50 protein-coding genes and 1 pseudogene (1 of these 51 only partly in view) are annotated in these 51004 nt (G+C 63.1%); 16 read left to right on the top strand and 35 right to left on the bottom strand.

Translation table 11 applies throughout. The features are described from left to right. Positions 1–102 carry the start of a 3'-5' exonuclease gene (locus Tal182_RS28780; RefSeq protein WP_085861709.1) on the bottom strand. Its footprint begins 879 nt before the window's first position, so 102 of the gene's 981 nt are visible here — the first part of the coding sequence; its start codon is at positions 100–102; its stop codon lies off the left edge, out of view. A gap of 118 nt (positions 103–220) precedes the next feature. Here Tal182_RS28780 and Tal182_RS28785 point away from each other — a divergent pair, with 118 nt between their 5' ends. Both Tal182_RS28785 and Tal182_RS28790 read left to right on the top strand, forming a co-directional pair. Further along, positions 221–1489, top strand: coding sequence for an NAD(P)/FAD-dependent oxidoreductase (locus Tal182_RS28785; protein WP_085861710.1), 1269 nt, complete (start codon positions 221–223; stop codon positions 1487–1489). A 224-nt stretch (positions 1490–1713) separates the two neighbouring features. Beyond that, positions 1714–2745, top strand: a complete 1032-nt coding sequence (locus Tal182_RS28790) for an aldo/keto reductase (RefSeq protein ID WP_085861711.1) — start codon at positions 1714–1716, stop codon at positions 2743–2745. A gap of 260 nt (positions 2746–3005) precedes the next feature. Here the strand turns inward: Tal182_RS28790 and minE are convergent, their stop codons facing one another. The 10 genes from minE to Tal182_RS28840 form a co-directional block, all read right to left on the bottom strand. Beyond that, positions 3006–3266 (bottom strand): cell division topological specificity factor MinE, encoded by a 261-nt coding sequence (gene minE, locus Tal182_RS28795; protein WP_064808730.1) that lies wholly within the window; start codon positions 3264–3266, stop codon positions 3006–3008. After that, a complete protein-coding gene (minD, locus tag Tal182_RS28800; protein WP_064808731.1) occupies positions 3263–4078 on the bottom strand; it encodes a septum site-determining protein MinD in 816 nt (271 codons plus the stop codon). Before minD ends, minE begins: the two co-directional genes overlap by 4 nt. Before the next feature lie 79 nt (positions 4079–4157). Beyond that, positions 4158–4880, bottom strand: a complete 723-nt coding sequence (minC, locus tag Tal182_RS28805; protein WP_064808871.1) for a septum site-determining protein MinC — start codon at positions 4878–4880, stop codon at positions 4158–4160. Between the two features lie 255 nt (positions 4881–5135). Continuing rightward, a complete protein-coding gene (purU, locus tag Tal182_RS28810) occupies positions 5136–6020 on the bottom strand; it encodes a formyltetrahydrofolate deformylase (protein WP_085861712.1) in 885 nt (294 codons plus the stop codon). Positions 6021–6120: 100 nt separating this feature from the next. Continuing rightward, entirely contained in the window at positions 6121–7428 is a 1308-nt protein-coding gene (gene glnT / locus Tal182_RS28815; RefSeq protein WP_085861713.1) for a type III glutamate--ammonia ligase, read from the bottom strand. A gap of 79 nt (positions 7429–7507) precedes the next feature. Beyond that, positions 7508–8836: an FMN-binding glutamate synthase family protein gene (locus Tal182_RS28820; protein ID WP_085861714.1), complete on the bottom strand. Its 1329-nt coding sequence runs from the start codon at positions 8834–8836 to the stop codon at positions 7508–7510. Between the two features lie 14 nt (positions 8837–8850). Continuing rightward, entirely contained in the window at positions 8851–9537 is a 687-nt protein-coding gene (locus Tal182_RS28825) for a GXGXG domain-containing protein (protein WP_064823651.1), read from the bottom strand. A 58-nt stretch (positions 9538–9595) separates the two neighbouring features. Continuing rightward, entirely contained in the window at positions 9596–10501 is a 906-nt protein-coding gene (locus Tal182_RS28830) for a glutamine amidotransferase family protein (RefSeq protein WP_085861715.1), read from the bottom strand. A gap of 89 nt (positions 10502–10590) precedes the next feature. Continuing rightward, complete coding sequence (locus Tal182_RS28835; RefSeq protein ID WP_085861716.1) at positions 10591–11274, bottom strand: helix-turn-helix domain-containing protein; 684 nt, start codon at positions 11272–11274, stop codon at positions 10591–10593. A 77-nt stretch (positions 11275–11351) separates the two neighbouring features. Further along, positions 11352–12311, bottom strand: coding sequence for a GlxA family transcriptional regulator (locus tag Tal182_RS28840; protein ID WP_064826269.1), 960 nt, complete (start codon positions 12309–12311; stop codon positions 11352–11354). Between the two features lie 87 nt (positions 12312–12398). Between Tal182_RS28840 and Tal182_RS28845 the strand changes: the two genes are divergently transcribed. From Tal182_RS28845 to Tal182_RS28860, 4 genes are read left to right on the top strand one after another with little or no spacing between them, the layout of a single operon-like run. Beyond that, positions 12399–13649, top strand: a complete 1251-nt coding sequence (locus Tal182_RS28845; protein ID WP_085861717.1) for a sarcosine oxidase subunit beta family protein — start codon at positions 12399–12401, stop codon at positions 13647–13649. Positions 13650–13661: 12 nt separating this feature from the next. Then, positions 13662–13943 carry a sarcosine oxidase subunit delta gene (locus Tal182_RS28850; protein WP_064812282.1) on the top strand — a complete coding sequence of 94 codons (282 nt, stop codon included), beginning with the start codon at positions 13662–13664 and terminating at the stop codon, positions 13941–13943. Beyond that, positions 13940–16891 carry a sarcosine oxidase subunit alpha family protein gene (locus Tal182_RS28855; RefSeq protein ID WP_085861718.1) on the top strand — a complete coding sequence of 984 codons (2952 nt, stop codon included), beginning with the start codon at positions 13940–13942 and terminating at the stop codon, positions 16889–16891. The genes Tal182_RS28850 and Tal182_RS28855 overlap by 4 nt, the downstream gene beginning before the upstream one ends. Beyond that, on the top strand, positions 16884–17417 hold the full coding sequence (locus Tal182_RS28860; protein WP_085861719.1) for a sarcosine oxidase subunit gamma family protein: 534 nt from the start codon (positions 16884–16886) through the stop codon (positions 17415–17417). The genes Tal182_RS28855 and Tal182_RS28860 overlap by 8 nt, the downstream gene beginning before the upstream one ends. A gap of 259 nt (positions 17418–17676) precedes the next feature. On the opposite strand, the gene Tal182_RS28870 is transcribed toward Tal182_RS28860, so the two are convergent. Further along, a complete protein-coding gene (locus tag Tal182_RS28870; RefSeq protein ID WP_085861720.1) occupies positions 17677–18540 on the bottom strand; it encodes a class I SAM-dependent methyltransferase in 864 nt (287 codons plus the stop codon). A 28-nt stretch (positions 18541–18568) separates the two neighbouring features. After that, positions 18569–19225 carry a TetR/AcrR family transcriptional regulator gene (locus Tal182_RS28875; RefSeq protein ID WP_085861764.1) on the bottom strand — a complete coding sequence of 219 codons (657 nt, stop codon included), beginning with the start codon at positions 19223–19225 and terminating at the stop codon, positions 18569–18571. A 202-nt stretch (positions 19226–19427) separates the two neighbouring features. Here Tal182_RS28875 and Tal182_RS28880 point away from each other — a divergent pair, with 202 nt between their 5' ends. Beyond that, complete coding sequence (locus Tal182_RS28880; RefSeq protein WP_085861721.1) at positions 19428–20321, top strand: NAD(P)/FAD-dependent oxidoreductase; 894 nt, start codon at positions 19428–19430, stop codon at positions 20319–20321. Positions 20322–20377: 56 nt separating this feature from the next. Here Tal182_RS28880 and Tal182_RS28885 read toward each other — a convergent pair whose 3' ends face one another. After that, complete coding sequence (locus Tal182_RS28885) at positions 20378–21655, bottom strand: L-fuconate dehydratase (protein ID WP_085861722.1); 1278 nt, start codon at positions 21653–21655, stop codon at positions 20378–20380. A gap of 78 nt (positions 21656–21733) precedes the next feature. Then, a complete protein-coding gene (locus tag Tal182_RS28890; RefSeq protein WP_085861723.1) occupies positions 21734–22468 on the bottom strand; it encodes an SDR family oxidoreductase in 735 nt (244 codons plus the stop codon). A 295-nt stretch (positions 22469–22763) separates the two neighbouring features. Here Tal182_RS28890 and Tal182_RS28895 point away from each other — a divergent pair, with 295 nt between their 5' ends. The 3 genes from Tal182_RS28895 (at position 22764) to Tal182_RS28905 (ending at position 25150) form a co-directional block, all read left to right on the top strand. Beyond that, the gene (locus Tal182_RS28895) at positions 22764–23549 is read left to right on the top strand and encodes an IclR family transcriptional regulator (RefSeq protein WP_085861724.1); all 786 of its coding nucleotides are present in this window, start codon (positions 22764–22766) and stop codon (positions 23547–23549) included. A gap of 90 nt (positions 23550–23639) precedes the next feature. Then, a complete protein-coding gene (locus Tal182_RS28900; protein ID WP_085861765.1) occupies positions 23640–24476 on the top strand; it encodes an amidohydrolase in 837 nt (278 codons plus the stop codon). 269 nt (positions 24477–24745) lie between these two features. Then, the gene (locus tag Tal182_RS28905; RefSeq protein WP_064808765.1) at positions 24746–25150 is read left to right on the top strand and encodes a helix-turn-helix transcriptional regulator; all 405 of its coding nucleotides are present in this window, start codon (positions 24746–24748) and stop codon (positions 25148–25150) included. Positions 25151–25191: 41 nt separating this feature from the next. Here Tal182_RS28905 and Tal182_RS28910 read toward each other — a convergent pair whose 3' ends face one another. The 13 genes and pseudogenes from Tal182_RS28910 to Tal182_RS28965 form a co-directional block, all read right to left on the bottom strand. Next, a complete protein-coding gene (locus Tal182_RS28910; protein WP_004668299.1) occupies positions 25192–25458 on the bottom strand; it encodes a hypothetical protein in 267 nt (88 codons plus the stop codon). A gap of 65 nt (positions 25459–25523) precedes the next feature. Next, positions 25524–26267 (bottom strand): TfuA-like protein, encoded by a 744-nt coding sequence (locus tag Tal182_RS28915; RefSeq protein WP_085861725.1) that lies wholly within the window; start codon positions 26265–26267, stop codon positions 25524–25526. Then, positions 26264–27526, bottom strand: coding sequence for a YcaO-like family protein (locus Tal182_RS28920; RefSeq protein WP_085861726.1), 1263 nt, complete (start codon positions 27524–27526; stop codon positions 26264–26266). The genes Tal182_RS28915 and Tal182_RS28920 overlap by 4 nt, the downstream gene beginning before the upstream one ends. Before the next feature lie 15 nt (positions 27527–27541). Then, entirely contained in the window at positions 27542–27685 is a 144-nt protein-coding gene (locus tag Tal182_RS32480; protein WP_164517828.1) for a hypothetical protein, read from the bottom strand. A 106-nt stretch (positions 27686–27791) separates the two neighbouring features. Then, positions 27792–29749, bottom strand: a pseudogene (locus tag Tal182_RS28925) (BTAD domain-containing putative transcriptional regulator). 272 nt (positions 29750–30021) lie between these two features. Further along, entirely contained in the window at positions 30022–30912 is an 891-nt protein-coding gene (nadC, locus tag Tal182_RS28930; protein ID WP_170965831.1) for a carboxylating nicotinate-nucleotide diphosphorylase, read from the bottom strand. Next, complete coding sequence (locus Tal182_RS28935; RefSeq protein ID WP_085861728.1) at positions 30890–32431, bottom strand: L-aspartate oxidase; 1542 nt, start codon at positions 32429–32431, stop codon at positions 30890–30892. Before Tal182_RS28935 ends, nadC begins: the two co-directional genes overlap by 23 nt. Next, a complete protein-coding gene (gene nadA / locus Tal182_RS28940) occupies positions 32428–33399 on the bottom strand; it encodes a quinolinate synthase NadA (RefSeq protein ID WP_085861729.1) in 972 nt (323 codons plus the stop codon). Before nadA ends, Tal182_RS28935 begins: the two co-directional genes overlap by 4 nt. A 69-nt stretch (positions 33400–33468) precedes the next feature. Further along, on the bottom strand, positions 33469–34365 hold the full coding sequence (locus Tal182_RS28945) for a hypothetical protein (RefSeq protein WP_064812339.1): 897 nt from the start codon (positions 34363–34365) through the stop codon (positions 33469–33471). Positions 34366–34486: 121 nt separating this feature from the next. Further along, positions 34487–35302, bottom strand: coding sequence for a 3-methyl-2-oxobutanoate hydroxymethyltransferase (locus tag Tal182_RS28950; protein WP_170965827.1), 816 nt, complete (start codon positions 35300–35302; stop codon positions 34487–34489). A 25-nt stretch (positions 35303–35327) separates the two neighbouring features. Continuing rightward, entirely contained in the window at positions 35328–36554 is a 1227-nt protein-coding gene (locus Tal182_RS28955; protein ID WP_085861731.1) for an FAD-dependent oxidoreductase, read from the bottom strand. Positions 36555–36564: 10 nt separating this feature from the next. Continuing rightward, a complete protein-coding gene (locus Tal182_RS28960) occupies positions 36565–36879 on the bottom strand; it encodes a MocE family 2Fe-2S type ferredoxin (RefSeq protein WP_011428298.1) in 315 nt (104 codons plus the stop codon). A gap of 22 nt (positions 36880–36901) precedes the next feature. Continuing rightward, the gene (locus Tal182_RS28965; RefSeq protein WP_037144855.1) at positions 36902–37990 is read right to left on the bottom strand and encodes a fatty acid desaturase family protein; all 1089 of its coding nucleotides are present in this window, start codon (positions 37988–37990) and stop codon (positions 36902–36904) included. A 131-nt stretch (positions 37991–38121) separates the two neighbouring features. Here Tal182_RS28965 and Tal182_RS28970 point away from each other — a divergent pair, with 131 nt between their 5' ends. Together Tal182_RS28970 and Tal182_RS28975 are read left to right on the top strand one after the other, a co-directional pair. Next, positions 38122–39150: a LacI family DNA-binding transcriptional regulator gene (locus Tal182_RS28970; RefSeq protein ID WP_010007774.1), complete on the top strand. Its 1029-nt coding sequence runs from the start codon at positions 38122–38124 to the stop codon at positions 39148–39150. A gap of 164 nt (positions 39151–39314) precedes the next feature. Continuing rightward, positions 39315–40127, top strand: coding sequence for a TIM barrel protein (locus tag Tal182_RS28975; RefSeq protein ID WP_085861732.1), 813 nt, complete (start codon positions 39315–39317; stop codon positions 40125–40127). A gap of 56 nt (positions 40128–40183) precedes the next feature. Here Tal182_RS28975 and cobM read toward each other — a convergent pair whose 3' ends face one another. Further along, the gene (gene cobM, locus Tal182_RS28980; protein WP_010012911.1) at positions 40184–40942 is read right to left on the bottom strand and encodes a precorrin-4 C(11)-methyltransferase; all 759 of its coding nucleotides are present in this window, start codon (positions 40940–40942) and stop codon (positions 40184–40186) included. A 4-nt stretch (positions 40943–40946) separates the two neighbouring features. Further along, positions 40947–42179, bottom strand: a complete 1233-nt coding sequence (gene cbiE / locus Tal182_RS28985) for a precorrin-6y C5,15-methyltransferase (decarboxylating) subunit CbiE (RefSeq protein ID WP_085861733.1) — start codon at positions 42177–42179, stop codon at positions 40947–40949. Here cbiE and Tal182_RS28990 point away from each other — a divergent pair. Further along, complete coding sequence (locus tag Tal182_RS28990) at positions 42178–42948, top strand: cobalt-precorrin-6A reductase (protein ID WP_085861734.1); 771 nt, start codon at positions 42178–42180, stop codon at positions 42946–42948. The genes cbiE and Tal182_RS28990 overlap by 2 nt on opposite strands. On the opposite strand, the gene Tal182_RS28995 is transcribed toward Tal182_RS28990, so the two are convergent. The 5 genes from Tal182_RS28995 to cobF form a co-directional block, all read right to left on the bottom strand. Next, positions 42912–43676, bottom strand: coding sequence for a precorrin-3B C(17)-methyltransferase (locus Tal182_RS28995; RefSeq protein WP_064812302.1), 765 nt, complete (start codon positions 43674–43676; stop codon positions 42912–42914). The two genes, Tal182_RS28990 and Tal182_RS28995, sit on opposite strands and share 37 nt — an antisense overlap. Next, entirely contained in the window at positions 43673–44404 is a 732-nt protein-coding gene (locus Tal182_RS29000) for a precorrin-2 C(20)-methyltransferase (RefSeq protein ID WP_064808795.1), read from the bottom strand. Before Tal182_RS29000 ends, Tal182_RS28995 begins: the two co-directional genes overlap by 4 nt. Beyond that, complete coding sequence (locus Tal182_RS29005) at positions 44401–45033, bottom strand: precorrin-8X methylmutase (RefSeq protein WP_064808796.1); 633 nt, start codon at positions 45031–45033, stop codon at positions 44401–44403. Before Tal182_RS29005 ends, Tal182_RS29000 begins: the two co-directional genes overlap by 4 nt. Before the next feature lie 2 nt (positions 45034–45035). Continuing rightward, on the bottom strand, positions 45036–46415 hold the full coding sequence (gene cobG / locus Tal182_RS29010) for a precorrin-3B synthase (RefSeq protein WP_085861735.1): 1380 nt from the start codon (positions 46413–46415) through the stop codon (positions 45036–45038). Positions 46416–46478: 63 nt separating this feature from the next. Then, complete coding sequence (cobF, locus tag Tal182_RS29015; protein WP_085861736.1) at positions 46479–47243, bottom strand: precorrin-6A synthase (deacetylating); 765 nt, start codon at positions 47241–47243, stop codon at positions 46479–46481. Between the two features lie 203 nt (positions 47244–47446). Here cobF and repA point away from each other — a divergent pair, with 203 nt between their 5' ends. The 3 genes from repA (at position 47447) to repC (ending at position 51004) form a co-directional block, all read left to right on the top strand. After that, positions 47447–48643, top strand: coding sequence for a plasmid partitioning protein RepA (repA, locus tag Tal182_RS29020; protein ID WP_064808802.1), 1197 nt, complete (start codon positions 47447–47449; stop codon positions 48641–48643). Beyond that, a complete protein-coding gene (repB, locus tag Tal182_RS29025) occupies positions 48640–49635 on the top strand; it encodes a plasmid partitioning protein RepB (protein WP_085861737.1) in 996 nt (331 codons plus the stop codon). Before repA ends, repB begins: the two co-directional genes overlap by 4 nt. Before the next feature lie 154 nt (positions 49636–49789). Then, positions 49790–51004, top strand: coding sequence for a plasmid replication protein RepC (gene repC, locus Tal182_RS29030; RefSeq protein WP_085861738.1), 1215 nt, complete (start codon positions 49790–49792; stop codon positions 51002–51004).

The following is a 51004-nucleotide window of genomic DNA, read 5'->3' on the forward strand; positions in this document are numbered from 1 at the left end:
CGCCGGCGGTGACGGCCGCCGGCGCGATGGGCCGCGTGCTTCGGCCATTGCGGGCGACGCCTTGGCAAACATGTCGAGTTGCGAATCTCTGTGCACGCTCATCGAGTTTGTATGTCACGGAGGCGCGGGCGAATCCATCGCCCGCGGCGCGCTATGCCCAGCCCCTTGCCTTTCATGGACAGGAAAGTTTAGCTGAGTGTCAGCGGCGGAAGGAGAAACCATGCCTCGTGACGACATCAAGGACGCCGACGAAGACGTCGTCATCATCGGCGCCGGCGCTGCCGGTATTGCCGCAGCCCGCCGCCTGCTGGCAATCCGTCCCGGCCTTTCCGTCCTCCTGCTCGAAGCCGGCGACCGTCTCGGTGGGAGGGCCTGGACGGTCGGGCTGCCTGGAGCCGGCGATCTCGGTTTCGATCTCGGTTGCGGCTGGCTGCACGGGGCGCGGACCAATGCCTGGACGGCGATTGCCGGTGAGGTCGGACTGACGGTCGACCGCTCGCCGGCGCCCTGGAACGGCGGCCGGCGGCTTCAGCGGGATGATGCGGAGATCCAGGCCGCGCAGCAGGCGATCGGCGCTTATTTCGAACGCCTCGAAAGCCATGAAGGCAACGATAGCGACCTGGCAGCCAAGCTCCAGCCCGGCGGTCGCTGGAACGGCCAGATCCGGGCGATCGGCACTTACATCACCGGCGCCGAACTGGAGCGCTCGTCGATCGTCGACTACAACAGATATGATCCCGGCGCCGGTCCCGACTGGCGTGTCCGGCAGGGCTACGGAACATTGATCGCGCTCTATGGCGCGCCGGTTCGGTCAAGGCTCGGCGTCGAAGCAAAGCGCGTCGATCACCGCCATGCCGGCCGTATCAGCATCGAGACGAACCAGGGAACGATTACCGCCCACACTGTGCTCGTCACCGTGTCGACAAATATGCTTGCGGCCGGCAGGATCGCCTTCGATCCTCCCCTACCCGACAAGATCGAAGCCGCAGCTCGTTTGCCCCTTGGGCTCGCCGATAAGCTCTTCCTCAGTGTCGCCGATCCGGAGGCGCTGCCGGCCGATACGCATATGCTCGGCTCGACCAGTCGCGGCGCGACCGGCACCTATCAGCTGCGGCCGTTCGGCGCTCCCGTTGTCGAGGCCTATTTCGCCGGCGATCTCGCGCATGATCTGGAGCGAATGGGAGCAGAGGCTGCCTTTTCTTTCGCCGCGGATGAGCTGGCGGCACAATTCGGCACCGACATCCGCAAGCACTTATCGGTGGCGGCAATCTCGACCTGGGCCGCGATGCCTCATATCGGCGGCTCCTATTCCTACGCGCAAGCCGGCGCCTCCGATCTGCGCACCGTCCTCGCCGAACCGCATGACGCGCGGATCTTCTTTGCCGGCGAAGCCTGTTCGCGCTCGCGTTATTCGACGGCGCATGGCGCCTACGAGACCGGTGTCGCCGCAGCCGACCGGATTGCCGGCGCGTCGTCGAGAAATCCATAACGGCTGCCGGCCGCGACGGCAGGCGGAAATATTTTTTCCCACTTGTCGCACGGACGGGATTGGTTATTCTGCCCTCGCCCCCGCGCTACCTAGCCTGGGGCGCTGTACCTCATCCAGCGGCAGAGGCCGCTTCAAGCACGATATTGTCATTGATTGCAGGAGCCCCGGCTTCTACCCCGACGACTTTCCGCGTCGACCGCGGGTATCCGCATGAGGAGGAAGACATGGATTATCGCAAGCTCGGTCCGAGCGGGACCGTCGTCACCGCCTATTGCCTCGGCACCATGACCTTTGGCGCGGAAGCCGACGAAGCGGCCTCGCACAAGCTGCTCGACGATTATTTCGCATGGGGCGGCAATTTCATCGACACCGCCGACGTCTACAGCGCCGGCAAGTCGGAAGAGATCATCGGACGCTGGTTGAAGGCGCGACCGACCGAGGCCCGCCAGGCGATCGTCGCCACCAAAGGGCGTTTTCCGATGGGCAACGGCCCCAACGAGATCGGCCTGTCGCGCCGGCATCTCGGCCAGGCGCTCGACGATTCGCTGCGCCGCCTCGGCCTCGAACAGATCGATCTCTACCAGATGCACGCCTGGGACGCGCTGACCCCGATCGAAGAGACGCTGCGCTTCCTCGACGATGCGATTTCCTCGGGCAAGATCGGCTATTACGGCTTCTCCAACTATGTCGGCTGGCACATCGCCAAGGCTTCGGAGATTGCCAAGGCGCGCGGCTATACGCGTCCGGTGACGCTGCAGCCGCAATACAGCCTTCTGGCGCGCGATATCGAGCTCGAAATCGTCGCGGCCTGCCAGGACGCCGGCATGGGCCTCTTACCCTGGTCGCCGCTCGGCGGCGGCTGGCTGACCGGCAAATACAAGCGCGATGAGATGCCGACCGGCGCCACCCGTCTCGGCGAGAACCCCAATCGCGGCAGCGAATCCTATGCGCCGCGCAACGCCCAGGAACGCACCTGGGCGATCATCGCGGCCGTCGAGGATATCGCCAAGGTCCGCGGCGTCAGCATGGCGCAGGTGGCGCTTGCCTGGACTGCGGCACAGCCGGCCGTGACCTCGGTCATTCTCGGCGCCCGCACGCCCGAACAGCTCGCCGACAATCTGGGTGCGTTGAAGGTCGCGCTCTCCAGCGAGGAGATGGCCAAGCTCAATGAGGTCAGCGCGCCGCAGCCGCTCGATTATCCCTATGGCAAAGGCGGGATTGCGCAGCGCCACCGCAAGATCGAGGGCGGCCGCTGAGCCTTCCGGCCGGGCAGGCCGACGCAAGAAGCCGCCATGGTTTCCATGGCGGCTCAGACTGCTGACAAGGTCGGCAGACCCTTCATTTCGTCATGCTCGGGCTTGTCCCGAGCATCTGCCCCCGGTCGATAGGGCAGCAGATCCTCGGCACAAGGCCGAGGATGACGTCGGGGAGAGCAAGGTTGCCATCAAACTGAGCTGCCATGTTCCGTGGCGGCTTTCGCATTTTCAAAGGCAACGAGAGAAGCGTGTCGTTACCCTCAGGCCGCCTGCACGGCAGCGTTCAGCGGGATTTCGACGTCGATCTCCAGGGTCGAGACAAACTCGTTGCGATCAATCGTCACCTGCACCTTGTCGTGGTCGAGCTCGACGTGTTTGGCGATGACCGCAAGGATTTCTTCGCGCAGCAGAGAGACAAGGTCCGATCCTGCCGAGGAGCGCTCGTGGGCGAGGAGCACCTGTAGGCGTTCGCGGGCGGCCGGCGCTGTGCGCTGCCTGTTGAAGAGACGGAAAATGCTCATGCCGCTCTCCTTCCGAAGATCTTGCCGAAGATATTCCGCTTTTCCTCGGGGATCGCGATCGGCAGGGTTTCGCCGGCGAGCCGGCGGGCGGCATCGAAATAGGCCATGGCGGCCGGGCTGCGGCTTTCGGCCAGCGTGACCGGCGCGCCGACGTTGGAGGCGCGCAGCACATCCATGCTTTCCGGTACGATGCCGAGAAGCGGGATGGAGAGGATTTCCAGCACATCGTCGACCTTGAGCATGTCGCCGCGCTCGGCGCGGTTGGCGTCGTAGCGGGTGAGCAACAGGTGCTTTTCCATCCGCTCGCCGCGTTCGGCCTTGGCGGTCTTGGCATCGAGCAGGCCGATGATGCGATCGGAATCGCGCACAGATGAAACTTCCGGATTGGTGACGACGACGGCGACGTCGGCATGGCGCATGGCAAGCGTTGCGCCGCGTTCGATGCCGGCGGGGCTGTCGCAGATGATCCAGTCGAAATAGCGCTTCAGGTCGGTGATGACGCGCTCGACGCCCTCGGCCGTCAGATTGTCCTTGTCGCGCGTCTGCGACGCCGGCAGCAGGAACAGCGTTTCCAGCCGCTTGTCGCGGATCAGCGCCTGGGTCAGCTTGGCGTCGCCCTGAATGACGTTGATCAGGTCGTAGACGACCCGGCGCTCGGCGCCCATCACGAGGTCGAGATTGCGCAGGCCGACGTCGAAATCGACGACGACGACTTTTTCATTGCGTTGCGCCAGCGCCGCTCCCAATGCGGCGGTCGAGGTCGTCTTTCCGACCCCGCCCTTGCCTGACGTGACGACGATCACTTTCCCCATTTCTCTCTCCTTTGCCGTGCCGCAGTAATTCAAAGTGCTAAGCGTCCTTCACGCGTCTCTTAAAGACGCTGCGCTGTCGTCAGATCAGTTTTTCCGCCATGATCGCATCCTCTTCGAGCCAGAGCTGAACAGCCTGTCCGCGAAGATTGGGGGCCATGTCTTCCGCCATTTTGTAGATGCCGTCGATTGCCACCAGCTCGGCTTCGAGCTTGCGGCAGAAGATGCGCGCCGATGCGTTTCCGATGGATCCGGCCATGGCGCGGCCGCGCAACGCGCCGTAGATGTGGACCGACCCACCGGCGATGACTTCGGCGCCCGAAGCGACCGAGCCGATGATTGTGACGTCGCCTTCCGGAAAGATCACCGATTGCCCCGAGCGAACTGGCTCCCGGATGACGATGGATTGTGTCGTTGCCGGGCGGGGCTCGGCCACTGCCGGTTTGCCGGCTGGTCCGGCAGGCTCATTCGGCTGAACCTCGATATCGGAAGCGGAGCGGCCGCCCTTGAGGGCCGGAGGCATGCCCGCGCCGAGAATGGAAGGCCGTGCCCCCTCGATGCCCATGATACTGACATTGCGCTTGGCGAGTTCGGCGATGAGCTCCTTGAGCTGCGGCCGGTCGATCTGCAGGTCTGTCACATCAAGCACGACGGGCCGGCCCAGGAAGAATCCGGCCGAACGCGAGGCCAGATCGTCGAGCCTTGCCAACCAATCATCGAAAGGAAGGTCCGGGGACAACATGACGGCCAGGAAGGAGCGGCCCTTGATGCGGATAGAGCGAGCGTCTGTTAGCACTTTGGTCATCTGTGTGAAGAAATCGTTGACCATGTCTACCGCTGACATGGTTAACAAATGGTTAACGCAGACGGGAAATTCCCTAACGGGAGGCCGATCAATTCAGCTGATGATGAGGCGCAAGTATCGGAAAATAAATATGGTTTCAGTAATGTGAATACTCATCACGTATGGTCGGGGCGAAGATCTGTCGCCACGATCGCGGCGACGGAATTGGTTAAGATTCGGCTGATTTCTGGCGCCTGTGATCGACCCTCGGCCGACTCACCCCATGCGTTCGGAGGCGTAGCTTCCGGGGCTGGCCGGGAAGACGACGGTGCGGTTGCCGTTGATGAAGGTGCGGTGATGGATATGAGCGTGGATGGCGCGCGCCAGCACCTGGCTTTCGACGTCGCGGCCGATCGAGACATAGTCGTCGGGCGACTGCGCATGGGTGATGCGGGCGGTGTCCTGCTCGATGATCGGGCCTTCGTCGAGGTCGGCGGTGACGTAATGGGCGGTCGCGCCGATCAGCTTGACGCCGCGCTGATAGGCCTGCTTGTAAGGGTTGGCGCCCTTGAAGCTCGGCAGGAAGGAATGGTGGATGTTGATGATCTTGCCCGACATCTGCTTGCAGAGCTGGTCGGAGAGAACCTGCATGTAGCGGGCGAGCACGATCAGTTCGGTGCCGGTCTGATCGACGAGATCGACGAGCTGGGCTTCCGCCTGCGGTTTGTTCTCCTTCGTCACCTTGATGTGGTGGAAGGGGATGTCGTGATTGACCACGACCTTCTGGTAGTCGAAATGGTTGGAGACGACGCCGACGATATCGATCGGCAGGGCGCCGATCTTCCAGCGGTAGAGCAGGTCGTTGATACAATGGCCGAAGCGCGACACCATCAAGAGCACCTTCATGCGGCTCTCGCTGTCGTGGAATTCGTACTCCATCTCGAAGGGCGCGGCGACGGCGGCAAAATCGGCGCTGATAGCCGAGCCGGCCAGACCCTCTTCCGAAATGAAGCTGACGCGCATGAAGAACTTGCCGGTATCGAGATCGTCGAACTGCGAGCTGTCGATGATGTTGCAGCCCTTCTCGGCCAGATAGCTCGAAATCGCCGCAACGATGCCGCGCGTCGATTTGCAGGATACCGTAAGTACATAGCTTTTCATGTCGGCTCTTCCTTCGCCGTTTCAAGCGCAGAGGGCCCGGTCACGCCGGGGCTTTGTCGGCCGGCGTGCCAGCAGTCGTCGAAGGCGTCGGTCTGGCCGCTCAGATGTCGAGCGTGCTGTCGCGTTCCCATTGGGTGAAATGCGAGCAATAGGCATTCCATTCCCGATGCTTGAGCTTGAGATAGGCGGCTGAAAATTCAGCCCCGATCGCCTGCTTCAGGCCCTCGTCGGCATCATAAGCGCGCAACGCATCGAGCAGGTTGAGCGGCAGGCGCGGTGCGTCCTTCACCAGATGCCCCTCGGCATACATGTCGATATCGTAGTGCGGGCCGGGGTCTGCCTGGCTGCGGATGCCGTCGAGGCCGGCGGCGATAATGATCGCCTGCAGCAGATAGGGATTGACCGCCCCGTCCGGCAGCCGCAGCTCGAACCGTCCCGGCCCCGGCACGCGCACCATGTGGGTGCGGTTGTTGCCCGTCCAGGTCACCGTGTTCGGCGACCAGGTGGCGCCGGAGGTGGTGCGCGGCGCGTTGATGCGCTTGTAGGAATTGACCGTCGGATTGGTGATCGCGGCAAGTGCGGAGGCATGTTTCATGATGCCGCCGAGGAAGGTCTTGCCCTGCGCCGAGAGCCCGAAAGCCATTTCCTTGTCGGCGAAGGCGTTGACCCTGCCGTCGAGGTCCCAGACCGAAATATGGGCATGGCAGCCGTTTCCGGTCAGGCCCTTGAAGGGCTTCGGCATGAAGGTGGCGCGAAGCCCGTGCTTTTCGGCGACCGACTTGACCATGAACTTGAAGAAGGAGTGCTTGTCCGCCGTCTTCAGAACATCGTCATATTCCCAGTTCATCTCGAACTGGCCGTTGGCATCCTCGTGGTCGTTCTGATAGGGCTTCCAGCCGAGTTCGAGCATATAGTCGCAAATTTCGGCGATGACGTCGTAGCGGCGCATCACCGCCTGCTGATCGTAGCAAGGCTTTTCGGCGGTATCGAACTGATCCGAAATCACCGAGCCATCGGCCGAGATGAGAAAGAACTCGGGCTCGACGCCGGTTTTCACCCTGAGCCCCTCTTTCGCAGCCTCAGCGACCAGTCTTTTCAGGAGCACGCGCGGCGCCTGCTCGACAGGCTGGTCGTCCATGACGCAGTCGGCCGCGACCCATGCGACGTCCTTCTTCCAAGGCAGCTGGATGACGGAGGAAGCATCGGGAACCGCAAACAGGTCGGGATGGGCAGGCGTCAGATCGAGCCAGGTCGCGAAGCCGGCAAAGCCCGCGCCATCCTTCTGCATATCGGCGATGGCTTCGGCCGGGACCAGCTTGGCGCGTTGGCCGCCGAAGAGGTCCGTATAGCTGATCATGAAATATTTGATGCCTTTTTCGGCGGCGTATTGCGAGAGGTCCAGTGTCACGTTTGTCCCCTTATGTTGATCTTAGACACTTGATGATGAAGCCGGCCGCATCCTCCCAAACGCGCCCGGCCCGGTGTTCTTAAAAACCGGCCTTGCCGGGGGTCCAGTTGGTGCCGGCGAGCGGCACCTGCGCCATGGCCGACGCCTCGATCGTCAGTGCGACGAGGTCTTCCGGCTCGAGGTTGTGCAGATGGTTCTTGCCGCAGGCGCGCGCGATGGTCTGCGCCTCGAGCGTCATGACCTTGAGGTAGTTGGCAAGGCGGCGGCCGGCCGCAACCGGGTCGAGGCGTTTTGCCAGTTCCGGGTCCTGGGTGGTGATGCCGGCCGGATCCTTGCCTTCATGCCAGTCGTCATAGGCGCCGGCCGTCGAGCCGAGCTTCTGATATTCCTCTTCCCAGCGGGGATCGTTGTCGCCGATGGCGACGAGGGCGGCCGTGCCGATCGCCACCGCATCGGCGCCGAGCGCCAGCGCCTTGGCAACGTCGGCACCGGAGCGGATGCCGCCGGAAACGATGAGCTGCACCTTCCGGTGCATGCCGAGGTCCTGCAGCGCCTGAACGGCCGGCCGAATGCAGGCGAGCGTCGGCATGCCGACATTCTCGATGAAGACGTCCTGAGTGGCCGCCGTGCCGCCCTGCATGCCGTCGAGCACGACGACGTCGGCACCGGCCTTCACGGCAAGGGCGGTGTCGTAATAGGGGCGCGCGCCGCCGACCTTGACGTAGATCGGCTTTTCCCAATCGGTGATCTCGCGCAGCTCCATGATCTTGATTTCCAGATCGTCGGGGCCGGTCCAATCCGGATGGCGGCAAGCCGAGCGCTGGTCGATGCCCTTCGGCAGGTTGCGCATATTGGCGACGCGGTCGGAGATCTTCTGGCCGAGCAGCATGCCGCCGCCACCGGGCTTGGCCCCCTGGCCGACCACGACTTCGATCGCATCGGCGCGGCGCAAATCCGTGGGGTTCATGCCGTAGCGCGAGGGCAGATATTGGTAGACCAGCGTCTGCGAATGGCCGCGCTCCTCATCGGTCATGCCGCCGTCGCCCGTCGTGGTCGAGGTGCCAGCGATCGTCGCACCGCGGCCGAGCGCTTCCTTGGCGTTGCCGGAAAGCGCGCCGAAACTCATGCCGGCAATGGTGATCGGCGTCTTCAGCGTGATCGGCTTCTTGGCGAAACGCGAGCCGAGCACCACAGTCGTGTCGCACTTCTCGCGATAGCCTTCGAGCGGATAGCGCGAGATCGAGGCGCCGAGAAACAGGAGGTCGTCGAAATGCGGAACCTTGCGCTTGGTGCCGGCGCCGCGGATGTCGTAGATGCCGGTTGCCGCCGCGCGGCGGATTTCGGCGAGCGTATAGTCGTCGAAGGTCGCGGACTTGCGTGGTGGAGTATAAGGGTTGTGATAGCTCATGGATGTCCCTCGCCTCAGTACGCGTCGGCGTTGTCGATGTTGAAATTGTAGAGCTTGCGGGCCGAGCCGTAGCGCTTGAACTCTTCGGGCCTGACGCCCGAGACCCCTGCCTTGTCGAGCAGCTCGGCGAGTTTCTCCAGATGCTCCGGCCGCATCTCTTTCTCGATGCAGTCGGAGCCGAGGCTCTTGACCTCGCCGCGGACGAACAGCTTGGCTTCGTAGAGCGAATCCCCCAACGCATCGCCGGCATCGCCGAGCACGACCAGATGGCCGGACTGGCCCATGAAGGCCGACATGTGGCCGATGCTGCCATGAACGACGATGTCGATGCCCTTCATCGAAATGCCGCAGCGCGAGGCTGCATTGCCCTTGATGACGAGCAGGCCGCCCCGGCCGGTGGCGCCGGCATATTGGCTGGCGTCGCCCTCGATGACGACGGTGCCGGACATCATGTTTTCGGCAACGCCCGGACCGGCCGAGCCATGAACCGTAATGGTGCCGCCGTCATTCATGCCGGCGCAGTAATAGCCGACCGAGCCTCTAACCGCGACCGTGACGGGGCTGTCGATGCCGACGGCGACGGCATGGCTGCCGCGCGGGTTGATGACTTCGAATGCGGTGTCGTTGGCGCCTTTGGAAAGGGCATGCAGCGCGCTGTTCAGCTCGCGAAGAGGGGTGTTGGAAAGATCGAATGTGGGCATTGGTTCCTCGTTGATCTGGGAGACGGTTTCAGCCGGCTCCTGGCTTTCGGGGCGCCCCTCAGGCGGCCTTGTCGTGATCCCAGAAGTAGACGGTCGCCGGCTCCGGCTCCCAGACGCGGGCATTCTCGATGCCGGGAAGATTGACCAGCGCGCGGTATTCCGAGCCGAAGGCAACATATTGCTCGGTCTCGGCCATGACGGCGGGCTTGCAGGCGATCGGATCGCGCACCACGCCGAAGCCGGACTTGGTGCCGACGACGAAGGTGAAGAAGCCGTCGAGATCGTCGAGTGCGCCGGTCAGCGCCTGGCCGAGATCCTTGCCCTTGGCCATTTCGGCCGTCAGATAGGCGGCGGCGACTTCGGAATCGTTCTGCGTCTCGAAGCTCATGCCTTCGCGGATGAGTTCGCGACGCAGGTTGTTGTGGTTGGACAGCGAGCCGTTGTGCACCAGGCACTGGTCGGCGCCGGTCGAGAACGGATGGGCGCCGAGCGTGGTGACGGCGGATTCGGTCGCCATACGCGTGTGGCCGATGCCGTGGGTGCCACCCATGGCGCGCACGTCGAAGCGCGCGACCACGTCTTTCGGAAGGCCGATCTCCTTATAGATTTCGACGCTTTCGCCGGAGCCCATCAGACGCACCGTCGGGCGGATCTGTTCGAGCGCCTCGCGCACGGCGGCAAGCTTGGAGACATCAAGCTCGAGGACGGCATGCGTACTCTTGATCCACACATGGGCTTTGATGCCCGCCTTCTCGAGGTCGTCCGCGAGGCCTTCGAAGTCGACACCAGGATTGGCGGACTGGATCGTCACCTTCGCTCTGCCCTCTGCGGAGCCGCCATAGATCGCGATGCCGGCCGAGTCCGGCCCGCGGTCGGTCATGGTGATCAGCATGTCCGAGAGCAGATTCCCCAGTTGAGGCTCAAGGCTCTTGTCCTTGAGGAAAAGTCCAACGATGCCGCACATAGCCTGTGCCTCCTTTCAAGTTGAGAAAGGACTAACAGGTCTGACTGCGGACTTCAACTGAGGGGAATAAATTTTTCTTTTAAGGCAAGTCAGCCCCTGATGCTCTGCTGCGGATAGCTGATGATAGAGAGGTAGCGGCTCGGCAGTTTCACCAGTTGCTCCGGCCCATGCGGCGCATCGGCATCGAAGAACAGGCTGTCGCCCGGCTGCATCTGGAAAAGCTGATCGCCATGGCGGTAAACGACCTCGCCTTCGAGCATGTAGAGGAACTCCATGCCTTCGTGCTGAAAGGTCGGGAAGACGTCGGAATCGGCCGTCAGCGTGATGAGATAGGGCTCGACGATGACGCCGCTTGAATTGTTGTCGATATGACCGAGCAGATTATATTGATGGCCGGCGCGCGTGCCGCGCCGTTCGAGCTCGACGCCCTCTCCCGCCTTGACGAAGACGGCATTGCGCGGTTCCTCGTAGCGCCTGAAGAAAGCGGTCAGCGGCACGCCGAGCGCCCGCGACAGCGATTGCAGCGTCGTCAGCGACGGCGAAATGTTGCCGTTCTCGATCTTCGACAGCATGCCGAGCGAAATGCCGGTGGCGGCGGCGAGGTCGGTGACCGTGATGCCGAGTTTCTTGCGGTAGGCGCGCACCTCATGGCCGATCGCCATTTCGAGATTGTTTTCCTTCGGCTCCCGAACGGCGTGCGGGTCCTGGGAAAAGGGGGGGCGCCCGCCATGCGCCTGTTCCGGTTGATCTGCCGTTTCACGCTTGGTTGTCATGAATGTCCCGCCGCCTGCTCTTTTGTCCCGATGCCAACCTATCCCCCCGGTGAAGGTTCCTCAACCGTGAAGAAAACCTAATCCCGCCTCGCCTGCCGCGGCGCAATGCCATAAAGGGCGCGGAACATCCGGGAAAAGTGGCTGAGACTGGAAAAGCCGGTGGCTACCGCGATCTCCGAGACGGAAAGTGGGCTCTGCTTCAGCAGGCGATGGGCGTGCTGCAGCCGGATCCTGTGATATTGATCGAGGAAGGTGGTGCCGAGATGGGCCGAGAAGAGCCGGTCGAGATGACGGGCGGAAACACCGGCGATGCGCGCCATGGCGGCGCGGTCGAGCGGCATCTCGATCGTCTCCTCCATGCGTTCGAGAACGCTGAGCAGGCCGGGATGATGGACGCCGTAACGCTCGGCGAGCGACGCGCGCTGGGGCGCTGCCGGCTCGTTGACCTCCGTGTGCAGATACCAGTCGCTGACGCGGCGGGCGAAATCCGGCCCCATGCGCTCGGTAATCAGCACATGCATCATATCGAGCGCTGAGATGCCGCCGCCGCAGGTAATTCTGCTGCCGTCGATCATAAAGCGCGCCTGGCGCGGCGAAAGATCGGGGAAGGCCTCGAGAAGAGCGGCGGCGTACTCCCAGTGGATGGTGAAGTCACGGCCGGCGAGCAGTCCGGCGGCCGCCATCAGATAGGGACCGCCCGAAATGCCGCCGATCCTGACACCTTCGCGCGACAGCTGCCTGAGGCAGGCGAGTACGCCCGGATAGCGCCAGTCGCGCGGCGAGCCGCCGGCGCAGACGAAGGCGGTGCCGAGTCCTGCTCCCCTTACAGGAAGAGGTTCGGCCGGCACCGGCACACCGGAGGAGGAGAGAACAGGCGCGCCGTCCGGCGAGAAGGTCCGCAGACGATAGATATCGCGTCCGGCCAGAAGATTTGCCGCCCGCAACGGCTCCGTCGCCGAAGCGTAGGACATCAACGCGAATCCCGGGATCAGGATGAAGCCGATCTCCTGGACATTTCTGGTATCGGGTGAGGACATGTCCCTTTTATATTCAATAGTGTCCTAATTGCGCAAGTTCGCGCTGGTCTTTCTGGCATCATGCGACCATTCTATTCGGATTGACCCATGCGCTACTCCGCTCTCTCGATTTTCCTGAACGGCCTTCGCGGCAACAAAGGCTGGGCGCCTGCCTGGCGCGACCCCGCGCCGAAGCCGCATTATGATGTCGTCATTGTCGGCGGCGGCGGCCACGGCCTTGCCACGGCCTATTATCTCGCCAAGGAATTCGGCATCACCAATGTCGCCGTCCTCGAAAAGGGCTATCTCGGCTCCGGCAATATCGGCAGGAACACGACGATCATCCGGTCGAACTACCTGCTGCCGGGTAACAATCCCTTCTACGAGCTGTCGATGAAGCTGTGGGAAGGGCTGGAACAGGACTTCAATTTCAACGCCATGGTCTCGCAGCGCGGCGTGCTCAACCTCTTTCATTCCGACGCGCAGCGCGATGCCTATACGCGCCGCGGCAATGCCATGCGGCTGCACGGCGTCGACGCCGAGCTGCTCGACCGGCAGGCGGTGCGCAAGAAGCTTCCGTTCCTCGATTTCGACAATGCCCGTTTCCCGATCATGGGTGGTCTATACCAGCCGCGCGGCGGCACGGTGCGCCATGATGCGGTCGCCTGGGGTTATGCGCGAGGCGCCGACAGCCGCGGCGTCGACATCATCACCCAGTGCGAAGTGACGGGCATCCGCCGCGAAAACGGCCAGGTGACCGGCGTCGAGACCAGCAGGGGCTTTATCGGCTGCGGCAAGCTGGCGCTGGCGGCGGCCGGCAATTCCACCGTCGTCGCCGATATGGCCGGCCTCCGCCTGCCGATCGAAAGCCATGTGCTTCAGGCCTTCGTCTCCGAAGGGCTGAAGCCCTTCATCGACAATGTCGTCACCTTCGGCGCCGGGCATTTTTACGTGTCCCAGTCGGACAAGGGCGGTCTCGTCTTCGGCGGCGATATCGACGGCTATAATTCCTATGCCCAGCGCGGCAATCTGGCGACCGTCGAGCATGTCGCCGAAGCCGGCGTGGCAATGATCCCGTCCCTGTCGCGCGTACGTTTCCTGCGTTCCTGGGGTGGAGTGATGGATATGAGCATGGACGGCTCGCCGATCATCGACCGCACCCATATCGATAATCTCTATCTCAACGCCGGCTGGTGTTACGGCGGCTTCAAGGCGACGCCTGCCTCCGGCTTCTGCTACGCCCATCTGATCGCCCGCAACACCCCGCATCAGACCGCCCGCGCCTTCCGGCTCGATCGTTTCGCCCGCGGCTATCCGATCGACGAAAAGGGCGTCGGCGCCCAGCCCAATCTGCACTGAGGACATTTAGACATGGCAAGCCTGATTTCCTGTCCCCATTGCGGCGTCCGGCCCAAGGAGGAATTCTCGATCCGCGGCGACGCGAACCTTATCCGGCCGGCGCCGGATGCCGGTCAGGATGCCTGGTACGATTATGTCTATCTGCGCGACAATCCGAAGGGCCGGCACAGCGAATACTGGCACCATTCCTCCGGATGCCGCCGGTGGCTGATCGTCGAACGCGATACCGTCACCCATAAGGTTCATGGCGTCAGGGATGCCGCTCTTGCCAAGCTCGGCGGAGAACCGGCATGACGAGTTTCCGTCTTTCCTCCGGCGGCCGCATCGACCGGGCCGCGACACTCGGCTTCACCTTCGACGGCAAGGCGCTGGAAGGCCATCTGGGCGATACGCTCGCCTCGGCGCTGCTGGCCAGCGGTATCCAGCTCGTCGGCCGCAGTTTCAAATATCACCGCCCGCGCGGTATCCTGACGGCGGGTGCTGCCGAACCGAACGCGCTGGTGACGACAGGCAGCGGCGGGCGCACCGAACCGAATACGCGCGCGACGATGATCGAGCTCTACGACGGGCTGGCGGCCAAGAGCCAGAACCGCTGGCCTTCGCTCGGTTTCGATGTCGGCGCCGTCAACGGCCTCCTCTCCCCTTTCCTCAGCGCCGGTTTCTACTACAAGACCTTCATGTGGCCGGCGGCCCTCTGGGAAAAGCTCTACGAGCCGGTGATCCGCAAGGCGGCGGGCCTCGGCCGCGCCTCCTACGAAGCTGATCCCGATACCTATGAGAAATGCTGGGCGCATTGCGACCTGCTGGTGATCGGCGCGGGCCCTGCCGGTCTTGCCGCAGCGCTGACGGCGGGGCGCGCCGGCGCGCGCGTCATTATCGCCGACGAAGGCTCCGAACTCGGTGGCAGTCTGCTTTCCCGCGGCGCCGTCGACGGCAAGCCGGCGGACGCTCTTCTCGGCGAGGTGCTGGCCGAATTCGAAGGGCTGGCGAATGTGCGCCGCCTGCCGCGCACGACGGTGTTCGGCTGGTACGACGACAATGTCTTCGGCGCCGTCGAACGCGTGCAGAAGCATGTGGCGCTGCCCGATCCCGAGCGTCCCGTCGAACGATTGTGGCGCATCGTCGCCCGCCAAGCGATCCTGGCGACAGGTGCCGAGGAGCGGCCGCTGGTCTTCGGCGGCAACGACATCCCCGGCGTGATGATGGCCGGCGCCATGCGCAGCTATCTCAACCGGCAGGCGGTGGCCCCTGGCAAAAGCACGGTGGTCTTCACCACCAACGATACTGCATATGACACCGCCGCCGACCTCGAAGCTGCCGGCCTTCGAGTTGCCGCGATCGTCGACAGCCGCGCCGATGGCGGCAAGGGCTGGCAGGGTCGCGCCGAGGTTCTGCGGGGCGCCCGGGTCATCGATGCAGAGGGCGGCAAACACCTGTGCGGCGTCAGCATCGAGACCGCAGGCGGCATTCGCCGGATCGACGCGGATGCGCTTGCCATGTCGGGCGGTTGGAGCCCCGTCATTCATCTGGCCTGCCATCGCGGCGGCAAGCCGCAATGGTCGCAGGAGTCTTCGGCATTTCTGGCGCCGGCATCACAGGACGGCCTCGCCGTTGCCGGCGCGGCCGCCGGCCTTGCGCAGACCACGGCCTGCCTCGGCGATGGCGCGGCGAAGGCTGCCGCCGCATTGCAGGCAATCGGCTTTGCAGCGGAACCGGCCTTTGTTTCAGCTCCCGAGACGGCTCCGCATGCAAAGCCGCTCTGGTCGGTGAAAGGCTCGAAGGGCAAGGCTTTCGTCGACTATCAGAACGACGTGCATCTCAAGGACCTTGGCCTCGCCGTGCGCGAAGGCTACGGCCATGTCGAGCTTGCCAAGCGTTATACCACATCAGGCATGGCGACCGACCAGGGCAAGCTTTCCAACATCAACGCCATCGGCATCCTCGCCGAGGCGCGCGGCGTGTCACCCGCCGAAGTGGGAACGACGACCTTCCGGCCCTTCTATACGCCGGTTTCCTTCGGCGCGTTGACCGGAGCGTCGCGCGGCAAGGATTTCCAGCCGGCGCGCAAATCCCCGCTGCACGGCTGGGCGAAAAAGAACGGCGCGGTCTTCGTTGAAGCAGGCCTCTGGTATCGCTCTTCCTGGTTCCCGCGCGCCGGCGAGACGACGTGGCGCGAAAGCGTGGACCGCGAGGTGCTGAACATCCGCAAAAATGCCGGGCTCTGCGACGTGTCGACACTCGGTAAGATCGAAATCTTCGGCCGCGATGCCGCGACCTTCCTCGACCGGGTCTATTGCAATGGCTTTGCCAAGCTTGCCGTCGGCAAGGCGCGTTACGGCGTCATGCTGCGCGAGGACGGTTTCATCTATGACGACGGCACCACCAGCCGCTTCAGCGACAACCATTTCTTCATGACGACGACGACGGCGCTGGCCGCCGGCGTGCTGAGCCATCTCGAATTCTGCGCCCAGACGCTGTGGCCGGAACTCGACGTCTGCTTCGCCTCCTCGACCGATCAATGGGCGCAGATGGCCGTTGCCGGGCCGAAGTCGCGCGCCATTCTCTCGGAGATCGTCGACGACGATCTTTCCAATGCAGCCTTCCCCTTCATGAGCGCCCGCAAGGTGTCGCTATTCGCAGGCCGCCTCGAAGGCCGGCTCTTCCGGATTTCCTTCTCGGGCGAACTCGCCTACGAACTGGCGGTGCCGGCCGGCTACGGCGAAAGCGTTGCCGACGCCGTCATGGCGGCCGGCGAAAAACATGGCATCTCAGCCTACGGCGTCGAAGCGCTCGGCGTCATGCGCATCGAAAAGGGCCATGTCACCCATGCCGAGATCAACGGCACGGTAACACCCGGCGATCTCGGCTTCGGCCGCATGATTTCATCAACCAAGCCGGATTTCATCGGCAAGGCGATGCTTGCCCGCGAAGGCCTGCAGGATCCCGAGCGCCCGCGCCTCGTCGGCGTCAAGCCGCTCAATCCGGCAAGCGGCTTCCGCACCGGCTCGCATATCCTTGCCGAGGGCGCCGCGGCGACGCTGGAAAACGACCAGGGCTATGTCACCTCGAGCGCCTTTTCGCCGAGCCTCGGCCATACGATCGGCCTGGCGCTCGTCCGGCGCGGGCCGGAGCGCATCGGCGAAAAGGTGACGGTCTGGAACGGGCTGCGCAATGAATTCACCGATGCGGTGCTCTGCCATCCCGTCTTCATCGATCCCGAAAACGAGAAGCTCCATGCCTGATCATCCCCAGCATAGACCGGTTCTCGCCGGCACGGCACATAACGTAACGGGACCCGGCATCTGGCTGGAAGCCTTGCCGGAAGGCCATCTGCTGCATGTGCTCGGCGGAACTGAGCCAGCGGCGCTTGCCGCTGAACTGACGAAGGCGGGCTTTGCGGAAAGTTCGATCCGTCAGGCCGGTTTCCGGCAATGGTTCGTCGCCGGCGACGCGCCGCTTTCATCCGCAGGTCTTGAAACTCTCACAGCAGCGCTTGCCGGAAAAGCCTTCGTCATGGATCAGAGCCACGGCCGTGTCCGCATCGGCATTTCCGGCCGGTCCGCGCGCCTGCTTCTTTCAAAGGGCACCGCCGTCGATCTCGACCCCGCCGTCTTTCAGGAAAACAGTTCGGCGATGACGATGATCGGCCATATCTCCGTACAGATCGCCCGCACCGGCGATGACAGCTTCGAGCTCACGGTCCTGCGCAGCTTCGCCGAAAGCCTCTGGGACGAGCTTAAGCATATGGCGGCGGGCGCTGAAGGATAACGCGTAAAAACTATCCTTGCCGTCAACCGCCAATGTTTGTCGCCTCAATGGAAAGAGATGATCGGCAGTCGCGCGCGCAGCAATAGCCCTTATCCCGGTTTCTTGATGTCTTCGAATCTAAGACTGAAGCGCGCGAGATATTTACTCAGGCGATCGGCGTCGTTGCTGCTCTTTTTCTCCAATCGCGAGGTCGCGAACATGGCTCTGCCCGCGGCGCTTGCTGTGGCATATTGAGGGCCATAATGCCGGTCAATCCCCGTCAGCTTGCCGGCTTGCGCGCCGTGACGATCCATGCCGCGCCGTCGATCATCACCGACCGCTCGCCGGGGCGGTCCGCGAAGGCGGCACGAACCGCGGCCGAGGCGCGGGCGCGAATGTCGTCGGGCTGATCAGCGAGAGCGCGCGACAGCGGGCCGACCTTGAGCGTCATCTCCACTGCGTCGTCGATCGCCGCGTCCCGCGTCCCACCCTCGCCGATCGGGATGGAGGTATCGAATGGCGCGATGGCGATATCGGCGAAGCCAGCTGCCGTCAGGATGCGCGCCACCCGCCCCCGGTCGCCGAACGAGAACGGGCCGGGCGCTTCGGGATCGGGCGGCGCGGTCGGCGGGAGGATGCCCTTGATCGCGCCCATCGGCAAGCGCACCCAATCGTTCTCGGCCATGCCGCGCCAGCAGACGAAAGCGACCCGCCCGCCCGGCTTGAGCGCACGGCGCATATGGGCGAACGCCCCTATCGGATCGTCAAAGAACATCACTCCGAAGCGCGAGAACAGGATGTCGAACGCGCCTTCAGGCAACTCGGTGCTGCTGGCGTCTGCCACCTGGAAGAGGATCGGCGTGTCCTGCGGCGCTAACGCGCGCGCTCTGCCGATCAGCGGTTCGGATATGTCCACGCCCAGCACTTGGCCCCCCGCGCCGACGCGGGCGGCCAAATCCAGAGTAGACGCCCCCGCGCCGCAGCCGACGTCCAGCACGCTTTCGCCTATGGCGGGCGCGGCGGCTTCGATCGCGGCCTGGCCGAACACCGCCAGCATGGCATCGAGCCGGGCCTGGTAAGCGACCCAGCGCTCTCCGCTGTGGCCATTCCAGTCGGCTACCTGATAAGCATTTTCCTCTGCCACGATGCCATATCCTTGTTCTGATCCGTTCTTAACTGGGTGATCCACCGGCGTGGTCGCTGCCACCGTGCGCGGCGATGAACAAGGCGACGGCCGACCGGCAATAGGATTCGATTTCGTTATCGTCCTCTGCTCTTGCCGGATCGAAGCGCGCAATAATCAGGAGATCGGATCCTTTGAAAAGCGCGCCAAACAAGCGGGCGGACTGGAGAGGATCGGGCACGTTCAGAACCGCCTTCGCATGCAACTGACGCAACAGGGCCTCGATTTGGGCGATGACATGGGCGGGGCCGGCTTCGTAATAGAGCTTGCTTAACGACTTTTGATTCGTCTTGTCGGCCATGACCATGGCTTCGACACTGCGGACGTCCGGGCTCAACAGCGTGCGAAGGAGGGATGATCCCACCGCCATGAGCTGCTCTTCGGCGGAACCGGCGACGCCTTCAAAAAGGGCCTGTGGTGCAAACTGATGGCAGCGGTCCGCGATGGCCGCGCTGAACAGCGCCTCTTTGTTCTCGAAGTGCCGATAGATGCTGAGCTTGGATATCTTCGCTCGCTGGGTGACCTTGTCCAATGTCGTCGCTTGAAAACCCAATTCCACAAAGAGTTCGTATGCTGCGTCGACTATCGTTTGGCCAAGCGCCTCGTTGGCTGGCCGCCCGCGCCGGCCTCGACTATTTTCGGTCACGACCATTAAGATCCTTGACAGTATCGTTATTCATGTCTTACGATACCACGCAGTATCGGAAATATGCAAGCCAACGAACGGATTTTATCCTGTCCCATAGATCGAGTCTCTAAGCCGCTTGGCCAGATCGATGCGGATCGGTGGACGAGGCGCGCCAAGGCTCAGCCAATCACACTCGCTCAACAGCACGGAGCTTATCACCATGGATGACGTCATCATCATCGGCGGCAGCTTTGCCGGTCTCGCCGCCGCCCTTCAGCTCGGCCGTGCCCGCCGCAGGGTCACCGTTCTCGATACGGGCCTGCCGCGCAATCGCTTCGCCGGCCACTCGCATGGCCTGCTCGGCCACGATCACAAGCCACCGCTGGACATCCTGGCCGAGGCGCGGAAGCAGCTGGCACGCTATCCCGCGGTTAGGCTGGTCAATGCCCGGGCCGACAGCATCTCCGGCGCCATCGATGATTTCTCCGTCCTCACTGGCGATGGCGAAAGCCTTGGGGCGCGCCGCCTCATCCTGAGCTATGGCGTCGCCGATCAGATGCCTGATGTTCCCGGCTTTGCCGAAAGCTGGGGCACTTCCATCGTGCCCTGCCCCTATTGCGATGGGTTTGAAGTCGCCGACCAGCATTGGGGCCTCGTCTGGTCCAGCCGGCAGTCGCACAATCAGGCCAGGCTTTTCCACGATTGGACCGACAAGCTGACGCTGTTCGCCGATGGTCACGATATTCCGCCCGATATCCGGGCCGATCTGGCACGTCGCAACATACCTGTCGTCGAGGGCCGGATCACCGGGATCGCCCATCACGGGAGCCATAACGCCACCGTCAAACTCGACACCCGCCCCGATGTCGCGGTCGACATCCTGTTCGCCCATCCGCGCAACAAGCCGTCCGCCAACCTGCATGAAACACTGGGCCTCGCCACAGTCGATACGCCCAGCGGCATCGCCCTCAAAGTCGATGAGCGCCGCGAGACCAGCATGCCCGGCATCTACGCCGCCGGCGATCTCGCCAATCCCGGAATGCCCTCGGTCACCACGGCATCATGGCAAGGCGCGATGGCGGGTATCTTCGCCCAGCAGTCGATGCTGGCTTGAGAACAGCGAATCCCTTCTCCGGGTTCTGGCGGGGACGAGCGCGCCGCCGGCGCTCCTCAGCCTCGAAATGAATAGCCGCTGATCGAAGCCGGTTTCATCTCGATGGAGAAGCCCGGCAGGGTCGGCGGCATGTAGGCGGCATTCTCGATCCGGCAGGGGTCGAGGAAGTGTTCGTGCAGGTGATCGACATACTCGATGACGCGGCCATCCTTGGTGCCTGACACCGCGACGTAATCGATCATCGACAGGTGCTGCACATATTCGCAGAGGCCGACGCCGCCGGCGTGCGGCCAGACCGGCAGGCCGAACTTGGCGGCGATCAGCAACACAGAGAGGACTTCGTTCAGCCCGCCCATGCGGCAGGAATCGATCTGGACGATGTCAATGGCGCCCTCGGCGATGAACTGCTTGAACATGATGCGGTTCTGGCACATCTCGCCGGTCGCGACCTTCACCGGGCCGATTGCCTGGCGGATCTTGCGGTGGCCGGCGACATCGTCGGGGCTTGTGGGTTCCTCGATGAAGAAGGGCTTGGCGAAAGCAAGCGCCTTGACCCAATCGATCGCCTGGCCGACGTCCCAGACCTGGTTGGCGTCGATCATCAGGTAGCGATCGGGACCGATCACTTCGCGGGCGATCCTCAGACGGCGGATATCGTCGTCGAGATCACGGCCGACCTTCATCTTGATATGGTTGAAGCCGGCATCGATCGCTTCCTGGCAGAGCCGGCGCAATTTCTCGTCTTCATAACCCAGCCAGCCGGCCGACGTCGTGTAGCAGGCGTAGCCCTCCTTTTCGAGAATGGCGATCCGTTCCGCCTTGCCGGCTTCTGCCTTCTTGAGGATAGCGACCGCTTCATCGCGCGTCAGCACGTCGGTGAGGTAGCGGTAGTCGACGATATCGGCGATCTTTTCCGGCGACATCTCGGCGACCAGCCGCCAGACCGGCTTGCCGGCCTGTTTGGCAAGCAGATCCCAGACAGCGTTGACGACGGCACCGGTCGCCAGGTGAATGGCGCCCTTTTCCGGGCCGATCCAGCGCAACTGGCTGTCGCTGGTCAGGTGCCGCCAGAATTTGCCGGGATGGGCGAGAATTTCGGCGAGGTCGGTGCCGATGACAAGATGGCGCATCGCTTCGATCGCCATGCAGCAAATGTCGTTGCCGCGGCCGATGGTGAAGGTCAGGCCATGGCCGGCAAGGCCTGGAACATCCGTGTCGAGAATGACATAGGCGGCCGAATAGTCGGGATCGGGGTTCATCGCATCGGATCCGTCCAGGCTTTGCGAGGTGGGAAAGCGGAGATCGAAGACGCGAAGGTCGGTGATGCGGGTCATGGTGTTCCTCCCGATTTATGGGGCCAATTGCGATAGCCGGATCGGCCGGCGGTCTGCCGGCCGCGTCACGAGCCGACGTCAGATCGTCCAGCCGCCGTCGACGGCGATCGCCTGGCCAGACGTGTAGGTAGCGCCGGCGAGATAGACGGCGAGATCGGCGATCTCTTCCGGCGTGCCGAGCCGGCCCATCGGCTGGCGGGCGATGAAGGCGGCGCGGGCCGCATCATAATCGCCCTGGGCGCGCATGCGGTCCTGCAAGGACGGACTTTCCACCGTGCCGGGGCAGATGGCATTGCAGCGGATGCCTTGAGCAACATAATCGGCGGCGACCGATTTGGTAAGACCGATGACCGCCGCCTTGGTGACACCATAGGCGAAGCGATTCGGCACGCCCTTGATGCTGGAGGCGACGGAGGCCATGTTGATGATCGACCCGTCCTTGCGTTCGAGCATGCCGGGCAGCACCGCCCGGATGGTGCGGATCATTGCCTTGACGTTGAGGTCGAAAGCGAATTCGAGATCGGAATCCGGCATTTCCAGGATCGAGCCGGCATGGACGAAGCCGGCGCAGTTGAACAGCACGTCCACAGCGCCGATTTCGGCGACGAGCGCCGTGACCGCATCCCCATCGAGCACGTTGAGCTTATGGGTGGAGACGCCGGTTTCCGCGGCAAGGGTCGCCAGCGCATCGGTGTTGATGTCGGTTGCATGGACCTTGGCGCCGACCGCGGCAAAGGCTGCCGCCGTCGCCCGGCCGATGCCCTGGCCGGCCGCGGTAATGAGAACGGTCTTGCCGGAAAGTCTGTTTGTCATGTCACGGGCCTCTTCTGGATTGTCTACATGAGACGATGCATGCGGTTATCTTGCCGAAGGCCGAGCAGTGATGGAATAGGGCGTCCATCAGAGCCTGCCATTTTCTCTCTTTGCGCGTTTCGTCCGGTCTGGAGCAAGGCACGAAGCCTCGCCTCGTTTCCGCTGATCGGCTATCTTCAATTATGATTTGTCTGTTTATAGACAAACAGACGATTGGCCAAGGGTCAAGCGCGAAGTTTTCCTTTTCCGGCCGTGGTTCTGCGTATATGCAGAACAATATTCACAGGAGGAAGGAATGGAGACCGACGAGTCAGACCGCTACCGCGCTCCTGCCCTTGACAAGGGTCTCGATATCCTGGAGCTGCTTGCCGGCGTCGACAGCGGCCTCACCCAGGCGGAAATCGCCAAGCGGCTCGACCGCAGCCCCAATGAATTCTATCGCATGCTCGACCGGCTGGTGCGTCGCGGTTACGTCACCCGGCTGGACGGCGATCGCTATTCGCTGACGCTGAAGCTCTTCGGTCTTGCGCAATTGCATGCGCCTGTGCGCCGGCTTGCCTCCTACGCCACGCCGCTGATGCGCGATCTCGCCCAGCGCACCCGCCAGGCCAATCATCTCGCCGTCTTCGACCGTGGCGCCGCCGTTGTCATCGCCCAGCAGGAGGCGCCGGACTATTGGGGCTTCTCGATCCGCATCGGCGCTCATATCAGCCTGTTCGACACCGGCTCGGGGCATGTACTGCTCGCCTTCCGCAGCGACGAGGAGCGGGAGATGATGATATCGGAACATGCGCGCAACCGCGCCGATATCGACCTTGGCGCTGAATTCTACGATCGTCTCGACCAGATCCGCGAGCGCGGCTACGAGATGATGGCGAGCGCTCAGACATCGGGCGTCTACAATCTGTCGGCGCCGGTTCTCGGGCCGGATCGGCGTTGCATCGCCGCCCTGACCTGCCCCTTCATCGCCCTTGTCAACGCGCCGTCTGCCCCCGACATCACGCAGACGATCACGTTGGTGCAGAAGACCGCCGCTCAGCTTTCGCTGCTGGCCGGGGCGGATGTCATCAATTCCGGCTGAATCGGTGGGAGGATCTCGGGAATTTCTATTTGAATAATCCCTTCACGAGAAATAGGTTTGCGGCAAAGGCCATTTCTGGAGGAGGAAAACGTGCTCATCGACACCCACCTGCACATCATCGACCGGTCGGCGCTTTCTTATCCCTGGCTTTCCGGCGTGCCGGCCCTCGATCATGACTTTCTTTATGAGACCTATGCGGCCGAGGCGCGGCGCTGCGGCATTACCACGGCGCTGCATATGGAGGTCGATGTCGATCCGGCCGTGATGCAGGCTGAGACCGACCACATTGCCTCTCTCGCCAAAGGGCGAGGCAGCCTGATTGCCGGGGCGATCGTCTCCTGCCGCCCGGAAGAGGAGGGTTTTGCAGCCTATCTCGAGCGGCAGAAGGCCGATCCCTTCGTCAAGGGCTTCCGCCGCGTGCTGCATGTCGTGCCTGACACCGTCTCGGAAAGTGTCCTGTTTCGAGACAATATCCGGCGCATCGGTGGCAGCGGCCTGACCTTCGACCTCTGCACATTGCCGCACCAGGCTGGTCGCGTCACCGCTCTCGTCGATCTCGCGCCCGACGTGCAGTTCGTCCTCGATCATTGCGGCGTGCCGGATATCCGCTCCGATGCCTTCGAGCCATGGAAGGCCGGCATTTCGGAGATCGCCCGCCGGCCGAACGTGATCTGCAAGATTTCCGGCGTTGTCGCCTATGCGGATGCGCAGACATGGACAGCACAGACGCTGACGCCCTATATCGAACATGTGATCGCAAGTTTCGGCTGGGATCGTGTCGTCTGGGGCAGCGACTGGCCGGTCTGCACGCTCGGCGGCGGCCTTTCCACCTGGGTTGCAGCGACCCATGCCGTCATCTCCGGCAGCAGCGAGGCGGAGCGGTCCAAGCTGCTCTTCGCCAATGCCCAGCGCCTCTGGTCATTGTAACTTTTTGTTTACGCTGCCCCGATCCTTTGGCTGCGAAACCCGCCGCCAAAGTTTGCGCACCATGTCAGGCACCCTGAAATCGGATGATGTACCCCCCAAAAGTGCTACTTTGGCATGTTTTTTGCTGCTGCTAATATGAAGCGATGCAATGTTTCGGTTTGGGACGACTTACAGCCAAACAATTGCTAGCTTTGTGTGTCTCAGTTACAAGTTGTCAGACACGGATATGGCGAATAACCTCATGTCCGTGTCCTCAGGAGGGAAAACAAATGAAAGAAGAACCGCACGCAGTGGACGTTCATGTCGGAAAGACGATCCGCATACAGCGTCTGCTGCGCAAAGTTTCGCAGACGGAATTGGGCGATCGTGTCGGCGTAACGTTTCAGCAGATCCAGAAATACGAAAAAGGCTCCAACCGCGTTTCCGCCAGCATGCTGGTTGAAATCGCCGGCGCGCTGAATGTCGACGTCAGGACGTTCTTCGACGACCTGTCGACCCCTGAAACGGCTAACGACAACCCCGCACCCAGCGAGGAATTCGTTATTTCGCGCGAGGGTGTCCTTTTGAATGCGGCGTTCTTCTCGATCAAAAACGAAGCTCTTCGCAAGAAGATCCTGAAGCTTGTTCAGGCAATCGCCCACACCGAACAGGTCGACGGTGAAGCGGCCGAATAGGCCGGGTCTCCTTCACGCGATCCTAACGGACGGCATGAAGGTCAATGGCGATCGATCAGGATCAGATTCTCGCTGGCGTCTTTCATTGCGATCTTGGCCTTGCTGCCGAGCAGTTTCTCGAGGTTGACGTCAAGTTCCCTGTCCGGATCTATGCCGTCCCAATCGATTACGACCTGCAGCAGCGCCATGTTCGTCAGGTGCATCAGATTGCGCAGCTGAAGTTTTTCAGCCTCCTCCTTGGCTGCCGACAGCAGCCGGAAGATCCTTGCGTATTCACTGCCTGTACCTTCGTTATGTTGTTCAAACATTGTTCTCGCCCCCTTGGCCGTGAAGCCTCAGATTCCATCAGTACTGCATCATTTCGCCGAGACCGTTATTCTAGCGTTACAGGAGTCACATTGCGTGTGACTTCGGCGTGCAAAAGCTCCCAATGCGAGGTTGCGGCAAAGCGCCAGTCACGGTTGACGGGCGCGAATTCATCGCGGTGCAGCCACTCCAGCACCAGCCGTGCGTCGTCGCGCTTGCGTTCGACTCGATTCTTGCGGAGAGCGGCGAGAAGGTGATCGCGGCGCGGCTTGCGGAAATGGCACTCGTCGACCACGCGCGCATAGGTACGCTCGGAGAAATGCAGGAAGCGGCCGGAGAGCAGCAGTTTCTTGCGCTCACCCGTCGAAATCTCGCCGCAGGCGTAAAGCGCATCGATCGTCGGCTCGAAATCGACCCAGGGTACGGAAAGCGGCAGCCAGCCAAGCGCCTGCGGCGCATGTACCAGCGCAACGGCTTCGTCATCGAGCAGCCGTCCGGAATCGTAATCTTCGAAGATCGAGCCGAGGCCGACCATGCCGAACGGTGCGCATTCCGCAGCCCGCAACGCGCCCATGCTGGCGCCGCCGGCTATGGCGACGTCATGTTCGAGCGCGTAGAGGATTTCCTTGTGCCAGACCGAAGGAAGATCGCCGAAATAGCCGTCGACGAGGCCGATCGCGGTGGCGCCATCCTCCACCGCCTTCAGAATATCGCCGCGGGCGGCGGGCGGGCGGAAATCGATGCAGGGAGACATGTTTCTCGCTGCGGCAAGGCCGCCACCAAGGCTCGGACCGACGAACAGAACCTTCATGATTGGGCTCCTCTCATGGTATTGACGGCGCGCAGGCCGAGCTGGATGTACTGACCTGATATATCGACCTCCAGGCCCGGCACGATCACCCTGACGACCGAGACCGGCAAAGCCGGATGAGCAAAGGGCACGGCGACGATCTGCTCGATCCCGTTCGCCACCAGCCGGTCGGCTATGTGGCGGATGGTCTCCTGGATTGTCGCCGAGCGGTGATGGCGGTTCTGAAAGGCGCGCGTTCGGCCGTCGCCTTGGCAGAGCTCGACCACCTGCTGCATCGCCGCACTCCGGTCGAGCCGCTGATAGACGCGCGGGGAGAAATCGTCGCGGCTGCCGGCGATTGCGGTCAGCCGGCTCTGGGCCGCTTCGGTAATGGCGCGCAGCGCGGCGCGCACAGGATCGGGATGGCAGCCGCAGCCGCCGCAGACATGCGACCAGCGCGCGTCGACGCGGTCGGAAAGATTGCCCGGCATAATGACGGCCAGAAAAGCCGGAACACCGATATCCGTAGTCATGTCGAGCAGCAGCAGCCGCATGCCGGCGCGCGCGATCCGGTCGGTCATGACGTCGATGACCGCATCGCCGAAGGAGGCGGGGTCGATGCGGCTTTCCTTGAGGCGCTGTGGTGATTTCAACTGGGTCAGAGCCCAGGCGTCGCGCTCGACCAGCTCGCAAAGTCCGTGCAGGACCGCTTCGGACGGCGTATTGCCGGAGGCAAGCCCATCGCTCGATTGCTCGAAGCCCGGCGGCCGTTCGCCGCGATGGTCGAGGCCGACGAGCCACCAGGGGACGAAGACGCTGCTGCCGGACAGAACGTCGAGGCCGGAGCACCAGGGGACGGGGTCACCGCCGATTTCATCGGGCGCGCATCGTGCGACACTGTCGAGATCGATCATGGCGGCGCGTTCCGCCCGCATGCTCTCCACCGTCGCCTGCGTCAGGTCGGCGGGCGGTATTTCCGCGATCCGCGTCTCGATCGCTTCCATGGCGGCCGAGGCCATGGCGGCATCATTGTCGATGCCTTTGCCCTGGAAGACCGAAAGCGTGTGGCTGTTCGGCCTCGTCGCGAAGGCGACGGGGATGTTCAGCACGTCGAGAGCCGTCAGCAGGCCGACGCGCGTAATACCGAATTCGCGCAGATGCGGCCTGATGGCTGCAAGTGTCTGCGCCGGCGTGACTGCTCGGTCGTGATAGTCGCTGACGCCTGCCGATGATCGTTCGAGGTCACCGGCAAGCGTTTCGAGGTCGGCGAAGGCGGACATACCGATCTCGTCCCTTTAACGAAACCTCAGGGCATGCGTCAGGCTCTCGAGCCCATTGGCGGAAACGTTGAGTTCGTCCTGCTTCAGGGCTGCTTTGGCGGCTGCGGAAAAGCGCAGGGACTGTGTCTGAGCGGCGGGAGTTTCAGCATTCGTCTTCATGTTTCATCTCCGATTGATTAAACGGCGCGTTTCTGCCGTTAACCATTCGAAGGAAACATTGCCTGCGTCATTTAAGCGTTACAGGCTTCGTTAAAAGGCAACGCAATCACGGAAGACCGGCAAGCTGCAGGCCTTTTATCAGCGGTTCCGTAAAGGCGGGGTCGCGCGATCGGGAACGAAGTGACGGATATCGTCGCTGCGGAAATCAGGGAAGTTTTCAAGGACGACCCGGGCGTAATTCCCAGCCTTGCCCTGATCGCCCGCCATGGCATGAGAGGCTGCCAGCAGGCGCGCCGTTGCCTGCTTGGTCTTCACCGGTTCCAGCGCTTCAATCGCCTTTTTATATTCTTCGCGCATGAAATGGATGCCGCCGAGGTTCCAGTAATAATAGTCCGGCGGCAGCGGATTGAGCTTGAAAGCCGCGTTGCTCAGCTCCAGCGCCCGATCGAAATCGCCGTCGTGAGAAAGCGCATCGGCATAATCGGCAAGGATGTCGGCGTCGTTCGGATTGAGATCCTGAGCCTGCTGGAAATAGTCCAGGCTTTCGTCGAAACGGCGCCGATACAGCGCCACGAAGCCGAGTTCGCGGTAAGCCCGGCCGCTGTTCGGGTCGGATTGCTGCGCCAGCCGGGCCGCACCGTTCGCCTCGTCGAGCAGTTCGGTGTCCTGCATGCCGCGGATCAGCCATTCCATGCCGAGCGCACGCGATACGCCGGCATGGGCGGCCGAGAAATTCTCGTAACGATTAAGCGAGGATCTGAACCACTTTCGCGCCTGGCGCAGATGCTGCAGATCGGTCTGGGCGATCAGCCGCTTGCCTTCCAGATAGAGACGGTAAGCGGATGGCGGCGCCTCGCCGATCGGCATCGCCAGCTCGTGGCGTTCGACCGTATCGGCAAGCGAGGAGACGATGCGCCGTGTCAGATGCGCGAAGGATTCGCTGATCTTCTGCATGACCAGCGGCAGTTCCAGAGCCCAGATCACCTCCGATGTCGTCGTCCGCGTCAGACGGCAGGTCGCATAGACATCCTCGTCGCGGCCTTGGATGGTGACGTAAACCGCATAGTCGAAGCTAATGTCGAGCGCACGGGGCACCACGCGGGCCGGATCGACCGAACGGCTGAGGATTTCGAGGCTCGTATGGGCTGCGATCACCTTGAAGCCGCGCTGCTGGCTGAGGCCGATGGTGACGTCCTCAAGCAAGGCTCTGCCGACGCGCTCCATCAGCGGATCGGTGAAAATGCTTTCCGGCGGCAGGATGATGATCCGCGGCTGACCGAGCAGATCGGCGAAGCCGCCGGGCACTGCCGACGGACGTTCGGCCGCTGCGGGCTGAGCTGCCGGGATCAGGCCGAGTTCGCGGGCAAGCGCGGTGGTGCTTTCCTCCGGCTCGGTGTCGAACTCTTCCTTCAACTGGCTCTTGCACTTCAGATAGGACTGTCGGGCGGCGGCCGGATCGTTCATCCTGACATAAGTGCGCATCAGCGACCGATAGGCCGTCTCGCTGGCGGGGTCGAGCTCCAGCAGGCGACGGGCAAAGGCCACCTGCTCCTCATCCGATCTGTCTTCAGCGGTTTCCACCAGCCGCGTCAGATGGGCGGCGCGCAATTCATCGATGCGCTGGCGCTCGAAAGTCAGCCAGTCTTCGGCGCCCTGCGTCGGCGACTTGGCGCCTTCAAGCAATTCGCCATTCAGAATGTCGCCGTCTTCGGCCGCGAGCGGCCCTTTCTGCTTCAGTATATGGACGTCGACCTCCCAGCCGTCGGCAAGGCCGATATGGGTTCGGGTCGTTTTCAGCAGCGGCGGAAGGTCGGCGGGAATGCTTTGCTCGATGCGCGCCAGCAGCTGGCGCAGACTGCCTGCGCGTTTTTCCGGGGCTTCCGATTGCCAGAGCTGCCGCCTGACGGTTTCCCGGTCGAGTTCGAGATTGGTTTCGGCGGCGAGCATGGCGAAGAGAAAATAAGATTTCTCCGGCAAGGGGAGTTCCCTCCCCGCTGCCAGCAATCGCGGTCTTCCGAGCAGGCAAAGCCTGTTCGTCGACATCTGTCCGGATGTCCGTTGCATCCCGCTTCTCACCCCTGAAGACCAGACGCGCATACGCACCGGTCGCTCAGGAACATGTTAGAGCGATAATAGGCCCGCGCATAGCGCAAAAAGAAGTTTTTACACCGAATATTTGCATTTTCTCACATAAGCGGCCGGAAATGCTTGCCAACACTTTGCCCCCCCGACGTGATTTTGATCCGCTATTCCAGCCGTTGCGGCCTCTACAGCCGCAACCAACAGCAAGCGATCCTGATCGATCACAGCATCGGCGCGATCTATTTGGCGCTGGTTTATGCCGCGCCGGCGGCCTCGACGAAATCGAGGCCGATATCCAACACGGGCGCGCTGTGCGTCAGCCAACCGACCGAAATAAGGTCGACGCCGGAAGCGGCGATTGCAGCGGCCGTTGCCGGCGTCACCCGGCCCGATGCCTCGGTGATTGCCCGCCCGGCAACGATGGCGACCGCCTCGCGCAGCTGGTCCGGCGTCATATTGTCGAGCAGAACGGCATCGACACCGACGGCCATCGCCTCCTGCAGCTGATCGAGCCTGTCCACTTCGACCTCGATCTTGACCAGGTGACCGACGCCGGCCCGCGCCCGGCGGATCGCCTCGGCAACGCCGCCTGATATGGCCACGTGGTTGTCCTTGATCAGCACCGCGTCATAAAGCGCGAAACGATGGTTCATGCCGCCGCCGGCCCGCACTGCATATTTTTCCAGCGCCCGCAGCCCCGGCGTCGTCTTGCGCGTGCAGGCGACCGAGGCCTTGGTGCCGCTGATGGCAGCGGCAATCCCGGCGGTGACGGTGGCGATGCCGGAGAGATGGCCGAGGAAATTCAGCGCGGTGCGCTCACCGGTCAAGAGTCCGCGCGAAGGGCCCTCGATGGTGGCGATGACGTCACCGGATTTGACCGCATCGCCGTCCTCGATGTGGCGGCGCATGACGATTTCGGGATCGACGAGCGTGAAGGCGAGCTCGGCCGCGTCGAGACCGGCGATCACGCCCGGCTGACGGGCGGCCATCATCACCGTCGAGCGATGCTCGCCGGGGATGACCGATGCCGAGGTGATGTCGCCGGCAAGGCCGAGATCTTCGAGCAATGCCGCCCGCACCAGCGGCTCGACGATCAGGCGCGGAAGGGGAGTAAGGCTCATCTCAGGCACTCCTGGCAAGGGCATAGGACGGTGTTGCACGGGCGATCTCCAGCGCCTGGGACAGACGCATCCGACGACGCTTGATATCGGCGAGCTTCAGCGGAAAATCGCTGCGGGCATGGGCGCCGCGCGATTCCATCCGCAGACCGGCAAAGACGGCGATCAGAAGCGCGACGATGGCCGGATCGGCGGCCGGGCCGTCCCTTTCGGCAAGCGGCAGCAGGGCGGCAATCGCGTCCTGCACCGCGCCCCCATTGCGCAGCACGCCGAGATGGCGCGAGACGACCGGCCGGACCAGCGATGCGTCGGCCGGCGCCGGCAGCCTTTCGGATTGGAAGGGACTGCCGGTTCGTGCCGGCATGCCCGCTATGTCGCGCGCCGCCCGCATGCCCATCACCGCCGCTTCCAGCAGCGAATTGCTGGCCAGCCGGTTTGCGCCGTGCAGGCCGGTCGAGGCCGCCTCCCCGGCAACCCAGAGGCCGGGAACGGAGCTGCGGCTATTGGCATCGGTTGCGACGCCGCCCATGTGGTAGTGAACGGCCGGGCGCACCGGAATGAGCTCTTTCGCCGGATCGATTCCGGCTTCCCCGCAAAGGGCTGCGATCACAGGGAAGCGTGTAGCGAACCGGCTGCCGAGCGCGTCGCGGGCGTCGAGGAAGACCCTGCCGCCGCGGGCGATCTCGGCACTGATGGCGCGCGCCACCACATCGCGCGGCGCAAGCTCGGCGCCCGGGATGCAGGCCATGAACCGTTCACCCCTTTCATTGACGAGCAGAGCCCCCTCGCCGCGCACCGCCTCGCTGACCAGCGCCAAGGGCCTGCGGCGAGAATCGAGCGCCGTCGGATGGAACTGGACGAATTCCATGTCGGCAAGGTCGGCACCCGCCCGTGCCGCGAGCGCAATCCCCTGGCCGAAATTGCCGATCGGATTGGTGGTCGCATCATAAAGGCCGCCGATACCGCCAGTGGCCAGCACCACCTTCGCGGTCGGCAGGATGGCAGTCCCATCCGCGGTCGCGCAGAGCAGGCCGGCGACCCCTTCTCCGTCCATCAGAATCCGCCGCGCTTCGAAGCCTTCGAGCACTGAAATGGCAGGCGACTGCGCCACGGCCCGTACCAATGCGGCGATGATTGCCGCACCCGAACCATCGCCTTCGGCATGGACGATGCGGCGGCGGTTATGGGCCGCCTCCAATCCGAGCGAGAATTCTCCCGTCGCATTGCGGTCGAAGCGCACGCCGGCCTGTTCCAGCGCGGCAATTGCTGCCGGTGCCTCGGCAATGATGCCGGCCGCGACGGTCCGGTCGCAGAGCCCGTCGCCGGCCGCAAGCGTATCGGCCAGATGAAGCGCCGCACTGTCGTCGGCGCCGATGCTGGCGGCAATGCCGCCCTGCGCCCAGGCGCTTGAGGTCTGTGTGCCGAGGGCGGCGCGGGTGACGATGACGGAGGGTTCCGGCGCCAGCGTCAGTGCCGTCATCAGCCCGGCGAGGCCGCTGCCGACGATGACGGTGCGCCCGGCAAGATGATCGAGACGTTCGCTCATATCGCCAGCATCCTTTCGACGGCGCGCCGCGCCGCTGCGGCGATTGCCGGATCGACCGTCACTTCATGGCGGTTTTCCTCAAGTGCGGCGCGAATATTGGCGAGGGTGATCCGCTTCATATGCGGGCAGAGATTGCAGGGGCGGATGAATTCGACGTCGGGATAGTGGACCGCGACGTTGTCGCTCATCGAGCATTCGGTCAGTAGCACGACGCGCGCCGGCTTCTGCCTGCCGACATAATCTGACATCACAGCGGTGGAGCCGGCGAAATCGGCCTCCGCCACCACGTCCGGCGGGCATTCCGGATGGGCGAGCACCGTCACGCCGGGATGGTTTTCACGCAGCTGGCGAACATCGTCTGCGGTGAAGAGTTCATGCACTTCACAATGCCCATGCCAGGCGATGATCTCGACGTCGGTCTCACGGGCGACGTTGCGGGCGAGATATTCGTCGGGGATCATCAGCACCTTCGGCACGCCGAGCGACTCCACCACCTGTTTGGCATTGCCCGAGGTGCAGCAGATGTCGGAGGCGGCCTTCACCGCGGCCGAGGTATTGACATAGGTGATGACGGGGACGCCGGGATGGGCCTGGCGCAGCAGCGCAATATCCTCCGGCGTGATCGAATCCGCCAGCGAGCAGCCGGCGCCGAGATCGGGGATCAGCACGGTTTTTTCGGGGTTCAGAAGCTTGGCGGTCTCGGCCATGAAATGCACGCCGGCCAGCACGATGACATCGGCATCGACCTCGACCGCCTTGCGGGCGAGCGCCAGGCTGTCGCCGACGATATCGGCCACACCGTGAAAAATCTCAGGCGTCTGATAGTTGTGAGCGAGAATGACGGCATTACGGCGGCGCTTGAGCTCGAGAATGGCGTCCACGTCGTCCGCGAACGACATCCATTCGGCTTTGGGGATGACGCGGCTGACGCGGTTGTAGAGCGAGGATGCGGAAACTGCGTGATTCATGACCGGCTCCTAATTATGCTCGATTTGAGCATATCACAGGCAAAGACATATTCTCGCTATGAGCATATGTCAATTGCGGGAGAGCGGTAATTTCGTTCCTGCGAGCGCCCGTTCTTCGAGCACGGTGTGGCGGAAGCGGAAGAGCTTGGCCGGCCGGCCGCCGGTTTCGCTTTCGGTTCCGCCGGTTTCCTCGACCAGTTCCTGCTGTTCGATCAGGCGGCGGAAATTCTGCTTGTGCAGCGTCAGTCCGGCCAGGGCCTCGATTGTGCGCTGCAGCCGCAGAAGCGTAAAACTCTCCGGCATCAGTTCGAAGACGACGGGGCGGTACTTGATCTTGGCGCGCAGCCGAGCAATCCCGGTCGCAAGAATGCGGCGATGATCGGCAAACATCGCCCGGCCGAGATTGGCTTCCGCCCCGCATCCGGCTTCGGCCACGAGGCCGGCTTCGTAAAGCAGTTCATAGCGTTGCAGGGCCAGATCCTCATTCCAGCCGCCGCCGTCGAGGCCGAAGGTGAAGTCGGCGCGGCGATGGCGATGGTCCCGCCGGGCCGGATCGGCATCCGCCCAACTTTTCAGGCGTGCCACGATTTCATCCAGCACGGCCGGCCGGCCCTGCCGATGGTCTTCCCAGGGAAAATAGTCGTACCAGCCGTGCCATCCGGGCCGGCCGGCGCCCGCCTGCTCGTTGACGAGGCCGAGATAGCTGATCGAGATCGTCCGCCCGCCAAGAATCTCGTTGTTCCGGTCGCGGTCGGCGAAGGTATAGAGTTGTTCGAGATAACCAACCGGGTGCTCGGTCTGCTCCTGCACCCATTCGCGCAGGCCCGATTGCAGGGTTCGATGGCCCATTTCGAATGGGCCCGACGGCAGCGCGTTGCCGGAGCGGATGGTCATGACGCGCGGCTCATCCCCCGTCACCGCGACGAGCACTGCAATCAGTTCCGCATGCGCAAAGCCGATCGTCACAGGGGGCCGAATACTCCGTTCCGAATGAATCGAACGGATCATTCCTGCCACAGGCGGTGACGGAAAGCCAATGCAACTTTCCCCTCTCCCCGCTGGGAAGAAGGGAGTCGCCGGGCAGGCGTCAGCGCTTGCCCGTCTCGTTAGTCAGCCGGTCGAGGAAAATCTTCAGTTCGGCTTCGTCGATACCGACGCAGTGACGCTTTTCCGGATAGGCGCCGGTCCTGACGTCCTCGGCGAATTCGGTGAAGGCGGCGATGCGCTCGCGCTGCAGCCGATCATGTTCGGCGGCGAAGTTGCGATAGACCTTGGCATGGCGGGGATAATGATCGCGATTGGCGCCGAGCACGTCGTCGGCGAAGAGATATTGGGCGTCGCAGCCGCTGCCCGCGCCCATCGAGATCATCAGCATCGATGTGTTGCTGCTGATGGCGGCGGCAACGTCACCCGGCACGACTTCGATTTCGGCGGCGAAGGCGCCAGCCTCCTCGAGCGCTTTGGTCTGCCGCCAGATCTCGGCCGCACTGGCTGCCGTCTTGCCGACGGCGCGGAAGCCTCCGGTCCAGGTGGCTTTCGAGGGGATCAGCCCGAGATGGCCGCAGACGGGGATGCCCTCGTCGCGCAGGCGACGGATCGTCTGCAGGCTCGCGGCGCAATAGACGGCATCACCGCCGGCCTTCAGGGCCGCAAAGGCGGCGCGCAGGTAGTCTTCGGCCGAGACGTGGTCGCCATATTCGAGACCCGGAATGGCAAAGGGCGTGGGGGCGACCTCGCGGAAGACCGGGCCGAGCAGCGACGGTGGTACCGAAACGATATCGATCCCGGCCTTTTCGGCGGCTTCGGCCTCCTCGAGCGAGGTGACGCGCAGCATGGTCAGCTGGCGCTTGCCCTTTTCCGCAAGCAGATCGGCAACGGTTGCACGCTTATGTTTTTTCATCATCAATTCCTTTGAAAATATCGGGGGCTCAGGCGGCCAGAAGGGATTTCAGCTTGACGTTGCTTGATGTCAGCGCAGCAGGGTCTGGATGAGCGCCAGCCGCGATCAACATTTCCGCAAGTCTGATGTCGCGCGCCACGGCATTGCCCAGGCCGATGCCGCTTGCGGCGATCAAGCGGCCATCAGCGTCGAGGTGGAAGAGAATGAAGGCGTCCGGTCCGAGGTCGCGGCGCAGATGCAGGACCGCCCCTTCGGCGAGGCCTGATATCTGCAGCGTCATGTCGTATTGATCCGACCAGAACCACGGCACGGTTGAAACGGCTTCGTCGCAGCCGAGCATGTTGGCGGCGGCCAACGTGCCCTGCTCCTGGGCATTGCGCCAGGATTCGAGCCTTACCCGCCGGCCGCCATAGATCGGCAGCGGAAAGGAACAGCAGTCGCCGGCGGCAAAAACATCAGGCGCCGAGGTCTGGAGATAGGTGTCGACGGCAATGCCGTTTTCGATTGTAAGCCCCGCCCTTTCGGCGATGTCGACATTCGGCCGCGCGCCAATGCCGACGAGGGCGAGATCGGCTTCTATCACCTCGCCAGTCGACAGTTTGACGACGGCCTTCCCGCTTTCCGCAGTCAATGTCTCAATCGAGACACCGCAGCGGATATCGACACCTTCGGCCCGGTGGCGTTCGGTCAGCAGATGAGCGATCTCGTCCGGCACGCCGCGCTTCAGCACGCGTTCCAGGCCCTCAATGACGGTGACATCGGCGCCAAGCAGGCGCGCCGTCGCGGCAAGTTCCAGCCCGATGAAGCCGCCGCCGATAATGGCGATATGCCGGCCGGGCTTCATGGCCTCGCGCAGAGCGGCCGCATCCTCATGGGTGCGAAGCGAACGGATATGTGGATTGCTTTCGGAGGCGCCCGGGAACGATCGCGCGGCCGCGCCCGTCGCCAGCAGAAGCTTGTCGTAGGAGAGCGCGGCGCCATCCGAAAGCAGGACGGTCCGGGAGGCAGGATCGAAATCCCTGGCTTCAAGACCGATCAGCAGCCGGATGCCGCTTTCGGCGTATTTTTCCGCAGCCGCGATGAATTTCGGATCGCCGGCATCGGCGGCAGCGGCCTTGGAAAGCGGCGGCCGTTCATAAGGGTGAAGGGGTTCGGCGCCAACGAGCGTTATCTCGCCGGCAAAACCCTTTTCCCGCAGAGCGAAAGCGGCGCGAGCACCGCATTCGCCCGCACCGAGGATGACGAAATGAGCCACATCAGCCTCCTCAGACAGCGATGAAGACGGTGTCGCCTTCGATCTTGACCGGATAGGTCTTGAGATTGACGCAGACCGGTGCACCCTTGGCTTCGCCCGTCTTGTAGTTGAAGCGGCCGTTATGTTTCGGGCATTCGATGATTTCATCCATCACAAGCCCGTCGGCGAGATGGATATGTTCATGCGTGCAGAGTCCGTCGGTGGCGAAAAATTCGTCGTCGGGGCTGCGGTAGACCGCGAAGGTGCGCCCACCATGATCGAAGCGGATGACATCCTCTTCGTCGATCTCGTCCTTGCCGCAGACTTCGATCCAGTTTCCGCTCATCTCTAACCTCCCTTGATTGTGATTATTGCGCCGCCGGGGCGAGTTCGTTGTGGAATTCCTCGCGGTAGGGCCGTGCGGTGGCCGGCAGTTCCCGCTTCAGGAAATAATCCTCGTTGCGCAGCTGGCGCAGGAAAGCCGGGATCATCTCGCGGTAGCCCGACCAGATCGACCGGTTTGGCGCCGGCAGATCATGCTTGATCATTGCGTGCAGCCGGGGCAGCGCGTGATAGGGCACCATCGGGAACATGTGATGTTCGACGTGGTAATTCATGTTCCAATAAATGAAACGGCTGATCGGGTTCATATAGACCGTGCGGCTGTTCAACCGGTGATCGATGACGTTGTCGGCAAGGCCGCCATGCTGCAGGAGCCCGGTCAGCACGTGGTGCCAGGCGCCGTAGAGGCGCGGCAGGCCGATCAGCATCAGCGGCAGGATCGAGCCGGTGGCGACCGCGACGGCGATCGTCGCGAGATAGATCGCCAGCCAGATGCGGGCGAAGCGGATCGCCTTCGGCTGCTCCATCTCCGGAATGAAGGTCTTTTCCGCCGCGCTGACGACTCCGAAGGCGTTGCGCAGCATGTCGACCATCGCGTGCCAGACGTCGAGGATGCCGAAGAAATTGAGGATCAACCGGAGCAGGTCCGGCGGCCGCATGACGGCGATCTCCGGATCGCGGCCGACGATGACCGTATCGGTATGATGGCGCGTATGGCTCCAACGCCAGGTCACCGGATTGCGCATGATCATGAAGCAGGCGATCTGGTAGACGGCGTCGTTCATCCAGCGCGTTTTGAAGGCGGTGCCGTGACCGCATTCATGCCAGCGGCTGTCGGAGGCCGAGCCGTAGAGCACGCCGTAAGCGAGGAAGAAGGGCAGCGCGATCCAGGAGCCCCAGAAATAGATGCCGAGACCGGCAAAGACCACCATGCTGCCGAGCCAGATGACCGTGTCACGGATCGCCGGCGCATCGGATCGCTGCATCAGCGCCTTCATCTCCTTACGCGGAATCTCGGTGTGATACCATTCGGCAGCCGCCAGTCCCGTCTCCACCGCGGTGCGGCCGCTTTCGCCGAGCAGGTCGTAGTCACGCTTCTTGGTCTCGCTCGCCATTATCCGCCTCCCTAATGCTGTTGCCGGGAGAATAGGTTGACTTTGGGCGAGGCTCAATGCAGGCTTGATGTAATCTATCAAAAGCCATCAAGAGTGGCTCGCATCCATGAGCGAATCCATCAGGAAACACCATGCGCCGCCCCACCATCTCCGACCTTGCCCGCGCCTCGGGCGTCAGCGTCGCCACCGTCGACCGGGTGCTCAACGGTCGCCACCGCGTGCGCGAGGAAACGGCGCGGCGGGTCTATGACGCAGCCCAGTCGATCGGCTACCATGCCGTCGGCCTCATCCGGCAACGGGTCTTCGAGGATCTGCCGCAATACAGGCTGGCGTTCCTGCTGCAAAAGCCGATGCAGCCCTTCTATCAGGCTTTCGCTCGCGAGATCGAAGTGGCGGCGCGCGCCGTGACCACCGCCCGTGTCCAGACCCAGATCGACTATCCCTCGGCTTCAACACCGGCGGCGATCGTCGAGAAGCTCAAGGCCCTCGGCGCCCGCAATCAGGCCATCGCTCTCGTCGCTCCAGACTATCCTGCGGTGACGGCGGCAATTGAGGAACTGAGGGAAAGAGACATTCCCGTCTTTTCGCTGCTTTCCGACTTCGCCTCAGGGGTGCGCAATGCCTATATCGGCGTCAACAACCGCAAGGTCGGCCGGACCGCCGCGTGGGTGATTGCCAAGACTGCCCGTGTGCCGGGTAAGGTCGCCTGTTTCGTCGGCAGTCACCGTTTTCACGGACATGAGCTGCGTGAGATTGGTTTTCGTTCCTATTTTCGTGAAAACGCGCCGGAATTCGACGTCATCGATACATTGATCAACCTAGATACTCCGGAGATCACCCATGAGGCGACGCTGACGCTGCTACAGAAGCATCCCGATCTCGTCGGCCTTTATGTCTGCGGCGGCGGCATGGAAGGCGCGATCTCGGCGATCCGTGAGGAGAATCTCGGCGGCAGGATCGTTCTCGTGGTCAACGAGCTGACGCCCGACAGCAAAGCCGGGCTTGCCGACGATATCGTCGCCATGGCGATCGGCACCCCCCTGCCCGCACTGTGCAAAGAGCTGATAGGGCTGATGACGAGTGCGATCGAAAACAGCGAAACGGCCGTTCCCGGCCAGTTCTTCCTGCCCTTCGATATCCATATTTCGGAGAATATCTGAGAAATGATGGAAATCTATCATTTCGGCTGAAATTCTTTCAGCAATGAGAGCGGGGGGGCAGCGATGCCCGATGGATTGCCGCAGGAATTCCGATAGAGATTCGCACGCTCATTCACGAGGAACTGCTCCGCTGATGTCGCGGAGACGAGGAGGATATATCCGTCATGACTTCGATCCGCTTTGCGCTCAACCATATGGCCGCGCCGTCGCTCGCAATCGATGATTTCTTCGCGCTGACAAAGTCGCTCGGCATCGATTCGGTCGAGATCCGCAACGACCTTTCCGGCAATGCGATTCTCGACGGCACCAAACCCGAAGCGATCAAGCAGGCTGCCGACCGCCACGGCCTGACGATCATTTCGATCAACGCCCTGCAGCGCTTCAACGAATGGAATGAAGCCCGCGCCAGGGAAGCGCAGGAACTGATCGATTATGCCAGCGCCTGCGGCGCCAAGGCGCTCGTCCTCGTTCCGAAGAACGACGGCACCGGCTGCGCCGATGGCGAACGGCAGGCCAATCTGCGCCAGTCCTTGACGGCTTTGAAGCCGATGTTCGATAAAGCCGGCATTATCGGTCTCGTCGAGCCGCTCGGTTTCGAGATCTGCTCACTGCGCTCGAAGACCGAGGCGGCCGAGGCAATCAAGGAACTCGGCGCGCAATCGACCTTCAAGCTCGTCCACGACACCTTCCACCATCACCTTGCCGGCGAAGCCGCGACCTTCCCCGAACTGGCCGGTCTCGTCCACATTTCCGGCGTCACTGATCCCGCTGTTTCCGTTGCCGATATGCGCGATTCCCACCGCGTGCTCGTCGACGGTGACGACCGGCTGGACAATGCCGGGCAGATCAAGGCGCTGCTGCAGGCGGGTTATAAGGGTCCCTTCTCCTTCGAGCCCTTCGCAGCCGAAGTGCATGCGGTCAAGGACCCGGCCGGCGCGTTGCGCGCCAGCATGGATTATCTCTCCGCAAGGGTTTGAAGCCTAAGCAATGTCGCCTGACGATCGGCCGCCGGCGAGCGGCCGATCGTATCGATCTATTCGCGGCCTCTGAACCGGCGCTGATAGGTGGGGTCGTAGAGCGAGCTCTCGCGAAAATCCTCTGCCGCAAGCGACGGGCCGACGAAAATGATCGCCATGCGTTCGATCGGTTCGGCCGCAACCTTTGCCTCGATATTTGAGAGCGTGCCGCGCAGGACGCGCTCGTCCGGCCAGGAGGCCTTGACGACAATGGCGACCGGGCAGTCGGCGCCGTAAAGCGGCGTCAATTCCTCCACCACCTGCTTCAGCGCATGGATTGCCAGATGGATCGCCAGGGTGGCGCCTGTCGCGCCGAATTTCGCCAGCGTCTCATCGTTCGGCATCGGCGAAGCGCGGCCGGAAACGCGGGTGAGCACCAGGCTCTGGGCGACGGCCGGGATCGTCAGCTCGCGCCCGAGTGCCGAGGCAGCGGCGGCAAAGGCCGGAACACCTGGCGTCATCGTATAGGCAATGCCGTGTTTTTCAAGCCGGCGCACCTGCTCGGCGACCGCGCTCCAGACCGAGAGATCGCCGGAATGCAGCCTTGCGACGTCCTGGCCGGCGGCAGCGGCGCTCAGATATTCCGCCTCGATCTCGTCGAGCGACATGGGTGCGGTGTCGACGATCCGCGCATCGGCCGGGCAATATTGCAGCAGTTCGGGGGAGACGATCGAACCGGCATAAAGACAGACCGGGCACCGGGCGATGAGATCGCGGCCACGCACCGTGATCAGATCCGCAGCCCCCGGGCCCGCGCCGATGAAATGCACCGTCATTCCCTCATCCTTTCTTCCAGCACCACTGCGTCACCGGCATGGCCGGCCGCCAGCCGCTCATGCCGCCGATGGCCCCTGCGCGCGCTATTTCGATGCGCGTCAGCGAGCCGCCGCGTTTTGCGTGTTCTGAGAGCAGCACGGCCTCCATTTCAAGCGTTACGGCATTGGCGACGAGCCGCCCTCCCCGCTTCAGCGCCGCAGTGGCGGCATCGATGACGCCGGGCTCGCTGCCGCCGCCGCCGATGAAGATCGCGTCCGGTTCCGGGAAGCCCGCCAATGCGCCGGGTGCTGCGCCTTCGACGACGGCGAGATGCGGCACGCCGAAAGCGGATGCATTGCGGGCGATCCGCGCCGCCCGCTCCGGCGATTGCTCGACGGCGATCGTCTTCAGCGACGGATCGGCGAGCATCCATTCGATGCCGATCGAGCCGGAACCGGCGCCGATGTCCCAGAGCAGTTGCCCGTGACGCGGCGCAAGCGCCGACACCGTCATCGCCCGGATTTCGCGTTTGGTGATCTGCCCGTCATGTTCGAACAGCCCGTCCTCATGGCCTGCGGCGAAAGGCAGAATGCGCGCCCCCTCCCCTGCCGCGATTTGCAGGGCGCAGACGTTGAGGGAATCGATATCTGTGAGATCGAAATCGGCCGCGATCGCGTTTCTGCGCCGTTCCCGCGCGCCGCCGAGCGCCTCGAGAACGGTAAGCTGCGACTGACCGAAGCCATCGGTGGCCAGCAGGTTTGCCAGCGCGCGAGGCCCATTCTCGTCCGACGTCAGCGCAATGATGCGCCGCCCTGGGTGCAGATGCGGCCGGATCAGGTCGATCGGTCTGCCATGCAGCGAAATCGCCGCCACCTCCTGCAGCGGCCAGCCGAGGCGCGAGGCGGCAAGGCTGAAGGCCGAAGGCGCCGGGATGGTGCGCATCTCTTCTGCTGCCACATGGCGGGAGAGCGTTGCGCCGACGCCGTAGAGAAACGGATCGCCGGAGGCGAGCACGACAACCGGCGTGCCGCGCCTGGCAAGGACGGCTTCGATCGAGCGCTCGAACGGGCTCTGCCAGGAAAAGCTCTCACCTGATATCAGCGGCGCCGCCAGCGCATGATGCCGTGCGCCGCCGAAGACGGCCGGTGCGCCGGCGATCAGCCTCCTCGCCTCCTCGCCCAGCCCTTCTGGACCATCTTCACCGATGCCGATAATAGTCAGCCAGGGCGGATTGCCGGCAGGAGAGACATCAGCCATGGGACGACCTCGCATCCTGATCCTCGGCGGCACCAACGAGGCGCGTCTGCTGGCCGAAGCGCTCGCGGTGCGTGACGATTGCGACGTTCTTCTGTCGCTGGCCGGTCGTACCGAAAAACCGGCCGCGCAGCCGGTTCCGGTTCGAATCGGTGGTTTCGGCGGGGCTGCGGCGCTCGCCGATTTCCTGAAGGCCGGCGGATATGATCTGCTGATCGACGCCACGCATCCCTTCGCCGAGCGCATTTCCACCAATGCCGCCCATGCTGCCGAGGCCATCGGCATAACCGCAATCGCTCTGCGCCGTCCCGAATGGCAGCGCCTGCCGGGCGATCATTGGCGGGACCTGCGAAGCATTCCGGCGGCGATCGGAGCGCTTGGCCCCTCCCCTCGCCGCGTCTTCGTGGCAACCGGCCGGCAGGGTGCGCATTATGCGGAAGCGGCAGCGCAGCATCACTATCTCATCCGCAGCGTCGACCCCGTCGAGCCGCCGCTGACGCTTGCGAATGTCGATTATATCCTCGATCGCGGTCCGTTCACGCTGGAAGGCGAATTGGCTCTGCTGAGGCAACACCATATCGATGTCATCATTGCCAAGAACAGCGGCGGCGCCGCCACCTATGCGAAGATCGAGGCAGCCCGCCTGCTCGGCATCGAGGTGTTGATGGTCGCGCGGGCTGAGGCGTCCGCGGTCAAGACGGTCGAAACTGTCGCGGCGGCGCTGGCGGCGATCGATCACCTCTTTCCCTCCGCCATGAAACGCGGGGTATAGACGAGATCCGGCCTGCCGGGCCGCGTAATGATCCGCGTTTCGGCCGAGCCGATGATGATGCAGGTCGCCATATCGGCAATCGAGGCATCAGCCTGAGAAAGCGGCTGCACGGCGATACGTTCGTCCGGCCGCCCGGCCGCACGCCCGAAAATAACTGGTGTCGTTGCAGGCAGATGCGCCCGCAGCAGCTTGAAGGCCTCGCCGAGTTGCCAGGGCCGGGCCCGGCTGATCGGATTATAAAGGGCGATGACGAACCCGGCCTTGGCCGCCAATTCAAGACGGTTTTCTATTATATTCCAGGGCTTTAGATTGTCGGAGAGCGATATGGCGCAAAAGTCGTGACCAAGCGGCGCCCCCGCCCTTGCCGCCACTGCCAGCATGGCGGTGACGCCGGGCAGGATGGTGAGATCGACGGCGCGCCAGGCGGCCGGTCCGTTCTCGATCGCCTCGCACACGGCCGCCGCCATGGCGAAGACACCGGGATCGCCGCCGGAGACGACGCAGACTTTGGCGCCATCCGCCGCCATCGACAGTGCCGCCCCTGCCCTGTCGAGCTCTTCGCGATTGTCCGAGACATGCCGCAGCTGATCATGTCGCAGTTGCAGCCTGTCGAGATAGGGTCCATACCCGAAGAAATCGGTCGCAGCTTCGACAGCAGCCAACGCCTCCGGCGTCATCTGCTCGGGATTACCAGGACCGGTGCCGATCACGAAAAGCGCGCCGCTCATCGGCTGCCCTCCCAGCCGGGAACCAGCACCAGCGAAAAATACGGCGCCTCGCCGTCAGCTCTGTCGGCAAGCTTTACCATGGCCGCATTCGCCATGGTGCCGCGTTCGACATAGACGGCTTCCGCAAGCCGGCCGGCAGCTTTGAGCGCCCGGCGGATCTTCGGCAGATTGCGGCCGACCTTCATGATGACGGCCGCTTGCGTATCGGCCAGGCGGCGCGTCAGCTCCGTCTCCGCCATCGTACCTGGCAGTACGGACAGCACGTCGTCCCCCTGCACGATCGGCATGCCGGCTAACGACCAGCAGCCCGACATGGCGCTGATGCCGGGGATCACTTCCGTCGGGTAGCGCTGGGAAAGTCTGACATGCAGGTGCATATAGGATCCATAGAACAGCGGATCGCCTTCGCTGAGCACCGCGACGGTCCGCCCGGCATCGAGATGGTCGGCGATTGCCGCGGCAGAGCGATCATAGAACCGGGTGATCAGGCTCTGGTAGCGTTCGTCGTTCTTGTCGATCTCGGTCGTCACGGGATAATAGAGCGGCAGCAGCGTCACGCCGGGTTTCAGCAGCGGCTCGACGATCGCCTTGCCGTTGCCGCCCCTGCCCTCTTTGGCGAAATAGGCAATGACTTCGGCGCCTTCGATGGCGCGGACGGCTTTGAGGGTCAGAAGCTCGGGATCGCCGGGACCCGTGCCGACGCCGATCAGACGGCCATGTTCCGTCATAGCCCCGGCCTCGCCAGCGCATTGAGCGCTGCAGCCGTCATGGCGCTGCCCCCAAGCCGGCTGCGCACGATGGCGAAGGGAACGCCGTAGGAATTCTCTGCCAGCGCGTCCTTCGATTCCGCCGCGCCGACGAAGCCAACGGGCATGCCGAGGATCGCAGCGGGTTTCGGAGCGCCGTCGCGCAGGAGCTCGAGCAGGTGGAACAGCGCCGTCGGCGCGTTGCCGATCGCGACGACACTTCCGCCGAGCCGGTCGAGCCACAGATGCATGGCGGCGGCCGAGCGCGTATTGCCGATCTCGCGCGCCAGCTCTGGCGTCGCCGGATCGCGCAGCGTGCAGATCACCTCGTTCAGCGCCGGCAGCCGCGCCCGGGTGACACCATGGGAGACCATTTCCGCGTCGCAGAAGATCGGCGCCCCGGCCTTCAGCGCCTCGCGTGCGGCACCGACGAAATCGGTCGAAAAGACGAAATGCTCCGCCGCTTCGACCAGCCCGCAGGCATGGATCATGCGGACGGCGATCTCGGCTTGATCTTCGGTGAAACGCGAAAGATCGGCCTCGGCGCGGATGATCGCAAAGGAACGCTCGTAGATCGCGTCGCCGCTGCGGATATAATCGTAGTCTGGCATTCCTATCCCTGTCGCAGCGCCTTCGCAACGCCGGTTGCGCCAAGCCGTTTAAGGCAGGCGGCGGTCGATTCGCCAGCGCCTCTGTTGTCTTCGATGGAGCGGGCGAGCCTCTCTATAGCGAAATCGATCCGTCCGCCAGCGATCCGTTCATCCGGCCGGTCCATTGCCAACCCGTTGAGGATGAGATCGTAACCTTCAGACGTGCCGGTCAGCGTCAGTGCCGGACGCGGATGCGCGCAGCCCTTGGCGCAGCCGGAGAGATGCAGCATCAGCGAGCCGTCGAAAAGGTCGGGTGCCGCGGCCAGAATTCGGCGCGCCAGCGTTCCGGTCTCGAAGAAGGCGGAGCCGCAGGCGCCGGCGCCGGCGCATGCGGCGATATATTCGCATTTCTCGCCGGATTGCACACTGAAGCCATGTTTGCTCGCAGTGATCTGCAGGGCCGGCGCGGCACCCGCCGGAAAGTCGGTGAAGAAGAAGCCGCGGCCGGGCGCGAGTCGAATGGCTGTCGCGCCGTGGGCTTTTGCCTCGTCGAACAGGGTGGTCAGATCGGATGCCCTCATCTGACCGAATTCCGGCCGCACACCAAGCACATGTTTTCCGTTCTTCAGCCGGTGCAAGCCGGAAAGCGGCATCTTTGCTCGATGTGACGGACGAAATCGGATGGCATCCATAGCGGGAAACCGCGCCCGCAGAAGGGCCGGATCGATATCCCTCGCCCGTCGGCTCTGCCTGACCGCCAGCAGCTCGAGAATCTCGCCAACGGCTGATATCGCCGCTTCTGCTGCACCCTTGGCAACCGGCGTTGCCGTCTCGCCGTCGCCATTGATCGCAACGAGCCATTGTGCGCCGGGTCGCGCGACGATACGAATATCGGCCGGAAGCGCCGATAAACCGAACGCGCCGCCGCCGTCGATGATGAGCGAGAGTTTCGGTGCTAGCCGCGGCGAGGCGAGCCGCTCTCCGAGCGTGCTGCGCAACGCTTGTTCCAGCGCTGCCGGATCGCTTATCTCCTCGGGATCGATGCCGTGCAGCGGCGATATTTCGATGGCCGGCCCGTCCGGCACGGCGATCCCGGCGGCATCGATATCGGCGGCGAGGCGCCTAACGGTCTCGACCCGCAGCCCGCGGATCTGCAGGTTGCCGCGCGCGGTGATTTCCACGATGCCGTTTCCATGCTCCGCAGCCGAGCGGGCAAGCGCTGAGAATTGCGATAGCATCAAGGCGCCGCCGGCCGGACGCAGCCGCACGAGCAAACCATCGCCGGTCGGCATGGGTGCGGCAAGGGCTGGGCAGGCGCCGCGCGGGCGTGGCTTCGCCGGCGGCCGATCATTGAGATCCGCCTCGCCTGTCCTGTCGATTGCCTTGGCGGCCTTTGTGCCCATTCTCAACCCTCTGATCATCTCTTACATGATCGCGGCCGGCGCGGCAAAACACGATGGCGATGGCTATTCCTCGAAGTCGCGTCCCTTGCGCAGCAGATATATGTCCATGATCCAGCCGTGCCGCTGCCTCGCCTCCCTTCGGAGTGTCTGGATGTCGGCAGCGATGTCTGCGAGCCGTCCCGATCGGATGATCTCGTCTCCAGTGCCGAGATAGGCGCCCCAGAAGATCTCGGCGTCGGCATCGTCGATCTTCGCAAAAGCCTGTTCGCCATCGAGCATGACGACCGTACTGCCGCCGCAAAGTCCATCCCGCGCCAGCCGCCGCCCGGTGGTGATCTCGACCGGTTGGCCGACGAGGTTGAGCGGGATTTTGTGGCTGGCCGCCAAAGCCTGGATGCTGGTGATGCCGGGAACGACGCTGTAATCGAAATCAATGCTGTTTGCTTGACGCACGCGTTCGATGATGCGGATCGTGCTGTCGTAAAGACTGGGATCACCCCAGACGAGAAAGGCGCCGATGCCGCCGTCCGGCAGGCCCGAGATCAATTCTCCATAGATATTCGCGATCTCGCCGTGCCAGGCATCGACGCTTTGGGAGTAGCTTCTGTGTGCGGTCTGCCTTTCCGGCACCGCGAATTCTGCGATCCGGACGCCTGGACGAGTGACATAACGCTCACAGATCTCCCGCCTGATCTCGGCGAGCTCTTCCTTGCCGGCGCCCTTGAGCGGCAGGAAGATCACCTCGGCGGAGTTCATCGCCTTGATCGCCTGTATGGTGACGTGCTCCGGATTGCCCGTGCCGATTCCGATGATATTGATATGCTTCAAGCGGATATTTCCCCGTGAGTCCAAGCGGTCTTGCCCAAAAACCCGGCCGCCCGCAAGGGCAGGGCAGGGAGTTGGCCGCGGCCAACTCGGCCAGCCGCGGTGGCTTGACCCCTATTGTTGCCGTAAATCCCGAATCGTGTCACTTTCGATACGCTTTTTGACGCTATGTTGACAGAAAAGCGCATCGAAAAGGATTGGGTGTTTTGGACAACATTAGCGTATCGACGACAGACGTGCGGATCGAGCGGCATGCGAACCAGCTTTCGCGGCAACTGAAGCTTCTCCGCGACAAGCTGTTTCCGCCGCTTGCGCAGAAGACGCTGCGCACATTCTCTTCCGGCGAAGCCGCCCAGATGATCGGCGTTTCCGACGGTTATCTTCGCCAGCTTTCGCTTGACGGCAAGGGGCCGCAGCCGGAGCTTTCCTCAAATGGTCGACGTTCCTATACGCTCGGGCAGATCAATGAATTGCGCCATTACATGGCGAACCTGAAGCCGAAGGACGCGCTGAGTTACCTCCCGTGGCGTCGCCCCGGCGAAAAGCTGCAGACGGTCGCCGTCACCAATTTCAAGGGCGGTTCGGCCAAGACGACGACCACGCTTTATCTGGCGCAACATCTGGCACTGGAGGGTTACCGGGTGCTGGCGATCGATCTCGACCCGCAGGCTTCGCTCTCCTCCATGCTGGGCGTTCAGCCGGAATTCGATCTTTCCGACGGCGATACGCTGTATGGAGCCATCCGCTACGATGCGGCTCGTAAGCCGCTGAAGGAGATCGTCCGCAAGACCTATTTCGACGGACTCGATCTGGTGCCCGGCAATCTCGAACTGATGGAGTTCGAGCATGAGACGCCGCGGGCGCTCAATGATCGCCAGAAGCCGGCCGAGCTGTTTTTCCGCCGCGTCGGCGTCGCTATCGCCGAGGTCGAGGCCGATTACGATGTGGTGGTGATCGACTGCCCGCCGCAGCTCGGCTACCTCACCCTCGGTGCCGTTTGCGCCGCCACATCGCTGCTCATCACCATCCACCCGCAGATGGTTGATGTCGCCTCCATGTCGCAGTTCCTGCTGATGACCTCGGATCTTCTCTCTGTGGTTCGCAGGGCCGGCGGCGACCTGCAGCACGACTTCATCAAATATGTCGTCACCCGTCACGAACCCTTCGATGCACCGCAGTCACAGATCGTTGCGCTGTTGCGCAGCCTGTTCGGCGACGACGTGCTGACGGCAACCATTCTCAAATCGACGGCAATCGCCGATGCCGGGCTGACAAAGCAGACGCTTTACGAAATCGAGAAGGGGCAGGTGCGCCGCTCGACGTATGATCGGGCGCTGGAATCGGTCAACGCTGCCAATGGCGAGGTTCTTGCCGGCATTCACAAAGCCTGGGGCCGCACATGAGCAGACGTGATCGCCTGAAAGGTCTTTTCGACGATACGGCGCAGGAGTTGGCCGCGGCCAACTACGAGGAGCCTTCTTTGCGTGGATCGGCCGGTCCGGTTCGGACAATGGCGCTGACCCTTGGCCGCATGGAGGAAGAGAGCAGGGCGATGCAGGAGGCTTTGCTCTCCGGCGAGCGCATCGTCGAACTCGATCCCGAGCTGATCGATTCTTCCTTCGTCCGCGATCGCCTTGCCGACCAGCCGCTCGATCGCGAGGACGAGCTAGTGCAGTCGATTGCCGACAATGGCCAGGAAGTGCCGATCCTTGTTCGGCGCCATCCCGAAGATGGCGAGCGGTACCAGATCGCTTACGGCCATCGCCGGCTGCAGGCCGTCAAGCTGCTCGGGCGCAGGGTGCAGGCGATCGTCCGCCAGCTCGACGACACCGATGTCGTCATTGCGCAGGGCATCGAGAATTCGGCGCGCCGGAACCTTTCCTATATCGAACGCGCCGTCTTCGCTCTCAATCTCGAGCTCAAGGGCTTTGAACGTCCCGTCATTATGAAGGCGCTGTCCACTGATAAGACGGAGCTGTCGAAGCTGTTGTCGGTCGCCAAGGCCATTCCGGCCGAGATCGTCAGGTCGGTGGGGGCCGCACCCGGTATCGGACGACGCAAGTGGATGGCGCTTGCGCAGGACTGGAATGGGACCACGGCGGCGCGGCTTGCGAAGCTGATTGCCTCGGATGGGTTCAGGGCGGAGGAGAGCGACCGCCGGTTCGAACTTCTGGTCGCCGAACTCGCCAGGAAAGAGGCCAAGCCCGAGCCCACCGAATATGACTGGAAGCCTAAGAGCGGCGGCGAGATTGCCGGCCGAATCAAAAGCGCCGGCAATTCCTTCACGATCGCGTTGAAAACAGGCGAAGCGCCGGATTTCGGCGCTTACATTTCACGCCGTCTCGATGAGCTTTACGAAGCTTATCAGGCCGGCAAGTTGCAAGCAGGAGAGTAGGCCGCAAAAGAAAAAAGCCTCCGAACGTTGCCGTCGCGGAAGCCTTTCTCATATCTGGACAATCTGAGAATCGCACTTCCTCGAATCAGTGTCAAGCTTCTTCGGCATCCTTTTGGATGGTAGATTTCTTTTGCCTTGAAAAAAGGTAAGGGACATGGAGCCTCAATATGTATCGACGCCCTTCGGGCGGCGATCGATGACGCTTGGCATGCTGGAAAGCCAGGAAAGCGCCAGCAGGATCGATGCGGACGCATCGGTCGACAAATGGAAGATCTTTCGTGCGCTCTGTGAAGCAAAGAGCCTGATCGGCGTGTCCGACCGTGCGCTTGCCGTTCTCAACGCGCTGTTGACCTTCTATCCGAAGAACGAGATTGCCGAGACCAACGGTTTCGTCGTCTTTCCTTCGAACGAGCAGCTGTCGCTGCGCACTCATGGCATGGCCGGCACCACGCTGCGGCGAAACCTGGCGATGCTGGTGGAGGCCGGCCTGATCATCCGGCGGGATAGTCCGAACGGAAAACGTTTTGCCCGCCGCAACGGCGAGGGCCGGGTTGGGGAAGCCTTCGGCTTCAGCCTGGCACCGCTCCTCGTGCGCGCTCGCGAGATCGAAGCCCAGGCAGCGCAGGTGCTGGCCGACAAGCTTGAATGGAAGCGCCTGAGAGAGCGGCTGAGCCTTTGCCGGCGTGACATCACCAAGCTCATCGAGATCGCGCTGGAAGAGGAAATCGCCGGCGAGTGGATCGAGATGCAGCAACATTTCAATTGCCTATCGGCAAGCCTGCCGCGCCGCCCGTCGACCGCGGAGATCCAGAGCCTGCTGACTGATCTCGAAGAGTTCCGCGAAGTGATCGTCAAGACGCTGGAATCGAAGGCAAAAGCAAAAAAAACAGACGCCAATGACCGCCAAAACGGTTGGCACATACATAATTCAAACCCACACCCCATATCTGAACTTGAACCAAGCTTCGACACGAAGCAGGGCGCGAAGCCGGAGGAAGAACCGCGGCCGTGGCGGGAGCCGCCGAAATCCTTCCCCCTTGCCGTGGTGCTGCAGGCCTGCCCCGAGATTGCTGCCTATGGGCCGGGCGGCGGAATCGGTAGCTGGCGGGATTTGATGGCCGCCGCCGTCGTCGTCCGTTCCACCCTTGGCGTCAGCCCCAGCGCCTATCAGCAAGCTTGCGACGTCATGGGGCCGGAGAATGCTGCCACCGTGATCGCCTGCATTCTGGAACGCGGCGGCCATATCAATTCGGCCGGCGGCTATCTGCGTGATCTGACCCGGCGGGCGGAGCGCGGTGAGTTCTCGCTCGGTCCGATGCTGATGGCGTTGATGCGGGCCAATGGTCCGATGACGAGAAAAACGGGATGA

It is taken from the genome of Rhizobium sp. TAL182 (genome assembly GCF_002117725.1).
GTDB lineage: Bacteria > Pseudomonadota > Alphaproteobacteria > Rhizobiales > Rhizobiaceae > Rhizobium > Rhizobium esperanzae.

Excerpts from the sequence above, each read along its gene's own strand:
- repC (WP_085861738.1), top strand. The coding sequence starts at position 49,790 with ATGGAGCCTCAATATGTATCGACGCCCTTCGGGCGGCGATCGATGACG.
- Tal182_RS28855 (WP_085861718.1), top strand. The coding sequence starts at position 13,940 with ATGACGAGTTTCCGTCTTTCCTCCGGCGGCCGCATCGACCGGGCCGCG.
- Tal182_RS28920 (WP_085861726.1), bottom strand. The coding sequence starts at position 27,526 with ATGTCCGCCTTCGCCGACCTCGAAACGCTTGCCGGTGACCTCGAACGA.
- Tal182_RS29000 (WP_064808795.1), bottom strand. The coding sequence starts at position 44,404 with ATGACGGAACATGGCCGTCTGATCGGCGTCGGCACGGGTCCCGGCGAT.
- Tal182_RS28950 (WP_170965827.1), bottom strand. The coding sequence starts at position 35,302 with ATGATGAAAAAACATAAGCGTGCAACCGTTGCCGATCTGCTTGCGGAA.
- Tal182_RS28915 (WP_085861725.1), bottom strand. The coding sequence starts at position 26,267 with ATGAAGGTTCTGTTCGTCGGTCCGAGCCTTGGTGGCGGCCTTGCCGCA.
- Tal182_RS28965 (WP_037144855.1), bottom strand. The coding sequence starts at position 37,990 with ATGGCGAGCGAGACCAAGAAGCGTGACTACGACCTGCTCGGCGAAAGC.
- minC (WP_064808871.1), bottom strand. The coding sequence starts at position 4,880 with ATGACCAAAGTGCTAACAGACGCTCGCTCTATCCGCATCAAGGGCCGC.
- minE (WP_064808730.1), bottom strand. The coding sequence starts at position 3,266 with ATGAGCATTTTCCGTCTCTTCAACAGGCAGCGCACAGCGCCGGCCGCC.
- cbiE (WP_085861733.1), bottom strand. The coding sequence starts at position 42,179 with ATGGCTGATGTCTCTCCTGCCGGCAATCCGCCCTGGCTGACTATTATC.
- Tal182_RS28835 (WP_085861716.1), bottom strand. The coding sequence starts at position 11,274 with ATGACAACCAAGCGTGAAACGGCAGATCAACCGGAACAGGCGCATGGC.
- Tal182_RS28910 (WP_004668299.1), bottom strand. The coding sequence starts at position 25,458 with ATGTTTGAACAACATAACGAAGGTACAGGCAGTGAATACGCAAGGATC.
- Tal182_RS29005 (WP_064808796.1), bottom strand. The coding sequence starts at position 45,033 with ATGCCAGACTACGATTATATCCGCAGCGGCGACGCGATCTACGAGCGT.
- Tal182_RS28860 (WP_085861719.1), top strand. The coding sequence starts at position 16,884 with ATGCCTGATCATCCCCAGCATAGACCGGTTCTCGCCGGCACGGCACAT.
- minD (WP_064808731.1), bottom strand. The coding sequence starts at position 4,078 with ATGGGGAAAGTGATCGTCGTCACGTCAGGCAAGGGCGGGGTCGGAAAG.
- purU (WP_085861712.1), bottom strand. The coding sequence starts at position 6,020 with ATGAAAAGCTATGTACTTACGGTATCCTGCAAATCGACGCGCGGCATC.
- cobG (WP_085861735.1), bottom strand. The coding sequence starts at position 46,415 with ATGGGCACAAAGGCCGCCAAGGCAATCGACAGGACAGGCGAGGCGGAT.
- Tal182_RS28995 (WP_064812302.1), bottom strand. The coding sequence starts at position 43,676 with ATGAGCGGCGCGCTTTTCGTGATCGGCACCGGTCCTGGTAATCCCGAG.
- Tal182_RS28845 (WP_085861717.1), top strand. The coding sequence starts at position 12,399 with ATGCGCTACTCCGCTCTCTCGATTTTCCTGAACGGCCTTCGCGGCAAC.
- Tal182_RS28785 (WP_085861710.1), top strand. The coding sequence starts at position 221 with ATGCCTCGTGACGACATCAAGGACGCCGACGAAGACGTCGTCATCATC.
- Tal182_RS28850 (WP_064812282.1), top strand. The coding sequence starts at position 13,662 with ATGGCAAGCCTGATTTCCTGTCCCCATTGCGGCGTCCGGCCCAAGGAG.
- Tal182_RS28960 (WP_011428298.1), bottom strand. The coding sequence starts at position 36,879 with ATGAGCGGAAACTGGATCGAAGTCTGCGGCAAGGACGAGATCGACGAA.
- Tal182_RS28975 (WP_085861732.1), top strand. The coding sequence starts at position 39,315 with ATGACTTCGATCCGCTTTGCGCTCAACCATATGGCCGCGCCGTCGCTC.
- Tal182_RS28825 (WP_064823651.1), bottom strand. The coding sequence starts at position 9,537 with ATGCCCACATTCGATCTTTCCAACACCCCTCTTCGCGAGCTGAACAGC.
- Tal182_RS28790 (WP_085861711.1), top strand. The coding sequence starts at position 1,714 with ATGGATTATCGCAAGCTCGGTCCGAGCGGGACCGTCGTCACCGCCTAT.
- repB (WP_085861737.1), top strand. The coding sequence starts at position 48,640 with ATGAGCAGACGTGATCGCCTGAAAGGTCTTTTCGACGATACGGCGCAG.
- Tal182_RS28880 (WP_085861721.1), top strand. The coding sequence starts at position 19,428 with ATGGATGACGTCATCATCATCGGCGGCAGCTTTGCCGGTCTCGCCGCC.
- cobM (WP_010012911.1), bottom strand. The coding sequence starts at position 40,942 with ATGACGGTGCATTTCATCGGCGCGGGCCCGGGGGCTGCGGATCTGATC.
- Tal182_RS28935 (WP_085861728.1), bottom strand. The coding sequence starts at position 32,431 with ATGAGCGAACGTCTCGATCATCTTGCCGGGCGCACCGTCATCGTCGGC.
- Tal182_RS28885 (WP_085861722.1), bottom strand. The coding sequence starts at position 21,655 with ATGACCCGCATCACCGACCTTCGCGTCTTCGATCTCCGCTTTCCCACC.
- Tal182_RS28895 (WP_085861724.1), top strand. The coding sequence starts at position 22,764 with ATGGAGACCGACGAGTCAGACCGCTACCGCGCTCCTGCCCTTGACAAG.
- Tal182_RS28905 (WP_064808765.1), top strand. The coding sequence starts at position 24,746 with ATGAAAGAAGAACCGCACGCAGTGGACGTTCATGTCGGAAAGACGATC.
- Tal182_RS28970 (WP_010007774.1), top strand. The coding sequence starts at position 38,122 with ATGCGCCGCCCCACCATCTCCGACCTTGCCCGCGCCTCGGGCGTCAGC.
- nadC (WP_170965831.1), bottom strand. The coding sequence starts at position 30,912 with ATGCCCTTGCCAGGAGTGCCTGAGATGAGCCTTACTCCCCTTCCGCGC.
- Tal182_RS32480 (WP_164517828.1), bottom strand. The coding sequence starts at position 27,685 with ATGAAGACGAATGCTGAAACTCCCGCCGCTCAGACACAGTCCCTGCGC.
- nadA (WP_085861729.1), bottom strand. The coding sequence starts at position 33,399 with ATGAATCACGCAGTTTCCGCATCCTCGCTCTACAACCGCGTCAGCCGC.
- Tal182_RS28840 (WP_064826269.1), bottom strand. The coding sequence starts at position 12,311 with ATGTCCTCACCCGATACCAGAAATGTCCAGGAGATCGGCTTCATCCTG.
- Tal182_RS28890 (WP_085861723.1), bottom strand. The coding sequence starts at position 22,468 with ATGACAAACAGACTTTCCGGCAAGACCGTTCTCATTACCGCGGCCGGC.
- Tal182_RS28830 (WP_085861715.1), bottom strand. The coding sequence starts at position 10,501 with ATGTGCGGCATCGTTGGACTTTTCCTCAAGGACAAGAGCCTTGAGCCT.
- Tal182_RS28990 (WP_085861734.1), top strand. The coding sequence starts at position 42,178 with ATGGGACGACCTCGCATCCTGATCCTCGGCGGCACCAACGAGGCGCGT.
- Tal182_RS28820 (WP_085861714.1), bottom strand. The coding sequence starts at position 8,836 with ATGAGCTATCACAACCCTTATACTCCACCACGCAAGTCCGCGACCTTC.